The 57,671-nt window shown below is 50.5% G+C and carries 44 protein-coding genes (1 of these 44 running past the window's edge); 41 read left to right on the top strand and 3 right to left on the bottom strand.

Translation table 11 applies throughout. The annotated features are described in order from the left end of the window. From AC0YN4_RS23875 to argH, 24 genes are all read left to right on the top strand, one after another. Positions 1-278, top strand: the 3' portion of a protein-coding gene (locus tag AC0YN4_RS23875; protein ID WP_475782980.1) for a flagellar protein FlgN. 223 nt of this gene lie to the left of the window's left edge; only the last 278 of its 501 coding nucleotides appear in the window; its start codon lies beyond the left edge, outside the window; the stop codon is at positions 276-278. 15 nt (positions 279-293) lie between these two features. Continuing rightward, positions 294-1,874: a flagellar hook-associated protein FlgK gene (gene flgK, locus AC0YN4_RS23870; RefSeq protein ID WP_475782979.1), complete on the top strand. Its 1,581-nt coding sequence runs from the start codon at positions 294-296 to the stop codon at positions 1,872-1,874. A gap of 24 nt (positions 1,875-1,898) precedes the next feature. Then, positions 1,899-2,819 carry a flagellar hook-associated protein FlgL gene (gene flgL / locus AC0YN4_RS23865; protein WP_475836958.1) on the top strand — a complete coding sequence of 307 codons (921 nt, stop codon included), beginning with the start codon at positions 1,899-1,901 and terminating at the stop codon, positions 2,817-2,819. Between the two features lie 19 nt (positions 2,820-2,838). Then, entirely contained in the window at positions 2,839-3,411 is a 573-nt protein-coding gene (locus AC0YN4_RS23860) for a DUF6470 family protein (protein ID WP_475782977.1), read from the top strand. 58 nt (positions 3,412-3,469) lie between these two features. Continuing rightward, positions 3,470-3,901 carry a flagellar assembly protein FliW gene (fliW, locus tag AC0YN4_RS23855; protein ID WP_475836957.1) on the top strand — a complete coding sequence of 144 codons (432 nt, stop codon included), beginning with the start codon at positions 3,470-3,472 and terminating at the stop codon, positions 3,899-3,901. Continuing rightward, positions 3,895-4,146, top strand: a complete 252-nt coding sequence (gene csrA / locus AC0YN4_RS23850) for a carbon storage regulator CsrA (protein WP_475836956.1) — start codon at positions 3,895-3,897, stop codon at positions 4,144-4,146. Before fliW ends, csrA begins: the two co-directional genes overlap by 7 nt. Positions 4,147-4,373: 227 nt before the next feature. After that, a complete protein-coding gene (locus AC0YN4_RS23845; protein ID WP_475782974.1) occupies positions 4,374-6,158 on the top strand; it encodes a flagellin N-terminal helical domain-containing protein in 1,785 nt (594 codons plus the stop codon). A 78-nt stretch (positions 6,159-6,236) separates the two neighbouring features. Continuing rightward, positions 6,237-6,911: an acyltransferase gene (locus tag AC0YN4_RS23840; protein ID WP_475836955.1), complete on the top strand. Its 675-nt coding sequence runs from the start codon at positions 6,237-6,239 to the stop codon at positions 6,909-6,911. Between the two features lie 215 nt (positions 6,912-7,126). Beyond that, a complete protein-coding gene (locus AC0YN4_RS23835; RefSeq protein ID WP_475782972.1) occupies positions 7,127-7,519 on the top strand; it encodes a flagellar protein FlaG in 393 nt (130 codons plus the stop codon). Between the two features lie 27 nt (positions 7,520-7,546). Beyond that, a complete protein-coding gene (gene fliD, locus AC0YN4_RS23830) occupies positions 7,547-9,115 on the top strand; it encodes a flagellar filament capping protein FliD (protein WP_475836954.1) in 1,569 nt (522 codons plus the stop codon). A 15-nt stretch (positions 9,116-9,130) separates the two neighbouring features. Beyond that, positions 9,131-9,517: a flagellar export chaperone FliS gene (fliS, locus tag AC0YN4_RS23825; RefSeq protein WP_475836953.1), complete on the top strand. Its 387-nt coding sequence runs from the start codon at positions 9,131-9,133 to the stop codon at positions 9,515-9,517. A gap of 5 nt (positions 9,518-9,522) precedes the next feature. Beyond that, positions 9,523-9,864 (top strand): flagellar protein FliT, encoded by a 342-nt coding sequence (fliT, locus tag AC0YN4_RS23820; protein ID WP_475836952.1) that lies wholly within the window; start codon positions 9,523-9,525, stop codon positions 9,862-9,864. Between the two features lie 198 nt (positions 9,865-10,062). Continuing rightward, the gene (locus tag AC0YN4_RS23815) at positions 10,063-10,260 is read left to right on the top strand and encodes a cold shock domain-containing protein (RefSeq protein WP_090575545.1); all 198 of its coding nucleotides are present in this window, start codon (positions 10,063-10,065) and stop codon (positions 10,258-10,260) included. Between the two features lie 222 nt (positions 10,261-10,482). Then, positions 10,483-11,028: a ribosome hibernation-promoting factor, HPF/YfiA family gene (gene hpf / locus AC0YN4_RS23810; protein WP_475782968.1), complete on the top strand. Its 546-nt coding sequence runs from the start codon at positions 10,483-10,485 to the stop codon at positions 11,026-11,028. A gap of 235 nt (positions 11,029-11,263) precedes the next feature. After that, the gene (gene secA / locus AC0YN4_RS23805; RefSeq protein ID WP_475782967.1) at positions 11,264-13,771 is read left to right on the top strand and encodes a preprotein translocase subunit SecA; all 2,508 of its coding nucleotides are present in this window, start codon (positions 11,264-11,266) and stop codon (positions 13,769-13,771) included. Between the two features lie 57 nt (positions 13,772-13,828). After that, positions 13,829-14,945, top strand: a protein-coding gene (gene prfB, locus AC0YN4_RS23800; protein WP_475782966.1) for a peptide chain release factor 2 whose coding sequence is annotated in 2 segments (ribosomal slippage) — positions 13,829-13,900 and positions 13,902-14,945 — 1,116 coding nt in all. Because the reading frame shifts where the segments join, the coding sequence is not laid out codon by codon here. Between the two features lie 115 nt (positions 14,946-15,060). Next, positions 15,061-15,966 (top strand): YitT family protein, encoded by a 906-nt coding sequence (locus tag AC0YN4_RS23795; RefSeq protein WP_475782965.1) that lies wholly within the window; start codon positions 15,061-15,063, stop codon positions 15,964-15,966. A gap of 142 nt (positions 15,967-16,108) precedes the next feature. Further along, the gene (argC, locus tag AC0YN4_RS23790) at positions 16,109-17,158 is read left to right on the top strand and encodes an N-acetyl-gamma-glutamyl-phosphate reductase (protein WP_475836951.1); all 1,050 of its coding nucleotides are present in this window, start codon (positions 16,109-16,111) and stop codon (positions 17,156-17,158) included. Positions 17,159-17,213: 55 nt separating this feature from the next. Continuing rightward, positions 17,214-18,455 carry a bifunctional ornithine acetyltransferase/N-acetylglutamate synthase gene (argJ, locus tag AC0YN4_RS23785; protein ID WP_475782963.1) on the top strand — a complete coding sequence of 414 codons (1,242 nt, stop codon included), beginning with the start codon at positions 17,214-17,216 and terminating at the stop codon, positions 18,453-18,455. A gap of 42 nt (positions 18,456-18,497) precedes the next feature. Continuing rightward, on the top strand, positions 18,498-19,286 hold the full coding sequence (gene argB / locus AC0YN4_RS23780; RefSeq protein ID WP_475782962.1) for an acetylglutamate kinase: 789 nt from the start codon (positions 18,498-18,500) through the stop codon (positions 19,284-19,286). Positions 19,287-19,317: 31 nt separating this feature from the next. Continuing rightward, entirely contained in the window at positions 19,318-20,520 is a 1,203-nt protein-coding gene (locus tag AC0YN4_RS23775; RefSeq protein ID WP_475836950.1) for an acetylornithine transaminase, read from the top strand. 21 nt (positions 20,521-20,541) lie between these two features. After that, the gene (argF, locus tag AC0YN4_RS23770; protein WP_475782960.1) at positions 20,542-21,498 is read left to right on the top strand and encodes an ornithine carbamoyltransferase; all 957 of its coding nucleotides are present in this window, start codon (positions 20,542-20,544) and stop codon (positions 21,496-21,498) included. 61 nt (positions 21,499-21,559) lie between these two features. Continuing rightward, on the top strand, positions 21,560-22,798 hold the full coding sequence (locus AC0YN4_RS23765) for an argininosuccinate synthase (protein ID WP_475836949.1): 1,239 nt from the start codon (positions 21,560-21,562) through the stop codon (positions 22,796-22,798). 31 nt (positions 22,799-22,829) lie between these two features. Next, positions 22,830-24,245, top strand: a complete 1,416-nt coding sequence (gene argH / locus AC0YN4_RS23760) for an argininosuccinate lyase (protein ID WP_475782958.1) — start codon at positions 22,830-22,832, stop codon at positions 24,243-24,245. Between the two features lie 690 nt (positions 24,246-24,935). Here argH and AC0YN4_RS23755 read toward each other — a convergent pair. Then, positions 24,936-26,411: a VanW family protein gene (locus tag AC0YN4_RS23755; RefSeq protein ID WP_475782957.1), complete on the bottom strand. Its 1,476-nt coding sequence runs from the start codon at positions 26,409-26,411 to the stop codon at positions 24,936-24,938. A gap of 269 nt (positions 26,412-26,680) precedes the next feature. Here AC0YN4_RS23755 and ftsE point away from each other — a divergent pair, with 269 nt between their 5' ends. From ftsE to uvrA, 7 genes are all read left to right on the top strand, one after another. Then, positions 26,681-27,367 (top strand): cell division ATP-binding protein FtsE, encoded by a 687-nt coding sequence (ftsE, locus tag AC0YN4_RS23750; protein WP_475782956.1) that lies wholly within the window; start codon positions 26,681-26,683, stop codon positions 27,365-27,367. Beyond that, complete coding sequence (ftsX, locus tag AC0YN4_RS23745) at positions 27,357-28,274, top strand: permease-like cell division protein FtsX (RefSeq protein WP_475782955.1); 918 nt, start codon at positions 27,357-27,359, stop codon at positions 28,272-28,274. Before ftsE ends, ftsX begins: the two co-directional genes overlap by 11 nt. A gap of 12 nt (positions 28,275-28,286) precedes the next feature. Further along, positions 28,287-29,465 carry a murein hydrolase activator EnvC family protein gene (locus tag AC0YN4_RS23740; protein WP_475782954.1) on the top strand — a complete coding sequence of 393 codons (1,179 nt, stop codon included), beginning with the start codon at positions 28,287-28,289 and terminating at the stop codon, positions 29,463-29,465. Between the two features lie 158 nt (positions 29,466-29,623). Next, positions 29,624-31,093 (top strand): S41 family peptidase, encoded by a 1,470-nt coding sequence (locus AC0YN4_RS23735; RefSeq protein ID WP_475782953.1) that lies wholly within the window; start codon positions 29,624-29,626, stop codon positions 31,091-31,093. A gap of 131 nt (positions 31,094-31,224) precedes the next feature. Next, entirely contained in the window at positions 31,225-32,538 is a 1,314-nt protein-coding gene (locus AC0YN4_RS23730) for a PDZ domain-containing protein (protein ID WP_475836948.1), read from the top strand. Between the two features lie 278 nt (positions 32,539-32,816). Continuing rightward, complete coding sequence (uvrB, locus tag AC0YN4_RS23725; protein ID WP_475836947.1) at positions 32,817-34,820, top strand: excinuclease ABC subunit UvrB; 2,004 nt, start codon at positions 32,817-32,819, stop codon at positions 34,818-34,820. Between the two features lie 70 nt (positions 34,821-34,890). Next, positions 34,891-37,779 (top strand): excinuclease ABC subunit UvrA, encoded by a 2,889-nt coding sequence (gene uvrA, locus AC0YN4_RS23720; RefSeq protein ID WP_475782950.1) that lies wholly within the window; start codon positions 34,891-34,893, stop codon positions 37,777-37,779. Positions 37,780-37,930: 151 nt separating this feature from the next. Here the strand turns inward: uvrA and AC0YN4_RS23715 are convergent, their stop codons facing one another. After that, complete coding sequence (locus AC0YN4_RS23715) at positions 37,931-39,541, bottom strand: nitrite/sulfite reductase (protein ID WP_475836946.1); 1,611 nt, start codon at positions 39,539-39,541, stop codon at positions 37,931-37,933. Positions 39,542-39,888: 347 nt separating this feature from the next. Here AC0YN4_RS23715 and AC0YN4_RS23710 point away from each other — a divergent pair, with 347 nt between their 5' ends. After that, positions 39,889-40,101 carry a hypothetical protein gene (locus AC0YN4_RS23710; protein ID WP_090982421.1) on the top strand — a complete coding sequence of 71 codons (213 nt, stop codon included), beginning with the start codon at positions 39,889-39,891 and terminating at the stop codon, positions 40,099-40,101. A gap of 149 nt (positions 40,102-40,250) precedes the next feature. Here the strand turns inward: AC0YN4_RS23710 and AC0YN4_RS23705 are convergent, their stop codons facing one another. Beyond that, entirely contained in the window at positions 40,251-41,219 is a 969-nt protein-coding gene (locus tag AC0YN4_RS23705; RefSeq protein WP_091225049.1) for a sugar phosphate isomerase/epimerase family protein, read from the bottom strand. A gap of 244 nt (positions 41,220-41,463) precedes the next feature. On the opposite strand from AC0YN4_RS23705, the gene AC0YN4_RS23700 reads away from it, so the two are divergent. The 9 genes from AC0YN4_RS23700 to ligA all read left to right on the top strand — a co-directional run bounded on the left by AC0YN4_RS23700 (position 41,464) and on the right by ligA (position 57,250). After that, positions 41,464-42,579 (top strand): S1C family serine protease, encoded by a 1,116-nt coding sequence (locus AC0YN4_RS23700; RefSeq protein WP_475836945.1) that lies wholly within the window; start codon positions 41,464-41,466, stop codon positions 42,577-42,579. Between the two features lie 32 nt (positions 42,580-42,611). Beyond that, positions 42,612-44,504: a stalk domain-containing protein gene (locus AC0YN4_RS23695; RefSeq protein WP_475836944.1), complete on the top strand. Its 1,893-nt coding sequence runs from the start codon at positions 42,612-42,614 to the stop codon at positions 44,502-44,504. A 147-nt stretch (positions 44,505-44,651) separates the two neighbouring features. Then, a complete protein-coding gene (locus tag AC0YN4_RS23690; protein WP_475837147.1) occupies positions 44,652-47,201 on the top strand; it encodes a U32 family peptidase in 2,550 nt (849 codons plus the stop codon). A 216-nt stretch (positions 47,202-47,417) separates the two neighbouring features. Then, positions 47,418-49,274, top strand: coding sequence for an AfsR/SARP family transcriptional regulator (locus tag AC0YN4_RS23685; RefSeq protein ID WP_475836943.1), 1,857 nt, complete (start codon positions 47,418-47,420; stop codon positions 49,272-49,274). After that, positions 49,265-51,445 carry an ATP-binding SpoIIE family protein phosphatase gene (locus AC0YN4_RS23680; protein WP_475782944.1) on the top strand — a complete coding sequence of 727 codons (2,181 nt, stop codon included), beginning with the start codon at positions 49,265-49,267 and terminating at the stop codon, positions 51,443-51,445. The genes AC0YN4_RS23685 and AC0YN4_RS23680 overlap by 10 nt, the downstream gene beginning before the upstream one ends. Positions 51,446-51,475: 30 nt before the next feature. After that, on the top strand, positions 51,476-51,844 hold the full coding sequence (locus tag AC0YN4_RS23675; RefSeq protein ID WP_090982433.1) for an STAS domain-containing protein: 369 nt from the start codon (positions 51,476-51,478) through the stop codon (positions 51,842-51,844). Between the two features lie 45 nt (positions 51,845-51,889). Next, entirely contained in the window at positions 51,890-52,603 is a 714-nt protein-coding gene (gene pcrB, locus AC0YN4_RS23670) for a heptaprenylglyceryl phosphate synthase (protein WP_475782943.1), read from the top strand. A 199-nt stretch (positions 52,604-52,802) separates the two neighbouring features. Then, complete coding sequence (pcrA, locus tag AC0YN4_RS23665; RefSeq protein ID WP_475782942.1) at positions 52,803-55,178, top strand: DNA helicase PcrA; 2,376 nt, start codon at positions 52,803-52,805, stop codon at positions 55,176-55,178. A 68-nt stretch (positions 55,179-55,246) separates the two neighbouring features. Further along, a complete protein-coding gene (gene ligA, locus AC0YN4_RS23660; RefSeq protein WP_475837146.1) occupies positions 55,247-57,250 on the top strand; it encodes an NAD-dependent DNA ligase LigA in 2,004 nt (667 codons plus the stop codon). The last annotated feature ends 421 nt before the right edge of the window (positions 57,251-57,671 follow it).

Below are 57,671 nucleotides of genomic sequence, written 5' to 3'. Positions count from 1 at the left end.
GTTACAAAGGCGGCAAAATCAGCGAGATGATACGGACGGTCACAGCATCTCAAGATAAGAAGAAACTAACCGAACTTCATGAGGAACTTACCGAGCTGCTTGATGAGCTGCAGAAGGTCAGTCAGCTGAACCAGCAGCTAATCGAGCAGTCGCTTAAGTTCATTGATTATTCTATAGATTTGTTGGTCGAGGATCCGCATGGTGATGTTACGTACCAGCATCCACTTAGTCCCGGATACGGAAATGCGCGCAACGGCTTATTTGATACAAGAGGATAGGGAGGCAACCCTGTAATGAGTTCTACATTCCACGGCATTGAAACAGCCAAGCGGAGTTTGTTCACGCAGACGGCTGCATTGAATACAACCGGTCACAATATCTCGAATGCTAATACGGCAGGGTACTCCAGACAAGTCGTCAATATGCAAGCCTCCAGACCCATGGAATATCCGGGCATAAGCAGATCCAACGTACCCGGACAGTTGGGAACAGGCGTAGAGTTCTCATCCATTACTCGCGTTCGTCAATCCTTCCTGGATGATCAATTTCGGAATGAGAATAAGTCTCTAGGCAATTGGCAGATCCAAGCGGACACGCTCAATAAGCTGGAGAGTATTGTGAACGAACCATCGGATTCAGGTATTCGTACCGTACTCGACAACTTCTGGAAGTCGTGGTCCGATCTAAGCAAAGATCCGGAGAATGTAACGGGTCGGAAGATCGTGCGCGAGAGTGCGATCGCATTAACAGATGCCTTCAATCAAACGAGCAAGCAGCTGCGAGATCTAAGTACGGATTTATCCAATAACATTGGAGTTAAAGTCAATGAAATCAACTCTATCATTACAACGATTTCGAATTTGAATACAGAGATTTCACGGGTTGAAGGATTAGGCAACGATGCTAATGATCTGAGAGATCAACGGGATCTACTAACCGACAACTTGTCCAAAATCGTAAATATTAACGTGGTGAATACAGGCGCGGGCTACGATATCTCAATCGGCGGCATGAACCTGACAACGGGCGGAACCGCTACACCAACTTCTGTGGATGCACTCACGGCTGCTTTTGGCACGGGAGATGGATCCGGAGACTTGAATAGCGGCGAAGTATTCGGAATGTTCGTTGCGAAGGAGAAGTACGTGGCGGATTATCAGAATCAGCTGAACGTACTGGCGAACAGTATTGCTAACGGAGAGATTACCATCACGATTCCTGCGGGATCGATGCTTCCTGACGGAACAACATTGAAAACGCCGGATGGCGGCAGTTTGACGTTCGCGGGTTCGAATCGATTGCTGGCACAGGATACGACGGTCATCGTTAATGGACTTAACGGTCTTCATAAATTAGGATATACCTTTGACACCCCTGCTAAGACAGGCGATGATTTCTTCACATCTGCTTCAGGCGATATTACGGCTGACAGTATTCGCTTGAATCCTACGATTGCTGCTGATGCCAGCTTAATCGCAACATCGCTGCGGACAACCGGAACGGGATCCAGTGAAATAGCGGTCAAAGGTAACAATACCCTTGCTGTATTGCTAGCGAATATCAAAGATTCTAAGTTCTCATTTACTACAACGGACGGCGGAGTAACAACCGGAAGCATCGATGATTATTTCAGAGCGATTGTTGGTCAGTTAGGGGTACAAGGGCAAGAAGCGCAGCGCCAGCTTAACAATCAACAGGTACTTGCTGAGCAAGTAGACTCCAGTCGTCAAGCGGTCAGCGGCGTTTCGATCGATGAAGAAATGTCTAATATGATTAAGTTTCAGCATGCATATGGAGCGGCAGCTCGGTTTATGACGGCTTACGATGAGATTTTAGAGAAACTCATTAACGGTACGGGTACGGTAGGACGGTAATAGCTAAGAGAGGTGGGGATGAAGTTGTCATTAAGAATTACGCAAAGCATGATGCACTCACAGCTGCTTAGAAATGTGAATAATAACTTAAACCGGATGGACAAGCATCAGAATATGCTTTCAACAGGTCGTAAGATAAATGCACCTTCCGATGATCCGGTCGGTATTACCTATGCTCTGCGGTATCGCAGTGAGCTGTCTGCCAATGAGCAGTACCAGAAGAATATTGATACGGCTAAGTCATTCGTCGATCATACGGATACGGTTTTGTCTCAGCTGACTGATATTATGCAGCGTGCCAATGAATTGACGGTTCAAGGGGCTAACGGTGCGAACCCCCAATCGGCATTGGATGCGATTGCAGAAGAGATGGGTCAGCTCTACCAACAAGCGGTTTCCCTCGGCAACGATAGACTCAACGGTAAAGCTATTTTTAATGGCCAGTTTACGGACAAAGATCCTTATACAGTGGCTGGAGCACAAACAGAGCAAGCGGATACGCAAGCTATCCTGTATCAATTTGCGGCTGGTGTTACGATCCCGATCAATGTGACGGGCGATGCGGTGTTTGGTGCTGCTAATCCAGCCCCACCAGCTCCTCCTACAACGCCGGACAATCTTTTCACGGTATTAGGCGGGCTCCAAACAGCCTTCTCTACCGGAGATCAGAAGCAAGTGCAGAACTTATTGGGACAACTAGGCAGCCGAATGGACAAAATCCTGAACGTCCGTGCAGAGGTTGGCGCAAGATCGAATCGGATCGATTTGATGGATGCTCGTATTAAGGATCTCGACGTGAACCTGACAGAGCTCGATTCCAAAATCGAAGATGCGGATATGGCCGAAATCATCACGAAGCTGCAGGAAGATCAGAACGTGTATCAAGCGTCCTTGTCCATCGGAGCCAAGATCATCCAGCCTAGCTTGTTGGATTATATAAGATAATCCGTCTGGGGGAATTGTTGTGGAATTTCAATTTCCGCGTTTAAATATTCATCAAACCTATGCTCAGATCGGCATTCAAACGAACAACGCCAGTCTGGACATTCAATCTCCGCCGGGAGATTTGTCTATTCAACAGCCGCAGGCCATAGTAGACATTGAATCACCGCGAGGTGAGCTTGAAGTGGACTCCACTGCAGCCCTCACGGCTTTGGGCGCCGGACCTCATCTGGATTGGATGAATTCAATCTATAGTCAGTATAAGAGCGCTGCGCTTCAAGCCATCGCGAAGATTGTGCAAGAAGGCAATCGGATGGCGCAAATCTCCAACCCGAACAATGCTTTCGCAGAGATCGGACGAGAGGCGCTTCAGCATAAGAATCGCATTATTTATACCGGCGAGGCTTCCATCGATAATGTAAGAGTACGTTACACGGCACACGCGCCAATCATCAACATCGAAGCTCAGAAGCCGATTATTGAGTACACACCGCGTAAACCGGAGACGCAGTACCATCCGGGTTCAGTTGAAGTGTACTTAAGGCAGAGGAACTCGGTTGAATTCAGCGTGGGTGAATACGACAAATACATATGATAAAATGAAATGCTATAGCGCAAGCTATAGCATTATCTGTTAGAGGAGGGTATGTGACATGCTCGATTTCTTACAAGGCAGAACGTTTCAATTAAACGGAAGTATTCTCGGCTTCGAAGAATGTAACGAGTTCTCGGTTAAGGTAGTGGAAGAGAATCCGCATTTTGCCTATTTGCAAAGCCTGGAGCATGATTATATTTCTTTCTTAGTGATATCGCCATTCACTGCCGATCAGGATTACACGTTCGAGATCGAGGAGAAGGACAAGAGGTCGCTTGAAATCGAAGCTCCTGAGGATGTATGTGTCTTGAGCATTGTGACAACTACAGATCCATTCGCAGATTCGACCATTAATTTACTCGCGCCAATTCTATTGAATTTGAAGAACGGATTAGGGAAGCAGAGCGTGCTCCCGCCGTCTAGCAGATACAGCACCAAGGAACCTCTCTTCAAAGTCGTTCAATTGGAAAGCGGTGAACAATCATGCTAATATTGAGCCGGAAAAAAGGTCAATCGATTCTGTTAAACAATGATATTGAGATTGTCATTTCATCGATCGATGGGGATCAGGTTAAAGTAGGCATCAAAGCACCGAGTGATGTGAACATCCTGCGCAAAGAAGTGTATGATGCCGTACAAGAGAGCAATAAACAAGCGCTGCAGAAGCAGCTGAACGTAGCGGATTTGAAGAGTTTTCAACTTCCAAACCATGGTGACAAAAAAACCAATTCCTAGATGGCATTGGTTTTTTTGTTGGAATAACGAGGATCGCCGCATGATTTCCGTAAATTTTTGTCGTTTTTTTCGATTTTGGAGGATTCTGCTATAAAGAATCACAAAGTGACCGTCGATATATTCATTAGTCGCTGTTTCGCAGCATGGCGGCCGACCTGATTGCGGAACAGACATAAGGTCTCCACAAGGATGTGGAGAACTACCCAACTTCAAGGAGGAAGAAAAAAATGAGAATTAATCACAACATCACAGCTTTGAACACACACCGTCAATTGGGTGCAAACAGCCAAGCAACAGCTAAGAACATCGAGAAATTGTCTTCCGGTCTTCGCATCAACCGTGCAGGTGACGATGCAGCTGGTCTAGCAATCTCCGAAAAAATGCGTGGCCAAATCCGTGGTTTGGACATGGCTGCTAAGAACTCCCAAGATGGTATCTCCCTTATCCAAACAGCTGAAGGCGCTTTGAACGAAACTCATAGCATCCTTCAACGTATGCGCGAACTTGCTAACCAATCAGCTAACGGAACTAACACTGACGCTGACCGTGGCGCGCTTCAAGATGAGATGAACCAACTGACTTCCGAAATCAACCGCGTAGGTAACACTACTGAGTTCAATACTCAAAAATTGCTTCAAGGCGATGGCAAAGTTAGCCTAGTTAAAACTGGCTACACTGCAGCTACATCTGTTACTGGTGCAACTGTAAATACTGCAGCTTCACAAGCAACTACATTTGGTACACTGGTTACAGGTGATAATGGGAAATCTGCAACATTTACTTTGAATGGTCAAGCAATCAAAGTAAACCTAGTAGAAGACACAGCTAATGTAACAGCTACTACTGCTGTAGTTGATACAGCTAATGCTACAGGAAATGAAATTACAATTAAATATAGCGGTACTGTGACTGCAGCTAACTTTGGAACTGCATTGTCTTCTGCTTTAACTACTGCTATTGGCAAAAACTCTGCATTGGCAGGTAACTTCACAGCTACTAATGCAGCAGGCATATTGACAGTAGCTGCAACAACAACAGGTAGTGCGAATGGTTCTGCTGGCAACATTGCAGCAGCAAGTTTCTCAGCAGCTCTAGCTACTGCAGCAACTGGTGGAGCAGCAACTGTTGGTACTACGGTTCATACTCAAGAAGTGCAAACAATTGACTTTGCAGGATTAGATACTACAGGTACTGCTGCTGCTAACAATGCTGCAACAGATGCTGCAATTAAAGCACTAGTAGGTAAAGGTATGACTATCGCTGGTCAACAAATCGAATTCTACAATGCTAATGACGGCGAATATAAAGGCGACGCAATTGGCGTTAATATCAGTACAGCTCTGGCTAATGCTGAGGCAGCTGACGGCGATAAAGTTAAAGAACTCGTTAAAAACATTGCAGCTCAAGTTGGCGCAAAAGTTCCTGGTGTTAAAATCGCACAGGATACTACAACTCTAACTAAGTTGAACATTACAGATGCTACTTATGTTGGTGCAGCTGGTAAAGGTAAAATTGGAATTACTGATGGCGGCATCCAAGAAGAGTTCAAAACTTCGTTCCAAATCGGTGCTAACACGGGTCAATCCATGAGCCTTGAAATTTCTGATATGCGTTCCAAAGCTCTTGGTATCACAGCTAAAGCAGGCGATGCTGGCTTCACAGCAGCTAACTCTGTAACAAACGGAACTGATGACGTTAAAGGCGAAGCTGCTCTTAACATCTCCACTAAAGCTGATGCTGCTAAAGCAATCGCAGTTCTTGATAAAGCAACTGCTACTGTTTCCAGCGAGCGTTCCAAACTAGGGGCAGTTCAAAACCGTCTTGAGCACACAATCAACAACTTGGGAACAGCTTCCGAGAACCTGACTGCAGCTGAATCCCGTATCCGTGATGTTGATATGGCGAAAGAAATGATGGAGCAAACTAAGAACAACATCCTTGCACAAGCTGCACAAGCTATGCTTGCACAAGCTAACCAACAACCACAAGGCGTTCTTCAATTGCTTCGTTAATTTAAGCGTAGTGACAAAAAGATCTTGGATGAAAATCCAAGGTCTTTTTTTTAAATGAATTTTTTGAGGAGTGCTACGATGGCGAACGATGTACCTGACAAAATGTTATATTTCGGAACTGGTGTTAGTTTGGGGAGTAGCATTAACATTTCAAATGGCAGCAAAGTTTGGATTGGTAATAATGTAACGCTAGCACATCAAGTGCAATTAATTTGTAGTTCAGTAGGCAATCAAAATGAAAAATTAGGGATGAAAATCGGTGATAGAACGTTAATCGGATTGAATTCAATTATTGAATCGTTCAATCAGATTCTAATAGAAGAAGATGTATTAATTGCCCCGAGAACTTATATATCTGATTCACAGCACGAATATGGAAACCCACAGATACCTATCAATCGTCAAGGGATCCAAAGTAAGAACAATGTACTTACAATTAAACGCGGAGCTTGGATTGGTCATTCTGCAACGCTAATTGGGAATATCACAATTGGGCATGGAAGTGTAGTTGGAGCGAATGCTGTAGTGAATTTTGATGTTCCATCGCATTGTGTCGTGTTTGGCAATCCTGCGCGAGTCTTGAAGTTATACTGTTATAGACAAGAAAAATGGATTAAACCTCAATCAGGAGAAGAACTTGTCAGTGTACTAGAGAATAGAGGAGTATTCAACGGATATGATGACAAGTTTATTGTCGAACAACTGAAAGAGGAACTTTCGCAGAAGTTGAGCGAATTTCATGAAATATCGTAGTAGATTAATAAATTAAATAGGAATATAGAAGGGGATATTCAAAACCTTCTTGAACAGAGTATCCCTTGAGAAAAAAAGAGATCCTAGATTATCTAGGGTCTCTTTTTGTTTTCTATCTAAGCTATTAGTCCTACATACATTTTTTCACTAGGCTATACAGGTTTGCTCTTATTACACCGATATAAGAAGTAATATAACTTCGGGAGGAAAGCGTTATGAATACGAATTTGCCAATCAGCAATTCTGTTCCCATAAGCAGTCCTATAACTACTACTGCCAGCGATCGGCAAGTCGTGTCAGATCAGCAGCCGAGTGCTGCGCCTGCGCTTCAGAATGCAAGGGAATTAAAGCAAGCGGAGAACACCGGCGTAAAGGTACCGCTCGGCGAAGAAATGTTGATTAAAGCGATTGAGAAAGCGAACAAAGCGGTGATGGGTGTGGCGACTTCTTGTGAATTTTCGATCCACGAGAAAACCAAGCAGATTATGGTGAAAGTTGTCGAGAAGGATACGGGAAGACTAATTCGAGAAGTACCGCCGGAGAAAATATTGAATATGGTAGCCGCAATGTGCGAGAACGCCGGAATTTGGATCGATGAACGGAGATAGCAGCGTCAGAAGGAGGACTGTAACGAAATGGTAATGAGGCTTAATGGAATGGCATCAGGCATGGATATCGACACCATCGTCAAGCAACTTATGACAGCTGGTAAGGTACCGGCAGATAAGCTGAAACAGCAGAAGCAGAACGTGGAATGGCAGCGTGACGCTTACAAGGATTTAAACAAGAAATTGCTTGATTTCCGTAATAATAAAGTCTTTAATTTCAAAGCCGATCGAACATTAGGAGCGAAGCTGACAACGATTAGCGGCGATAATCAAGTGTTTACGGCTACCGCTAGAGCAGATGCGCCGATAGGTACAACATCTATTAAGGTTATGGCACTTGCAACTTCGGCTAAGATGTCGGGAACCGATATCCGTCAAGCTCCTGCTGTTCCAACTGATCCCGCTTTCGATGCATCCAAAACGCTCGAAGATCAGAAGGCATTACTGAAAGTAACTCCTAATGTAGGCGCCGGAACGGACTATTCCTTCAAAATTAACGGAACTCAGATCGATGTAGATACGAGTGTGGATTCGCTCAATGATGTGATCTCTCGTATTAATAAGACGACGAATGTGAATGCTTTTTACGATTCGTACACGGGACAAATTGGTTTTACGACGAAGGCGACAGGGATAAATGCAGATATTAAGATTACGAATGATACAGGTGGTTTTGCTGCTAATATTCTAAAATTGCCTGCAACAAGTGCTACAGGCGAGAATGCCAAACTAGAAATCAACGGAATTGCGACAGAACGCGAGAGCAACTCGTTCACCGTCAATAACATGGATATCGTTCTGAAGCAGAAGAGTGTCTTTACGGGAATAGCAGGACAAGAAGCTGATCCTACCAAATATGTAGCTACTTCCATCGGGGTATCCACGGATACGAGCAAGATTGTCGATTCGATTAAGACCTTCATCGCCGACTACAATGATGTACTGAAGACTTTGCAGGACAAAGTCGGAGAGAAGAAGAACCGCGACTTCCAACCGCTGACCGAAGATCAGAGAAAAGACATGAAAGAGGACGATATTAAGCTTTGGGAGACTAAGGCAAAGACAGGGATACTGCATAATGATAGTATTTTTACGTCAACTATTGCTTCCTTGCGGACCGTCACTTCCACTGTTGTAAATACAGGCAATGCTAACTATACGACCCTATCGTCCATCGGTATTGGATCAACCAATTATCTGGATAACGGTAAGATCTCTATATTAGATGAAGAGAAGCTTAAGACAGCCATTGAGAAGGATCCGGATGCGGTATTGGCGCTATTCTCGGCTGCCGGCAATGGGGATGCGGATGAGTCGGATGTCGGGATTGTTCAGAAGATGTACGGTAACCTGAAAGGCACGCTTGAGAATCTCTCCAGCAAAGCAGGTACATCCTTATTCTCTGACGAGGTCTTGAAGTCGGACAGCATTATGGGTAAACAGCTCTCCAAGCTAAACGATCAAATTACAGCGTGGAACCGTCGTTTACTGGACATGGAGGACAGATACTACAAGAAATTTACCGCGATGGAGACCGCGATCAGCAAGTTGAATTCCCAATCGTCTAGTCTGATGAGCTCTATTGGGGGCCAATAATAGGAGGAACCGTTGATGCTGCAAGCACAGAAGAATAGATATCTCGACAACTCCGTCCAAACTGCTTCACCTGCACAGTTGCTGATTATGCTTTACGATGGCGCCATTCGATTCTCGAAGGCTGCCATTCTGGCAATCAAAGAAGGTAAGAATGAGGACGCTCATCGTAATCTTGTGAAGGTTCAAGATATCGTTGCGGAGTTCGAAATTACGTTGGATCGCAAATCGGAGCTGGCTGACAGTTTGCTGAAGCTGTATGAATACTTCAAGAATCGTCTGAGAGAAGCGAACCTGAAGAAAGACGTAGCACCTGTTGAGGAAGTGCTCGGTTATTTAACGGAACTTCGCGAAACCTGGGTAGCCGCAGCCAAGCCGGTGGCAAGCGTTCAGAGGAGCTCTTAATTGGTATGGAAGCCTTAAAGGAACTAGAGCAGTTAACCTTGCAACTTGTAGCAGACATCCACGAAGTGACTGTCGAACAGATCGAAGACTTCCTGGATCACAGAGGAAGCATCATTGAGGCGATCCAAGCTCAATTTGCCCTTCATCCGGCCGATAGTACCAATCAACAACAGGTGAATCGGATTCTTAGCTTCGACTCTCGCATTCTGGGGCGTATGGAAGAGCTTAAGAATGAAGCAACCTTAGGCATGGATAAATTCAACCGTGCCCGCGTTCAACGGGACGCCTATGGCGGCGGAGGGGCATACGGTACAGACAACAGTATGTTCTTCGATGAGAGGAACTAGCGATACGATGTTATTATCGATGAAAGCACCCCTTGAGGGTGCTTTTTTTGTGGATGGCGAAAAAATTAAACCAATAAAATCAATAATGTATTCGCTTACAAAAACTTATTGACAATATTGTGAAGTGGGTGTTATATTCGATTTGTGGGCCACGCCTAGTGATCTCGCAGCTATTTGAAGATGAAGGGAATGTTCTCAATGCAAGGTAAAGTTAAATGGTTTAACGCAGAAAAAGGTTATGGTTTCATCGAGACAGAACAAGGCGGCGACGTATTCGTACATTTCTCCGCAATCCAATCCGAAGGTTTCAAAACTCTTGAAGAAGGCCAATCCGTAGAATTCGACATCGTCGAAGGCGCGCGTGGTCCTCAAGCTGCAAACGTTACTAAACTGTAATCATACCGCTGTTAAGCGGCCACATAATAAATGGTACGCGCTTAACCGAATGATCGGCAGAAGCCCTGGGCAACCAGGGCTTTTTCTTATGTTTACCCCTGATTCTATTTCTAGAAACTGCCAAATACTATATTTTCAGATATTTCACAAAATACTGAAAATACCTTTGAGATCGCCCACATAGGGTGTTATAATAAGACTATGTAAAAGGAGGAATGCCACATGAAATACAACATTCGAGGTCAACACATCCTGGTGACAGACGCCTTGCGCGAATATGTCGAGAAGAAGCTAAGCCGCCTAGAAAAGTATTTTGAAGAGCCGTTCACCTCCGAGACAAACGTTACAATGTCAGTTACGAAAGGCAAGCATGCTATTGAAGTCATGATTCCACTCTCGAACGCGATGCTAAGAGCAGAGGAGAAGAGCGAGGATATGTACGCTTCCATTGACTTGGTAGTGGACAAACTGGATCGTCAGATTCGCAAACATAAAACTAAAATCAACAGCCGATATCGCAAAGAAAGCGGCATTCGCACGATGTTCAAAGACGACGGCGCAGCCGTTCGGGTACTGGAGGAGGAAGAGGACTACGAGCTTGTTCGAACGAAACGCTTCCTATTAAAGCCGATGGACGTGGAAGAAGCGATTTTGCAAATGAACATGGTGGGACACAGCTTCTTCATGTTCGCGAATGCGACAACCAAAGAAGTGAATGTTGTTTATAAACGCAGCGACGGACGATATGGATTAATTGAAGCAGACTAATATGGATCACATCGGGCCCTGGGAAACCGGGGCTCTTTTTGCATAAGGGCGGGAATGTTGCTCACTTAACCGGCATATAATGGAGACGCCGCTCGGGGCAACCGGCAAGAAATACAGGATGACAGCGGGTTTGCGTGCGCAATCCAGCTTCTGGCTCAGGGGGCCGACATTGCGGGAACTGCCGCAAACTGATACAATTTATGCAAACAGGCGTAACAGACGAAAGGGGAAGACCATGCTCGGACTTGTAAAGAAATTATTCGGAGACGCCAACGAACGTGAGATTAAGCGTCTAATGCGTACCGTGGAGGAAATTAACGGCCTGGAGCCGCAAGTTTCCAAGTTGTCAGATGATGGACTTCGTGAGAAGACAGAGGAGTTTAAAGCACGTCTCGAGAAGGGCGAAGATATTGATACCCTGCTTCCAGAGGCATTTGCAGTTGTTAGAGAAGCTTCCAAACGCGTTCTGGACAAGCGCCATTACGACGTACAGCTGATCGGCGGTATGGTGCTGCACGAAGGCCAAATTGCTGAGATGAAGACCGGTGAAGGTAAGACGCTCGTCGCTACCCTTGCTGTTTATTTGAACGCGCTTCTGGGCAAAGGCGTTCACGTCGTTACGGTCAATGACTACTTGGCTACGCGTGACAGCGAGCAAATGGGTCAGCTCTATAAATTCCTAGGCTTAACTGTCGGTGTTAACCTGCATGGCCTCAATCATGATGAGAAGCAAGCAGCCTACGCATGCGATATCACATACGGAACGAACAATGAGTTTGGATTCGACTACTTGCGTGACAACATGGTTCTGTACAAAGAACAAATGGTACAGCGTCCGCTTTATTATGCCATTATTGATGAAGTCGACTCCATTCTTGTCGATGAAGCTCGTACACCGCTCATTATTTCCGGTCAGGCGGCTAAATCGACGGAGCTTTATTTTGCAGCAGATCGCTTTGCGATTCGTTTGAAAGTGGAAGAAGATTATACGGTTGACGTGAAGGTGCGTTCTGTAACATTGACGGATGCAGGCGTTGAGAAAGCGGAGAAAGCATTCGGCATCGAGAACTTATTCGATCATGCCAATGTTACGCTCAACCATCACATTCAGCAAGCGCTCAAAGCGCATGTTATTATGAAACGCGACGTAGACTACGTGGTACAAGAAGACGAAGTTGTCATTGTCGATGAGTTTACAGGCCGTCTAATGGCTGGCCGCCGTTATAGCGATGGATTGCACCAAGCGATCGAAGCGAAAGAGCAAATTAAAGTACAGAATGAGAGCATGACGCTCGCTACGATTACATTCCAGAACTACTTCCGGATGTACCGCAAGCTGTCGGGTATGACAGGTACAGCGAAGACAGAGGAAGAAGAGTTCAAGAAAATTTACGGTCTTGAAGTTATTCAAGTGCCGACAAACCGGAAGAATATCCGTGATGATATTGCGGATGTTGTTTATAAGACAGAGAACGGCAAGTTCAAAGCGGTGGTTGAAGAGATCGTTAATCGCCACAAGAACAAACAGCCCGTGCTCGTAGGTACAGTTTCCATCGAGAATTCTGAGAAGCTCTCCGAGCTGCTGAAGAAACGCGGCATTACTCACAAAGTACTGAACGCGAAGTACCATGCAGAGGAAGCCGAAATCATTTCTCGCGCGGGTCAATCCGAGTCCGTTACGATTGCAACGAACATGGCTGGCCGTGGTACCGATATTTTGCTTGGTGAAACGGTTGATGGTGTTGGTGGCTTGCACATTATTGGTACGGAGCGCCATGAGAGCCGTCGTATCGATAATCAGCTGCGCGGTCGTGCCGGTCGTCAAGGGGACCCGGGTTCCTCGCAGTTCTACCTGTCGCTTGAAGATGAGCTTATGCGCCGTTTCGGCTCTGAGAACATCATGGGGATGATGGAGCGTCTTGGTTTCGAAGAAGACCAACCGATCGAGAGCCGTCTGATCTCCCGTGCGATCGAATCTGCGCAGAAACGCGTAGAGGGCAACAACTTCGATCAACGTAAAATCGTTTTGCAATACGATGACGTAATGAACCAACAGCGTGAAATTATCTACAAGCAGCGCCGCGAAGTACTCTTCTCCGAGAACATTCGCGAAATCGTGCTTGAGATGATCAAGCCGGTGATTGCGAAGATCGTAGAAGCCCACTGTCCGTCTGATGATGTACCGGAGAACTGGGAGCTGCAAGAAATCGTGGATTATGCAGAAGGTAACTTCCTGAACGAGGATAGCATCACGAAAGAAGATCTGTGGGGCAAAGAGCCGGAAGAAATCAATGATTTCTTGTACGGCAAAGTGATTGAGCTCTACGATCAGCGTGAAGAAGGAATCGGTCATGAAACGATGCGTGAATTCGAGAAGGTTGTCGTGCTGCGTGCAGTAGACAGCAAGTGGATGGATCACATCGATGCGATGGATCAGCTTCGTCAAGGTATCCACCTTCGTGCATACGGCGGTACAGATCCGCTGCGTGAATATCAATTCGAGGGCTTCGAGATGTTCAAGGAAATGATTGAGCATATTCAAGAAGAAGTCACCAAATATATCATGAAAGCACATGTGGAGAACAACCTGGAGCGCCAAGAGGTAGCGAAAGGTCAAACGGAGTCCGGCGGAAGCAGCGAAATGCAGCAGAAGCGTCCGGTTCGTAAGGAAGAGCGCGTGCGTCGTAATGATCCGTGCCCATGCGGCAGCGGCAAGAAATACAAGCAATGCCACGGACAATAAGCCTGCCTAGTGCATAAGGTAGGGCAACGAAGTTAATTTTGAGGTGAAGCGACCGTCATGATAGATATAACGATGAAACAAGATCTGCGTGAAATGGCGAAGCGTCTCCAAGAACTCAGGGGGTCTCTTTGACTTAGATATTAAGCAAGAGATGATTCTCAATTTCGAAGAGAAAATGAGTGCTCCGGGCTTCTGGGATGACAATGAACGTGCACAGACCACCATCTCCGAGATGAACGCCGTCAAATCCGTCGTCGATCAATTTGAACGGATGCAAAGTGAGCATGAAGATCTGCAAACGATGCTGGAGCTGGCGGAAGATGAAGGCGAAGATGCCGGCCTCGAGGCGGAATTGAAGCGTAGTGTTGCGGAGCTCGTTGGCAAAGTGAGCGAGTTTGAGCTTCAACTGTTGCTTAATGAGCCTTATGACAAGCTGAATGCCATTCTTGAGCTGCATCCCGGCGCGGGCGGCACGGAGTCGCAGGACTGGTGCCAAATGCTGTACCGGATGTACACACGTTGGGCAGAGAAATCCGGCTTCAAGGTAGAGCTTCTGGATTACCTTGCCGGGGACGAGGCGGGCATCAAGAGCGTAACGATTTCCGTCAAAGGCCATAATGCATACGGGTATTTGAAGGCGGAGAAAGGCGTTCATCGTCTTGTGCGAATCTCGCCTTTCGATGCTTCCGGTCGGAGACATACGTCCTTCGTTTCCTGTGACATTATGCCGGAGATTGACGATGACATTGAAATTGATATCCGTTCAGAGGATCTCAAGGTCGACACGTACCGGGCCAGCGGCGCGGGCGGTCAGCATATCAACAAGACGGAATCGGCCATTCGGATCACGCATATGCCTTCGGGTATCGTCGTTTCCTGCCAGACGCAGCGCTCGCAGATTCAGAACCGTGAGCGTGCGATGCAGATGCTTCGCTCCAAGCTTTACGAACGTAAGATTGAAGAGCAGCAGAAGCATCTGGCAGAAATTCGCGGCGAGCAATCCGATATTGCTTGGGGCAGTCAAATCCGCTCCTATGTGTTCCATCCGTACAGCATGGTCAAGGACCATCGCACGTCGGTGGAGACAGGCAATGTCGGCGCGGTGATGGACGGCGATCTGAATATGTTTATCGATGGCTACTTGCGCAGCAAGATCCGTCATGAAGAGCAATAATGAAGGGCTAGTAAGAACGCGTGCATAGCCTGGAGTAAGAGTTCCTACACTACTATGTGTCGGAACTCTTTTTTGTGGATGAATGGATGTTACCTATAGAAGGATGGGGTCAGCAATGAGTTTGCAGCAAGAACAAGGGATGAAGAAGCTACATAGAGAAAATCGAAGACTAAGAAAACCATTGGGGCCCAAGAGTGAAGCGGCGCTCAGCGTGGCGCTGCTGCTTGTCGGTTCTTTTCTGATCGCCATCAGCTTCAACATGTTTCTGGTACCGCTTGGTATTGCATCCGGTGGTGTATCGGGTATTTCCATCTTGGTCAATCGCGTATGGGATATCCCGCCTGCTTATACACAGTGGGCACTTAACGTGCCGCTCTTCTTGGTGGGACTGTGGCTGCTCGGCAAACGCTTCGCACTGAAGACAGCACTTGGCTCCTTCTTGCTGCCGCTGCTTGTTTTGTTCACTTCCGATTGGCAGCCACCTACGGATAATGCGATGCTCGCATCCATCTATGGCGGGATTGGCGTCGGGGCAGGACTTGGCCTTGTTTTCAGGGGACGAGCTTCGACAGGCGGTCTTGATCTGGCGGCGCAGCTGCTGCATCGTTTCACCGGTGTGCGGCTGGGGCTGGCAGTAGCGTGCTTCGACGGTCTCGTCATTGCCGCAGCGGGGATTATCATCGCGCCGGAAAATGCACTTTATGCACTGGTAGGCTTGTTTGTAACAAGCAAAACGATCGATTTTGTACAGACAGGGCTTGCTACCTCGAAGGTTGCCTTCATTATTTCGGACAAGCCGGAGGCGATTACGCAGGTAGTGCTCCATGATCTGGATCGCGGATTGACCAAGCTGGATGGGCATGGCGGTTATACGGGCGAAGCGCGTACCGTGCTGATGGTCGTTGTCGGACAAGGCGAAGTGTCGAAGCTGAAGGGGCTCGTGAGGACGGCAGACCCCTATGCGTTTGTTATTATTAGCGATACAGCCGAGGTGCTGGGGGAAGGCTTTCAATTGCCGTAAATTTGCCGCAAATATACGTATTTTTTACGTTGAATTATTATGAATACGTATGTATAATAATACAAAGTGTTAGCTATTTCCTCTATCCCCCTGTTCGTGTACAATGGATAGCTAGGAAGGATATGGATGGGAGAGAACGGACATGAGTAAAGCAGTGAAAGCAGCGATTATCGGATCAACAGGGTACGGCGGCGTTGAGCTTATCAGGCTTCTGGCCCACCATCCGCAAGTAGAAGTGACTTCTGTCATTTCATCGTCGAGCGCAGGTGCGCCGATTGCGGAAGGGTTCCCGCATTTGACCGAAATTTGCACAGATATTCTTGATGACGTTAATCCGGCTTTGATACGAAGCAAAGCTGAGGTTGTTTTTATAGCAACTCCACCGGGCATTGCAGCCCGGCTTATCCCTTCGCTTCTGGCGGAAGGGCTGAAAGTGATTGATATTTCCGGTGACCACCGGCTTAAATCTCGCAGCGAGTACGAGACTTGGTATAAGAAAGAGCCTGCGGAGCAGCAGTACTTGGATCAAGCCGTTTACGGTCTATGTGAAGTGTATGGCGATGCTGTGCAAGGCGTTGATCTTATTTCCAATCCGGGCTGTTTCCCGACCTCGGCACTGCTTGGATTGATTCCTGCGGTACAAGAAGGCTATATCGATCATTCCACCATTATTATAGATGCCAAATCCGGTGTTTCCGGCGCAGGTCGCGGAACCAGCGTAGGCAACCACTATCCGGAAATCAATGAGAACTTCAAGGCTTACAAGATCAATAAGCATCAGCATATTCCGGAGATCGAGCAAGTGTTGTCGGATATTGCAGGCGAGAAAGTACTGACGACGTTCACGACCCATTTGGTTCCGATGACGCGCGGTATTATGAGCACGATCTATGCGACCGTTATAGATGGTCACAGCGTTGAGGACTTTATTGCGTTATACAGCAATTATTATGAAGGTCGTAAATTTGTCCGTATTCGCAAGAACGGCACATGGCCGGCAACCAAAGAAGTATCAGGCTCCAACTACTGTGACATCGGCTTCTCCGTAGATGAGCGTACAGGGCGCATCACGATTGTGTCGGTTATTGATAATCTTGTGAAGGGTGCTGCTGGGCAGGCCATTCAAAACTTGAATTTGATGATGGGCTGGGACGAGGCGCTAGGCCTTAACTTCGTGCCGATGTACCCGTAAAGAGGAGACCTCTGGTCAACTCAGCATTCATCCAAAAAGGAGACGCGATTGAACAATGGGACAGGGGAACACATCACCAACCTATATCGTCGTGCCGGAAGGCTCCGTTACGACACCTAAAGGCTTTAAAGCCGCCGGCTTGCATTGCGGCTTGAAGAAGACGACGCGCCATGACCTTGGCGCAATCGTATGTGAAGTGCCTGCTGCGGCAGCAGGCGTGTACACGACGAACGTGTTCCAAGCGGCACCGATTCAGGTGACACGCGAGAGCATCGGCGCCGGCGGCAAGCTGCGCGCGGTCATCGTGAACAGCGGCAACGCGAATGCGTGCACAGGCAAGCAAGGCGATGCGGATGCCTATGAAATGCGCAGCGCATTCGCTGAAGCTATCGGCGTACCTGCCGAGCAGGTGGCGGTTGCTTCTACCGGCGTCATCGGCGAGCTGCTGAAAATGGACCGCGTACGCGGTGGCATTGCGGAGCTGCCTGCACGATTGGCAGATTCCTATGCTGCGGCAGATGATTTCTGCCAAGCGATCCTGACGACGGATCTCGTGAAGAAGGAAGTCTGTGTTTCCGTGACTGTTGACGGCAAGATCGTACATATTGCCGGCGCATCCAAGGGAAGCGGGATGATTCATCCCAACATGGCGACGATGCTTGGCTTCGTTACTACGGATGCGGAGATTGGAAGCGAAGCGCTGCAGACTCTGCTGCGCCAAGTAACGGACGTAACCTTTAACATGATTACTGTTGACGGCGATACCAGCACGAACGACATGCTTGTAGCGATGGCTAGTGGTTTTGCAGGCAACGAAGAGCTGCATGCGGGTCACGCTGATTATGCGGCGTTCGCAGATGGACTCCGTTATGTGTGCGAGGTGCTGGCCAAAGCGATCGCGCGTGACGGAGAAGGAGCAACGAAGCTTGTTGAGGTGCAAGTGCGCGGAGCGGAATCGAATGATGCGGCGCAAGCGATCGCGAAGACCGTTATCGGCTCTTCGCTCGTGAAGTCCGCTGTATTCGGCGCAGATGCGAACTGGGGCCGTATTATTGCGGCTGTAGGACGCGCAGGCGTACCTGTGAATCCGGAGACAGTCGACATCGCGCTAGGCGATATCGTGACGCTTACGCAATCGCGGCCGATAGCTTTTGACGAAGAAGCGGCACTTGTTTACTTGAAAGGCGACACGGTTGTCATTCATGTGGATCTGCATATGGGTGAAGGCGTGGCAACAGCTTGGGGCTGTGACCTCACTTATGATTATGTCCGTATCAACGCGGCATATCGCACATAGCAACGGGCAGGATTTCGGGAACGAAGGGAACGGACGAAACCTATGGAACAGCGGTTTGTGATGAAATGCGGGGGCAGCACGCTAGCGGCGCTTCCGGCTTCTTTTTTCGAAGATTTGAGGAGTTTGCAAGAACGCGGCGTTAAAGCCGTCATCGTTCATGGGGGCGGCCCGGCTATCTCGGAAACACTTGGCAAGCTGGGAATCGCCAGCGAATTCGTGAACGGCTTGCGCAAAACAAGCGACGAAGTGCTGGACGTTGTGGAAATGGTGCTGGCAGGACGGATCAACAAGGAAATCGTCCGTCGCATCGGTCTAAGCGGTGCGAAAGCACTCGGCTTGTCCGGTGTTGACGGCGAGCTTATCACGGCTCAGCCTGTGGCGAACGCAGACGAGATCGGTTTTGTCGGTGATGTAACGGATGTAAATGCAACGATTATCGAAGGCGTCATGGGCATGGGCTACATTCCCGTAATCGCGCCGATCGGCATCGACGCGGCAGGACAACGCTACAACATCAATGCAGATACGGCAGCAGGTGCTGTTGCTTCGCATCTGGGTGTGGAGCAGATGATTGTGGTAACGGATGTACCTGGTATCCTAAAGACGGTAGACGGAGAGAAGCAAGTGCTCCCTACTGCAACCGTGGATGAGATCGAAGAGATGATTGCAAGCGGTGAGATTTACGGAGGCATGATTCCGAAGGTTCGCGCAGCGATCGCATGTATTCAAGGACGCGTGAAGGAAGTCGTCATCGTTAATGGTGACGTACCGGGCGTACTCAGCAAAGCCGTTCTCGAAGGCGGCATCGGAACAAGAATTATACAATCTTAATTATTAGTGGGGTGAACGAATGATGAGCGATATGAACAAAGGTACAGAAGCAGCTGGCAGCTCGCTATTTCCGACGTATGCAAGATATCCGATTTCACTTGTGAAGGGTGAAGGCAGCTGGCTCTGGGATGACAAAGGGAACAAATACTTAGATTTCATGGGCGGCCTGGCCGTAACGAATCTGGGTCATGCGCCGAAGCAAGTGAAAGAAGCGCTTGTGAAGCAGCTCGATGAGCTGTGGCATGTATCCAATCTGTTTCACATTCCGAATCAAGAAGCGGCAGCGAAGGTGCTGACGGACAACAGCCATGCCGAAGCCGTGTTCTTCTGCAACTCCGGCGCGGAAGCCAATGAAGCGGCAATTAAGCTTGCCCGCCGTTACCATCAGAAAGTGAAGGGCAACGGTCGCTATGAAATCATTACGTTCGCCCAATCCTTCCACGGCAGAACGCTGGCAACGTTGACGGCAACGGGTCAAGAGAAAGTAAAAGAAGGCTTTGGGCCGCTTCCTGAAGGGTTCCGCTACATCCCGCTGCATGACATCGAAGCGCTGGAAGCGGCAATTACCGATAAGACGGCTGCTATCATGATCGAAATGATCCAGGCAGAAGGCGGCGTAATTCCGGTTGAGCCTGCGTTCGCACAGCATTTGGCTAAGCTTTGCAAGGAGCGCGGTTTGCTCCTTATCATAGATGAGATTCAAACAGGCATGGGTCGTACCGGTAAGCTGTTTTCGTTTGAGCATTACGGGATTGAGCCTGATATCTTCACATTGGCCAAAGGACTGGGGAGCGGTTTCCCTGTCGGCGCTATGCTGGCCAAAGGCGAGCTGATCGAAGCGTTCACAGCCGGCAGCCACGGCTCGACGTTCGGCGGGACTCCAATTGCTACAGCTGTCGTGAAGGCGACGGTAGAGACGATTATCAGCGAGAAAGCACCGGAGCGTGCGGCTGAGAGCGGCGATTACCTCGTGGGGCAGCTGCGTGAGAAGCTTGCAGGCAACCCGTTTGTGAAGGACATTCGCGGCAAGGGACTGATGATCGGCATCGTATGCAGCGGTCCGGTTGCGAATATCATCGCTGAAGGCCAGAAGCGTGGTTTGTTAGTCGTTACAGCAGGTCCGGACGTTGTCCGTTTGCTGCCTAGCCTAATCGTTTCGCGTGAAGAAATAGATCAAGCGGTGAGCATTCTGACCTCGATTTTTGCGGATCAAACGGCTCCAGCGCAGCTGTAGAAAGAAGGGAGAACCACCCACATGTCACAATTGTTGACCGAAGAACTGGCAATTGGCCTCAAAGGCCGTGACTTTATCGGCTTGGCTGACTATACGCCTGCGGAAGTACGCTACCTGATCGATCTGGCGATCGAGCTGAAGGGGAAGCAGAAAGCCGGCGAAATTTATCACCCGCTGAAGGGCAAAACCCTCGGCATGATTTTTGAGAAATCATCCACGCGTACGCGTGTTTCCTTTGAAGTCGGGATGTACCAGCTCGGCGGGCATGCGCTGTTCCTTAGCCGTAACGATCTGCAGATCGGCCGCGGGGAGACGATCTCCGATACGGCGCAGACGCTGTCGCGTTATCTGGACGGCATGATGATCCGCACGTTTGCGCACCGTACGGTCATCGAGCTTGCTCGTGCAGCTACCGTGCCGGTCATTAACGGCCTTACAGATCTGTCGCATCCATGCCAAGCGTTGTGCGATTATCAAACGGTGCTCGAGCATAAGGGGCGCCTTGAAGGACTTAAAGTGGCGTACATCGGCGATGGCAACAATATGGTGCACTCCTTAATGATGGGCGCAGCGAAGCTCGGCATGCATATTTCGGTGGCGACGCCGGAAGGCTACGAGCCGGACGCTGATGTTGTAGCGTTGACGAAGGCGAGCGCAGCCGAAACCGGCTCGCGCATTCATGTGTGCCGTGATCCGAAGGAAGCGATCGCGGACGCTGATGTCGTTTACACGGACGTATGGGCGAGCATGGGCTTTGAGGCGGAACAGAAGGAGCGCGAGCTTGCTTTTGCCGCATATCAAGTGAACGAGGATCTGGTTCGCTACGCGAAGAGCGACTATTTGTTCATGCACTGCCTGCCAGCGCATCGCGGCGAGGAAGTAAGCGAAGGCGTAATTGATGGCAAGCAATCGATTATTTTCGATCAGGCTGAGAACCGTCTGCATGCGCAGAAGGCGATCATGGCTGCAATTATGTAGGGCACGAACATTACGCGGGACTTATAGCATTCAATTCACAATAGGGAGTGTTGACTGAATCATGGCGAAGGAAAAAATCGTGCTGGCTTACTCGGGCGGTCTGGATACGTCTGTTATTCTAAAATGGCTCAAAGAAACCTACGATGCGGAAATTATCGCATTCACAGCGGACATCGGACAAAAGGATGAGCTGGATGGTCTGGAAGCGAAAGCGTTGGCTACAGGCGCTTCCAAAGTGTACATCGATGATCTGCGCGACGAGTTCGCGGAAGATTTCATCTATCCAATGTTCCAATCCGGCGCACTCTACGAAGGTCAGTACCTGCTGGGTACTTCCATCGCACGTCCGCTGATTGCGAAACGCATGGTGGACATCGCTCGCGCTGAAGGCGCAACAGCTATTGCGCACGGCGCAACAGGCAAAGGCAACGACCAAGTTCGTTTCGAGCTGACGGCTGCTGCACTTGCTCCGGACATCGACGTAATCGCTCCTTGGCGCATTGAAGCATTCCGTGAACAATTCCCGGGACGCGCTGAAATGATCGCATATGCAGAGAAGCACAACATTCCGGTTCAAGCGTCTGCGGCTAAGCCGTATTCGATGGACCGCAACCTGCTGCACATCAGCTTTGAGAGCGGCATGCTGGAGGATCCTTGGTTCGATCCAAGCAGTGACGAGAACAAAGGGATGTTTGTCTTGTCCGTGTCCCCTGAGGACGCGCCGGATCAAGCTGAATATGTGGAGCTTACCTTCGAAGCCGGCAATTGTACCGCAGTTAATGGCGAGCAGCTGAGCCCGCTGCAAGCAATGGAGAAGCTGAATGAGCTTGGCGGCAAGCACGGTATTGGCCGTGTTGATATGGTAGAGAACCGTTTCGTCGGCATGAAGAGCCGCGGCGTGTACGAGACACCGGGCGGTACGATCCTATTCACTGCACACCGCAAAATGGAGTCGCTCACGATGGACCGCGACGTCATGCATTTGCGTGATTCCCTCATTTCCAAATACGCATCACTAGTATATAACGGCTTCTGGTTCGCACCTGAGCGTCTGGCGCTGCAAGCGCTCGTACTCGAAAGCCAGAAGAACGTAACAGGCGTTGTTCGTCTGAAGCTGTACAAAGGCAATGTAATCGGTGCCGGCGTGAAGAGCCCGGTCAGCTTGTACAATCCGGATATCGCAACGATGGAAGCGGATCCGTCCAAAGCGTATGACCAAGGCGATGCAACCGGCTTTATCCGCCTGAACGCGCTGCGTCTGAAAGTTTCCTCCGGCGTGGAGCAGAACAAGAAGCAGTAAGGCAAGCGAAACGATAAAGGAGTGCACCTGTGTGAGTAAATTATGGGGCGGCCGGTTTACGAAGAAAACCGACCAACTGGTAGAGGAATATACGGCATCCATTTTATTTGATAAAGAGCTTGCGGAAGAAGATATTCAAGGCAGCCTGGCACATGTCACGATGCTGGGCAAGCAGGGCATTCTGCCTGCAGACGACGTGGAGAAAATCATTGATGGCCTGCACCGCGTCTTGCAGCGCATCAAGCGCGGCGACATTGAATTCTCCATTGCCGATGAAGATATTCACATGAACATCGAGAAGACGCTGATCGACGATGTGGGTCCGGTTGGCGGCAAGCTGCACACTGGCCGCAGCCGCAACGATCAGGTTGCGACGGATATGCATCTGTACCTGCGCAAGCGGGTCGTTGAGTTCGTTGATCTGCTGCAGAAGCTGCAAGCTGCGCTGGTGCAGCAAGCTACGGCAAACATTGATACGATTCTGCCCGGTTATACGCATCTGCAGCGTGCACAGCCAATCCTGTTCGCGCATCATATGATGGCCTATGTTTCCATGTTCGGCCGCGATATCGAGCGTTTGCAGGACAGCTATAAACGGGTGAACACATTACCCCTCGGAGCTGGCGCATTGGCAGGAACGACGTTCCCGATCGATCGTCATTTCGTAGCGAGTCAGCTGAAGTTTGACCGCGTCTACGAGAACAGCCTCGATGCGGTAAGCGACCGCGACTTCATTCTGGAATTCCTGTCGCATGCGTCCATCATCATGATGCATCTCTCGCGTTTAAGCGAAGAGTTCATCTTGTGGTCGAGCACCGAGTTCCACTTTGTTGAGCTCGACGATGCATTCTGCACAGGCAGCAGCATTATGCCGCAGAAGAAAAATCCGGACGTGCCGGAGCTTGTCCGCGGGAAAACAGGTCGCGTTTATGGCAACCTCGTTGGCTTGCTGACTGTACTCAAGTCACTGCCGCTTGCTTATAACAAGGACATGCAGGAAGACAAAGAAGGCATGTTCGATACGGTCCGCACGCTGCAAGGCGCGCTGCAATTGTTTGCCCCAATGGTGGCAACGATGAAGGTGAACAAGGACCGGATGCGTCAAGCCGTCAATCAAGACTTCTCGAACGCGACCGATATCGCCGACTTCCTGGTTGGCAAAGGTCTGCCGTTCCGTCAAGCGCATGAAGTCATCGGCAAGACGGTATTGTACTGCATTCAGCAGGGCAAATACTTGCTGGATCTCACGCTCGATGAGTTCAAGCAGTTCTCTTCGTTGTTCGACGATCGCATCTATGAGGTGCTGCAGCCGGAGAATGTTGTCAATGCACGCAACGTCTACGGCGGCACGGCCAAGACGCAAGTCGTCGAAGCCATCGCCCGCGCGGAGCAGGACCTGGCCGCAACAGCGGAATGGATTACCGAATACGCGGAACGCAGCCGCTAAATAGCAAACAGGCCGTAATTTCAAGTAGACTATACTACTTGGCTTTACGGCCTTTTTTGTATGCTATTTAGGTAGGAGGAGCTGCCTCAGGCTATCGGCGGCCTCGCTGTTGAGGGGCACGCTAGAAGAGAGGTACCGGCTACCGCACATTGGCGAGAAAGCGACGAAATAGCATCAAGAGAGGTAGCAGCTACCGCTTATCGAGCGCCAGATCACGTATGATCAAGGGGGAGCGGTCAAGCATCCTCATGAATTGTTGCCTATTATGCAACATTCCTGCCCAGAATGAGCTCTCTGAGAGGAAATGCTGCGTTTTTTGCAACAATTTCTGCTCATATCTTCACTTACCCTACAATTTGCTAAGAAATGTTGCCATTTGTGCAACATTCCGTCGGATTCACTCCCATGGGAAGTTAAATGTTGCATTCCATGCAAGATTGTTGATTAACCCCAAGAAAAGCCCGCAAAAACACCGCCAAAAAGCCCCCAAAAACACCCAAAAAAAACAGCAAAAAGACCGCTCATTAGGTAATGTGTTTGTACCCCTACAAACATACGAAATGAGGCGGCCCCATGAAATGTCTACTATGTTTACCACCATTGTGCAAACGATTTAGTTGCAGAAGACATACTTTCTCTCGTTAAATAGCTTACAATCTGCCGCCAGAATGGACAGTTTATCACTTCCGCCTACTGCGCCACGCCGTCCTCAAGCAGCGGCGCTTCATCCTTGCCGTTGTCGGGATGAGACTGCTCCGGAGCGACCGCATAGACGACCGGTTGTGCCCGGTAGGTATCCCGCGAGATGCGCGTGCGCGAAACTTTCACACCATTCTCCAGCTTCGTGCGGTACGTCTCGACAATGTAGCCGGGTTTGCCGGATGCAAGCTTGCGTCGTTCGCCGGGCATCATGGAAGCCGACGGCACTTCCTTCACCGGTGGAACGACAGTAGCCACCGTCTTGGAATCTAACTTGTACTGCACATTCCTCGGTAAGGTCCCGAAGATCTTTACCGTCACTCGGCGATTCTCCACTTCCGTTACAATGACGAGATGCTTGCCGGTCGTGTTCTTGAACTTGAAGTTGATCGCATCATCGGCGTAGGTCGCATCTCGGCCCATCGGCAAATAAGCAACGGGGAGGGAGTGATTGCGCCGCTCCACCATATCAAGGCCTGCAAATAATACAGCATTGTACAAGGTGCTGGACACTTGGCAGATCCCGCCTCCGACGCCCGGAACGAACTCGCCGTTTAGAATGACGGGCGCTTGGCGATAGCCGTATTTCTTGCTGGTAAGGGCAATGACTTTGCTGTAATCGAACAGTTCACCGGGAGCAAGCTCCATGCCGCTCAGCGTCTTAGCCGTCATTGTCACATTGTAAGCACGACCGGCGCCGCTCGTCCTAAACGTCGTGGTAAAGGAAGAGATAAGCCGTTCGACCCCTTCATCCTTCAAGCGCTGCAGGGTGATGGAAGGATGGATAACGCGGAGCTCCACCGGCCAGGTCATCGGAGACAGCTTCTTTCCCCATTTGCTCGCAATCGACTTTCCGATGGCAGCAACAGCATGGGCATACATTTTATCGGTATCGAGTCGATAGGCATCCTTGTGCGGCGTATAGACGACCTTGTCGTCGTTCGTAATTTTCCGCGTTGCATTCACCGGTTCACCTGCGTCCATCCAGCCCCAAGTACTGCGTATTTTCCCCACGAACACCTCTTTGTCCAAACTCACTCCAATGGCCAGCTGCTGCTGAAATCCCCATCGATACTTGGCTCTTGTCCACAATGAACCGCTGTTCAAGCGGTCGATGGCCGCCACGGCATCCTTCGTATCCACTTCAATGCCGAGCTGTTCGAGTGTCCACGTTTTCTTCTTCCCTTCACCCGTGCCGCCTTTTATCGTAATCGCTAGCTGTTTGAGCTGTTGCTTCCGCAGAGTCAGCAGCTGCTTAGCATCCTCGATGCGAAGGGAACCAATGGGGATGACGGCATCACTCCCCAGCATCTGTCCGTTCGTCTCTGTAGGTTTTCTCAAGACAACATGTACTTGCTTCGGAATCGTATGCTGGGACGCATATAACCATAACCCGCCCCATCCGGCAGACGCGAGCAGGCACACTCCCGCCAGAATCCAGATTAGCTGCAGCCGTTTCGTATTCATAGCTTCCTATCACCTCGGGGCCAGTATTCGTACATGTATATGCGCCGAGGGCTTCATTTCTGCCACCTGTTTGTACAATTCTCTTCAATGAACCAAGCCGCTAAAGGCCGCGAACAGGACGTTTGTCGAAAAATATACGGTACGAAGCACTAGATTCGCGCTTTACGGTCATGAGAAATATGAAAAATGCAGAAAACAGGACTTTGGTAGAGGATTTACCGCGATCATGTCGAATAGTTAAAAGCTGACTACCTACAGGATGTGATATCGTGATTGAATTGCAAGATATTTGGAAGACGTACGCAGACGGCACTCACGCACTCCGCGGCGTTTCTGTTCGCATAGACCGTAATGAATTCGTTTACTTGGTTGGACCTTCCGGAGCTGGAAAATCTACCTTCATGAAACTGATCTACCGCGAGGAAATTCCATCCAAAGGACAAATCTCCGTGAATGGGTTTAACATCGGTAAGTTAAAACCCCGTAAGATCCCCTATGTTCGGCGGAACATAGGCGTTATTTTCCAAGATTATCGCTTGCTGCCGAAACTGACCGTCTATGAGAACATCGCGTTTGCGATGGAGGTTATTGAAGCGCCGCGCAGAGTCATCAAGAAACGGACGATGGAAGTGCTGGAGCTCGTCGGACTTCGCGGTAAGCATGCAAGCTTCCCTCAGCAGCTATCGGGCGGCGAGCAGCAGCGGGTCGCCATCGCGCGCGCGATCGTCAACAATCCGGCCGTCATCGTGGCGGATGAGCCTACCGGCAACCTTGACCCTGAAACCTCATGGGGCATTATGAATTTGCTCGAAGAGATTAACTTCCGCGGCACTACGATCATCATGGCCACGCACAACAAAGAGATTGTGAATACGCTCCGCAAACGCGTCATCGCCATCGAGAACGGAACGATTGTGCGTGATGAAGTGAGAGGAGAGTATGGCTATGAAAGTTAGCACCATTATCCGCCACCTTCGCGAAGGGGTGAAGAACGTGGTGCGCAACGGCTGGATGACTTTTGCCTCCGTCAGCTCCATCGTCATTTCCTTATTTATTCTTGGCGCTTTTCTACTGCTGGCATTGAACGTCAACAACTTGGCGGACCAAATTGAGAGCCAGGTACAGATTCGGGTGTACTTGCAGCTGAATACAGAGGATGCCAAGATTAACGAGCTTAAGAATGCCATCGGCAACATTCCGGAAGTTAGCAAGATCGAATTTGTATCCAAAGAGAAGGGGCTTGAATCCCTTCGCGAGAGCATCGGTGCCGACGGTGCTGAACTGCTCGAAGGGTATGACAAGACGAACAACCCGCTGCCGGATTCCTTTACCGTAGAGGTGTTTGAGCCGCAGAAGATCGCTTTTGCCGCGAAACAGATTGAAGCGATTGGCAAAGCAGATGAGACATTGCCGATTACAAGCGTGAAATACGGGAAAGGCACCGTAGAATCGCTGTTCAAAATAATGAACGCCGTTCGCAACATCGGACTGGTTATCGTAGCGGGACTTGGTTTAACCGCGATGTTCCTCATCTCCAACACGATCAAGATGACGATTGTGGCACGTCGCCGCGAGATTGGCATTATGAAGCTGGTGGGGGCTACGAATAATTTTATCCGCTGGCCGTTCTTTATCGAAGGTGCATTGATTGGCATCATCGGTTCGGTTGTCACGGTTACTTTGCTGATGCTCGGGTACTCCCGATTGGTTGAGGTATCTCAAGTAGAGCTGGGTCTCATGATGATTAAACTTGTGACATTGAAGGAAGCAGGCTTTAATGTGTCCGTCCTGATTATGGGGCTCGGCATTCTGATTGGCATTTGGGGAAGCACCTTGTCGGTGCGAAAGTACTTGAAAGTGTAGGTGAATGGAAACGTGAACGTGAAGAAAGGGATCGCCGTTCTAGCCATTATCGTATTTGCCGGATTTGTGTTCCAACCCTATCAAGGCGAAGCTTCCTCGCAGCTAGACAAAATCAACAGTGAGCTCGCTAAAGTGCGCAAAGAGATGAGCGCAGCTTCTCATAACCGCAATCAAGCGGACAAAGACAAGGAATATGTGCTGGCCATGAAAGAGAAGACAGCGAAGTCTGTCAACGAAATCATGCAGCAAATCAGTGAAGTCAGCACGCAGCTGAGCACCGTGCAGTCCCAAGTGGAAACGACGGAGGAGAAGCTGCAGCAAGCCGGTGAAGACCTCGATACGGCAGAGAAACGTCTGAAGACGCGGGACAAGCTGCTGCAGTCACGCATTCGTTTGATGTATACGAATGGATTCGTATCCTATATCGATGTGATGCTCAGCGCAACAAGCTTTGGCGACTTTATTGACCGGATGGACTCGTTGAAGTCGATTCTAAGCCAAGACCGTGATATTCTCGCTGACCACAAGAAAGACAAAGCACTTATTACACAGAAGAAGGCCGAAGTGGAGAAGTCGCTCGGCGAAGTCAAGCAGATGTACGTGAAGCTCGCAGGTTTTGCTGACCTGCTCAAGGATAAAGAGAAAGAAAAAGAAGTTATGGTGCTTAAATATAAGAGCCAGGCGGAAGAGCTGGAAGAGATCAGCGAAGAGCAAGCAGATCTGCTGATTAGTCTGGCGAAGAAAGTGTCCGACTTGGAAGCGAAGAAGAAAAAAATTAAAGTGTACTACACCGGCGGCAAGCTTGGTATGCCGCTTCATGCCGAATGGCGGTTGTCTTCACCGTTTGGCTATCGGATTCACCCCGTAACCGGAAGAAAGAAACTTCATGCCGGGATGGATATGGCGGCTCCGGGCGGAACGTCGATCTACGCCGCTGAGTCGGGTCTGGTCATTGTTGCACAGTGGTGGAGTGAGTATGGCAACTGTGTCATCATCGATCATGGCGGCGGGCTGTGGACGGTTTACGGACATATTCGCAATGGCGGCATCAAGGTAGAGAAAGGTCAAACCGTGAAGCGCGGCCAGAAAATTGCGGAAGTGGGAAGCACGGGCATGTCCACCGGGAACCATTTGCATTTTGAAGTACGCAAGAACCAAGAGGCGGTTAATCCCGCACCTTATCTGAAATAAATAGCGGGCGGAGCCTACAGGCTCGAATGCTGACATGACGATGCCGTACCCAGATGCAAATAATTGGGTGCGGCTTGTCATATACTAGGGGAGATGTCAGAAGTAAGGGGAAAAACAATCTCACCATAGGCAGGGTATGCTCACGAAGGGGTGTTGACGTGCAGTTCAAAGGACGAACAGTAGCAGCGTTCATCTTGCTCACAATGGCGGCATCTACGCTTGTGACCTTGACGGTTGCAGACCGCTTCATTGCAATTGAGAGCGATGGAACGACAGCTAGAGCGGCGTCATCGGAATCGTCCGGACATGATGAGCTGAGCGAGAAGGAGCTTCAGAAATTAAACACGGTACTCGGTTTGATTGAGAACAAATATTTTCGCGAGGTCGATCGGACGAAGGTGCTTGACGGGGCAGTTAACGGGATGATGGAAGCGCTGGGCGATCCTTATTCGGTTTATATGAAGAAGGAAGTAGCGAAGCACTTCTCTGAGTCCATTGAAGGATCGTTTACGGGCATTGGTGCAGGCGTTCAGATGAAGGATGGCAAAATCACCGTCGAGTCCGCGATTAAGGATTCACCGGCAGAGCGGGCAGGTGTTCTCCCGAATGATATTTTGCTAAAAGTAAACGGGGAGACGCTGGACGGCCTATCCTTGAATGATGCCGTAGCCAAAATCCGCGGACCCAAAGGATCGAAGGTGAAATTGGTCATTCAGCGGGCCGGAATGACGCAGCCGCTGCAGTTGACGATCGTACGGGACGACATTGATTATGAAACGGTCTATGCGCGCATGCAGGATGGCGGCATCGGTGTTATCGAGATTCGTCAATTCTCCCTCAATACCGGCGAACGGTTCGAAGAAGAACTAACGAAGCTGGAGAAACAAGGGATGAAGGCGTTGATCATTGACGTGCGGGGCAATCCCGGCGGCGTGCTGCCTGTTGTTGTATCGGTTGCGCAGCCTTTCGTGCCGAAGGGCGAGCCGATCGTGCAGGTAGAAGATAAGGACGGGCATCGGGAGAAAACGGTGTCTGCCGGAAGCGGCAAGAAATACCCGATCGCGGTACTGATGAATAAGGGCAGCGCAAGCGCGTCCGAGGTGCTGGCAGGGGCGCTCAAGGAAGAGGCGCATGCTACGTTGGTGGGCGAGACTTCTTTTGGCAAAGGAACTGTGCAGGTCAGCTACGACAAAGCGATGTCCGATGGAAGCTTAGTCAAGATGACCATTGCGAAGTGGTTGACGCCGCTTGGCAACTGGGTTCACGAGAAAGGGCTGAAACCGGACATCGAGGTGCTGCCGCCGGATTATTACACGGTAGCCCGCATGTCCAAAGAAGCGACTTTGCAGCCGGATACAATTAATGAGAACACGCGCAGCCTCCAAATCATGCTCGCGGGACTGGGTTATACCATTGATCGTAAAGATGGGTATTACAGTCAGCAAACAGTCGTAAGTGTGAAAGCCTTCCAGAAGAAAGCGGAGCTGCCGATCACCGGCAGTGCCGATAAAGTGACTGCGGAGAAGGTAGAGGAGGCGCTCGTTGCGAAGATTCGCGATGAGAAGAACGATACCCAGTTATTGAAGGCAGTCAACGTGCTTCAGCAGAAGCTTGCCAGCGGACAATAACGCCAGGCAGGCAGGAAATCGCTTGGACCATGTCGAATAGAGAGAAGGTTGTCTCCGTGCAGTCATGCGGAGGGACCTTCTTTTTATTTTGATCACGAAGTGGTACTGGTTTGCGAGAGGGAGTGGAAGCTTTGGAAGCGGCAATGGAATTGCTTCGTCAGGCGGGATCGGCGGCCATCGGACTGCTGCTATCTCCGTTTTATTATGTAGCGGTGCTCCTGATCATGCTTCAATATATGCGGCAGACAAGAATGGAGCGGAAGATGTTCCATGTCCGGCTTCATGCTTGGCCGATTCAGCTTGGAAGAACGATCGTAGCAGGCCTGCTCGTTGGTGTACTGATTTCTTGTATTAGTCTGTTCTTAGGTGTCTCGGTTACTACGGATGTGGTGCTATGGATGTGGGGAACTGCTGCTGTACTTGTGATTATTCGGGTCAGGTACTTATGCTTTGCTTATAGCGCAGGGTTGTTGGGCGTCTTGCAATGGGGGCTTGGCTGGACTGCGCTCGGCGATCGAAGCGACTGGATCGGTTCAGCTGCAAGCTCGTTAGCTGGCTTGGATATTCCCGGATTGCTCGTATTGGTTGCGCTTATGCATGTGGCAGAGGCGCTGCTCGTTCGCTGGCAGGGAGCGCGTTCTGCAAGTCCGCTCTTCCTTGAGGGGAAGAGAGGCAAGCTTGTAGGGGGCCAAGCCCTGCATGGCTATTGGCCGGTGCCGATCCTGCTGCTTGTGCCGGCTGTTACCGGCGGAAGCGGGGATGCAGCGCTGCCTTGGACGCTGCTGCTCGGAGATAGCAGCCAGTGGAGCAGCGGATTTACGATGATCGGGTTCCCGATGATCATCGGGTTCTCGGAGCTGACACGTTCGCTGCTGCCGGCAGCGAAAGCACGCAGTGCCTCGAAAGGCCTGCTATTCTATGGGATTGGTACCGGAATCGTGGCTGTCGCGGCTTCCTTCTGGAGTCCGCTGACGCTTGCAGCCGCGCTTTGCGCATTATTGCTGCACGAGGCGCTCGTGGCGATCAGTTATTTCAAAGAAGCGGCTAGCGCGCCGCTATATGTGCATAACGATCAGGGGCTGCGTGTGCTGGCTGTCATACCGGGTACACCTGCGGAATCAATGGGCATTCTGGTCGGAGAGATCATTCATAAGGTGAATGGCGTTCGTGTCCGGTCGAAGGAAGAGCTGTATAGCGCGCTTCATGTGAATTCAGCCTTCTGTAAGCTGGAAGTGCTCAATTATGATGGTCAAATCAAGTTTGCGCAGCGTGCGCGTTATGCGGGGGAGCATCACCAGCTGGGCGTCGTGCTCGCACCGGATGACAAAGCCGACTACTACGCAGCGGCAGCGCCGGCTTCCCTGCTTGATCTGCTCTGGAGCAAACGGACGGCGAAGTCAAAGCAGCATGCGGCAGCATCATCTTCGAAATCAGCGACATTATAGAATAAGAAGGTGCCTCGGCGCTGTCCATTAATGGGCGGTTGCCGGGGCATTTTGCATCGTGCGGTAAGTCCTTCCAAGCCGGACAGGAAGTAGTAACCTTTCGTTGCAACTGCCCCCGTTAATCGGTATAATAAACATCATATGGGAACACATATTCTTATGCTTGGGTAAACAGCATGATTTTAACGGACAATCTATTTTTTTCCTGTATATTGGGCATACAAATTAATAGGCCTTTTGAATTTTCATAGAAGACGTAGGATTGGGGTGTAGGAAGAATGTTCGAGAAGCAAGGACAGGAGAAGCTCTTTGAGCTGAGATCGGATTATACGCCGCAAGGCGACCAGCCGAGTGCAATTAAGCAGCTGACGGATGGGATCGAAGCAGGCGCGCATCATCAGACGCTGCTAGGCGCAACGGGCACAGGGAAAACGTATACGATTGCGAATACAATCGCCAAGCTGAACCGGCCGACTTTGGTTATCGCGCATAATAAGACGCTTGCCGCTCAGCTTTGCAGTGAGTTTAAGGAATTTTTTCCGGATAACGCGGTCTCTTATTTCGTCAGCTATTATGACTACTATCAGCCTGAAGCCTACATCCCATCCTCAGATACTTTTATCGAGAAGGACTCCAGCATCAACGATGAAATTGATAAACTGCGGCACTCCGCTACGAGCTCCTTGTTCGAACGTCGTGACGTCATTATCGTAGCGAGCGTATCGTGCATTTACGGTCTCGGTTCTCCGATGGAGTACGGGAAGCTTGTGCTTAGTTTGCGGGTAGGGATGGAGAAGTCCCGCGACGCTATTCTTCATAAACTTGTTGATATTCAATACCAACGCAATGATATTAACTTCATTCGCGGAACATTCCGTGTACGCGGCGATATAATAGAGATTTTCCCGGTAGCCAATAATGAACGGGCGATGCGGGTCGAATTGTTCGGTGATGAGATTGAACGCATTACGGAGATCGATGTGTTGACCGGCGAAATCGTCGGTGAACGCGATCATGTCGCGATCTTCCCGGCTTCCCACTTCGTAACGCACGAGGATACGATGAAGGTGGCCATCAAGAACATCGAGGCCGAGCTGGAAGAGCGACTGGCGGAGCTTCGCGAGCAAGGGAAGCTGCTGGAGCTGCAGCGGCTTGAGCAGCGGACGCGTTACGATCTGGAAATGATGCAGGAGATGGGTTTCTGCAGCGGGATCGAGAACTATTCCGGACCGTTGACGTTCCGTGAGCGTGGAGCAACACCTTATACGCTGATGGACTACTTCCCGGATGATATGCTCGTCGTCATCGATGAGTCTCACGTTTCGATTCCGCAGATCCGGGCGATGTACAACGGTGACCGTGCGCGTAAAGAAGTGCTTGTCGATCATGGCTTCCGATTGCCGTCTGCTATGGATAACCGTCCTCTTCGTTTCGAAGAATTTGAGAATAAAGTCAAACAAGTGGTCTATGTATCCGCAACGCCGGGGCCTTATGAGCTGGAGAAATGCCCTACGATGGTAGAGCAGATTATTCGTCCGACCGGTTTGCTGGATCCGATTATCGAAGTGCGGAAGACGAAAGGCCAGATCGATGATCTGCTTGTTGAGATCCGTGATCGGATTGCCAAGGACGAACGTGTTCTGGTCACAACGCTGACGAAGAAGATGTCAGAGGATTTGACTGATTATATGAAGGATGTCGGCATTAAGGTTCGTTATTTACACTCCGACATTAAGACACTGGAACGACTCGCGATATTGCGTGATCTGCGTATTGGCGTATTTCATGTTCTCATCGGAATTAACTTGCTCCGGGAAGGCTTGGATTTGCCGGAGGTTTCACTTGTGACCATATTGGATGCGGACAAGGAAGGCTTCTTACGTTCAGAGCGGTCGCTGATTCAAACGATCGGTCGTGCAGCCCGTAACTCCGATGGCCGTGTTATTATGTATGCAGATAAGATGACCGACTCCATGACGAAGGCGATCGAAGAGACGAATCGTCGTCGTACCATCCAGATTGCTTACAACGAGCAGCATGGCGTCACGCCTACAACGATCCGCAAGAAAGTGCATGACATTATCGAAGCGACGAAGTCAGCGGATCAGAAGAACGATTTCTTGTCCGGGATCGGTGTCGAGAAGATGTCGAAGAAGGAGCGCCAGTCGTTGCTGCAGCGTTTGGAAGCCGAGATGAAGGAAGCGGCCAAGAGCTTGCAGTTCGAGCGTGCGGCAGAGCTTCGCGATGCGCTGCTTGAGCTTAAAGCAGAGCTGGGGATGTAGATCGGTTTGAAGCTAAAGATAGCTTACGAAGTCGAATATAGTTCGTGCTATATTCTTAGGAGGATTAACAGTGGCCAGTGATTCCATCGTAATTAAAGGGGCGAGAGCCCATAATTTGAAGAATATCGACGTGACGATTCCACGTGATAAATTTGTCGTGTTGACCGGGCTCAGCGGCTCCGGTAAATCCTCTCTGGCATTTGATACGATCTATGCCGAAGGTCAACGCCGATACGTCGAATCGCTGTCTGCCTATGCACGTCAGTTCCTCGGGCAGATGGAGAAGCCGGATGTGGATTCCATTGATGGACTTTCGCCGGCCATCTCCATCGACCAGAAGACAACGAGCCGCAACCCGCGTTCGACAGTCGGAACGGTGACTGAGATTTATGATTATTTGCGTCTCTTATTTGCGCGTGTCGGGAAACCGCATTGCCCGGACCATGGAATCGAAATTACATCCCAGACGGTAGAGCAAATGGTAGACCGGATCATGGAATATCCGGAGCGGACGAAGCTGCAGATTCTGGCGCCAATCGTCTCGGGGCGTAAGGGTGAGCATTCGAAGCTGCTTGCCGATGTGCAGAAGCAAGGTTTTGTTCGTGTACGCGTCAATGGCGAGCTGCGTGAGCTAAGCGAGAAGATCGAGCTTGAGAAGAACAAGAAGCACAATATCGAAGTTGTCGTGGACCGTATCGTCGTGAAGAGCGATATTCACAGCCGTCTTGCCGACTCGCTCGAGACAGCGACGAAGCTGTCAGGCGGTCAAGTACTGGTTGATATCATGGAGAAGGAAGAGCTGTTGTTCAGCTCTAATCTTGCATGTCCGGCCTGCGGATTCAGTATCGATGAGCTGGCGCCGCGAATGTTCTCGTTCAACAGTCCATACGGCGCATGCCCGGATTGTGACGGACTAGGAGCCAAGATGATCGTGGATCCGGATCTCCTCGTTCCGGATGCAAGCAAATCGATCGAAGAAGGTGCCTTCGAAGCATGGGCAGGCAGCACATCGAATTATTACCCGCAATTCCTTGAAGCCGTATGTGTGCACTACGGCATTCCACGGGATGTACCCGTAAGCGAGCTGTCTGCAGAACATATGAAGAAGCTATTGAACGGTACAGGCGGCGAGCGTGTGCGGTTCCGTTACGAGAATGATTTCGGGCATTCCAAGGAAGCGCTCGTGCCATTCGAAGGGATTATCAACAACCTGGAGCGCCGTTATCGGGAAACAGGATCTGACGGCATCCGTGATCATATTGAACAATACATGAGCGCTAAGCCATGTGCAGGCTGCAAAGGCCATCGTCTGCGCAAAGAAAGCCTTGCCGTAACGATTGGCACCCAGAATATTTCCCATGTGACGTCACTCTCCATCGGCGACGCGGATCGTTTCTTCAACGCTCTTGAACTGACCGAGAAGGAGAAGCTGATAGCGAACCTCATCTTGAAAGAAATCAACAGCCGCCTTGGCTTCCTAGTTAATGTCGGACTGGAGTATTTGTCACTCAACCGTGCTGCGGGTACACTCTCCGGCGGTGAGGCGCAGCGTATTCGATTAGCTACGCAGATCGGTTCGAGTCTGATGGGCGTCCTCTATATATTAGATGAGCCTAGTATTGGGCTGCATCAGCGCGATAACGACAAGCTGATTCAAACATTGGAGCATATGCGTGACCTCGGTAACACGCTAATCGTCGTCGAACATGATGAAGATACGATGCTCGCGGCCGACTACATCATCGACATCGGTCCAGGCGCCGGTATCCATGGCGGCCAAGTGGTCTCGATGGGAACACCTGCAGAGGTGATGGCGGACGAGCAATCGTTGACCGGCGCCTATCTGAGCGGTCGTAAATTCATTCCGGTTCCGCTGACTCGCCGCGCGACAAACGACAAGTGGCTGGAAGTGAGAGGCGCGAAGGAGAACAATCTGCGTGGTGTGAATGCGAAGTTCCCGCTTGGTGTCTTTACAGCTGTAACAGGAGTTTCCGGTTCCGGTAAATCGACGCTTGTCAATGAAATTCTCTATAAGACACTCGCCCGTGATCTGAACAAAGCGAAGGTTCGTCCAGGTGAGCATAAGGAGATCCGGGGGCTTGAGCATATCGAGAAGGTTATCGATATCGATCAATCGCCAATCGGCCGTACGCCGCGATCGAACCCGGCTACGTATACCGGCGTATTCGATGATATTCGGGATCTATACGCATCGACGAATGAAGCGAAGGTCCGAGGCTATAAGAAAGGCCGCTTCAGCTTCAACGTCAAAGGCGGCCGCTGTGAATCCTGCCGCGGAGATGGCATCATCAAGATCGAGATGCACTTCCTCCCAGACGTATATGTGCCTTGCGAGATTTGCAAAGGCAAACGGTACAATCGGGAGACGCTTGATGTGAAGTACAAAGGCAAGAGCATTGCGGAACTGCTGGAGATGACGATTGAGAACGCCACGGAATTCTTCCGCAATGTGCCCCGTATCCACCGGAAGTTGCAGACGCTGCTAGACGTTGGCCTTGGCTATATGAACTTGGGTCAACCGGCAACAACACTATCCGGCGGGGAAGCGCAACGCGTGAAGCTCGCAGCCGAGCTATATCGCCGCAGCACAGGCAAGATGCTGTACATTCTCGATGAGCCGACAACAGGCTTACACGTTGATGATATCGATCGTTTGCTAGTTGTCCTGCACCGTCTGGTAGAGTCGGGCGAGTCGGTACTCGTTATCGAGCACAATCTCGACGTTATTAAGACGGCCGATTACCTGCTGGATCTAGGTCCGGAAGGCGGTAATGGCGGTGGTGCCATCGTAGCGACCGGTACACCGGAAGAAGTGATTAAAGTTGCGGGCTCTTATACAGGCCGCTACTTGAAGCCGATTCTGGAGCGTGACCGTGAACGTACGATTGCGCAGCAGCGAAATCAAGTACAAAGCGTTGCTGCTGGCATCGAAGAATAAATCAAATGCACCTCTTGAAGTGCCAGTTTCTCGCGAATAAGACCCCCGCGGTTCGTTAGCGTGGTGAGGGTGCCGCCCGAGACATTATCGACAGCCAAAAACAAAACAGCCCATCCTCATTAGAGGATGGGCTGTTTAACTCGATTAACAATTAACTTGCCAAAATAGCAGTCAGTTTCTCTTGGAACGCCGGTACGCCTACGCGTTTCACGAAATTGTGGAACGTTTCGCCGGACTCGCGATCTTCTTTGTAGAACAGCAGCAGTTGTGCAAGCACGCCGCCAAGGTCATCGCCTTTGACGCGGCCTTTCAGCGATTCGTTAAACTTAGCGCCTGGCCCAAGAATACCGCCTACCGCGATATCAAATGCATCAACCATGCCTTCTGGCGTTTTCACGAGAGCGCCTTGCAGACCGATGTCGGCAATATGCTTCTGACCGCAAGCGTTCGGGCAGCCGATGAAGTGAATGCGGATTTTCTCATCCAGTTCAACTCTCTCATCGAGGTACTCAGCAACGCGGCGAGCGCGTTCCTTCGTTTCTACGACAGCCAGGTTACAGAACTCGTTACCTGTGCAAGAAACGGTACGGCTCATGAATGGCTTCGCGTTCGGCGATAGACGTTTCAGAACAGGCACTTGCAGCGCTTCTTCGAGCTTATCGTCAGGGACGCCGGCCAGCATAATGTTTTGCGACATCGTTGTACGGATCGTGCCATCACCGAACTTGTCGGCTGCATCAGCAAGCTGCTCCAGTTCATCGGAGTTTGTACGACCTACAGGTACGTTCAAACCGATGAAGTTCAAGCCTTCTTGTTTCTGCGGGTATACGCCATCATAGTATACAGCGTTCCAGCCGACAATCTTGCTTTCGCCAGCTGTTGGCATTTCGCCGATAATCTCGATGAGCTTCTCTTGGAACTTCTCGGGACCCCAATCCGCCATCAGGAACTTCAAGCGAGCTTGGTGACGCTTCTCGCGGTAACCGAAGTCGCGGAAGATGGTTGTAACGCCGATCGAAACCTTAAGCACTTCTTCCGGACGAACGAACATATCAAGCTCTTTCGCCAGATGCGGCTTCGCGGACAAACCGCCGCCTACGTACACATGGAAGCCGATAACCTCTTCGCCATCAATCACCTTAGTTGCAGGCGTGAAGGCTATATCGTTAATCTCTGCATGAGCATTGTTATAGATGTTTGAAGAAATGGACATTTTATATTTGCGAGGCAAATTGGAGAAATCACGGTTCATCAGGTAGAAATCATTCACCTGCTCCACAAGCTCACGTGTATCCATCAGCTCGTCACGGTCGATACCGGCAAGCGGGTTACCGACAATCGTACGCGGGCAGTCGCCGCAAGCTTCGTAGGAGTACAAGCCAACCGCTTCGAGGCGGTTGAAGATGTCGGGCAGATCCTCCACTTTAAGCCAGTGGTATTGAATCGCTTGACGTGTTGTTACGTCGATGAGATCACGACCGTAATCGCGGCCGATGGAAGCAATTGCACGCGCTTGTGCAGATGTAAGAATACCGGTGTTAATCCGAATACGCATCATGAAGTAGCCTTCACGGGGCTTCTGCTCGTAAACGCCGGCCCATTTGAAACGGTTCATATCGTCTTCGGGAATGGACGCATATCCTTCCTTCGAATACTTGTCGATGATGGTGCGAATTACATCCAGACCGTCTTTTTCCATTTTAATAAACTCAAATTTATTTAATTTGGAAGGGTCATTCATCCATACGGCTTCATATGCCATTGCTTCGTTCCTCCTAGGAATGTTATGCTCGGGTTGCTCTGCTCTAAAGGGTTCGAAAATCCGACGATTTCCGTATGAAATTGCTATAATGAATGGTAACATAATTCAAACCATGCGACAATGAGAAGCAATGGGACAACTATAAGGATTAATTATAAATGACGAAGGATCTAATTATAATGAATGCACCTTCGTCAAAATATAAGAAAGTATCCATGTTCTCGATACGTTACTTCTATGAATGGTGACAAACTTGTTACGATTCTCGATTGTGGCTTGCATCGAGCTCGTGATGAGGCTAACATAACTAATATAGGCTACGTGCGAAAATAAGGAGGTCTTCACCAATGTTTCTTGCTGAAAAAGTAGCAACAATCGCAAAATTCGATCCCATGGATATTATGATGCTGCTGTTCACGATCGTTATTTTCATCGGCTGGGTTCGTCTGCTCATGGCTCGCCCGAAGAAAAATGTATTTGCAATCGGATTTGCAACGGTATCGTTGCTCGTGTTCGCATTTGCGAATTACGTAATGATTTTCAAAGTCTGGCTGCAGTAATACATACAGCCTGTACCGATATAAGCCGCTCCGGTTCTTGCACAGCATGTGCAGGAGAGCCGGGCGGCTTTTTTTGTACCACGATGTAACAACGCAGCTATAAAGCAAAAAACTCCGGCCAAGAAAGGCCGGAGTTTCTTCTATAGGGATTAAACCCACCACATCTCGCCAAGCGGCTCTTTGATGAGGATGGATTGCAGGTTTTGAACAGCTTTCGTGAAGCCTTCGTCAACGGACATCAGGCCGTCTTCGTGCTCGATGCTGACAACGTAGTCGTAGCCAACAAGACGAAGTGCGCTGATGATGTCAGCCCAAACCTTCATATCGTGACCGTAACCGACTGTACGGAACTGCCAAGCGCGGTCAAGCATCAGGGCATAAGACTGCATGTCCGTTACGCCGTGCTTGTTCACGTTGTTCGTGTCAATCGTTGTATCTTTGGCATGGAAGTGGTGAATCGCGCCAGCGCGTCCAAGAATGTGGATCGCTTGAACCGGATCGATTCCTTGCCACCACATGTGGCTCGGGTCAAGGTTAGCGCCGATCGCATCGCCGCAAGCTTCACGAAGGCGAAGCAATGTTGCAGGGCTGTGAACGGAGAAGCCGCCGTGCAGCTCCAGACCGATCTTGACGTTGTTCTCTGTAGCAAGCTTAGCGATCTCGCTCCAGTAAGGGATAACTTTCTCTTCCCATTGCCATTTCAAGATGTCTTGGAAATCGTTCGGCCATGGTGCAACCGGCCAGTTCGGGTATTTCGCATCTTCGTGGTCGCCGGGGCAGCCAGAGAATGTGTTTACTACGGAAACGCCAAGCTTGTTAGCCAGCACGATCGTTTTGCGGATGACAGCGTCATGCTCGCTTGCGATTGCTTTCTGCGGGTGAAGCGGGTTAGCGTGGCAGCTAAGTGCGCTGATCGTCAAGCCGCGGGATGCAATTGCATCTTTGAATGCTTTGAGTTTGCTTTCGTCAGCAAGCAGAGTGTCAGGATCGCAGTGTGCGTTGCCTGGGTAGCCGCCTGTTCCGATTTCAATGGCATCCAAGCCTTTAGATGCGATGTAATCCAATGCATCTTCGAATGATTTCTGTGCGAATAGGACCGAGAATACGCCGAGTTTCATACGTGTATAGTTACCTCCCAAATGGATATGTATTGCGAATGGCATTACTTATTATAGCATGGGCAGAAGACAAGGTTAAGATTCAACGTCTCCAATGCCAAAAAAGCATAGTAAGTGGACAAAAACTGACTCCTTGCGAGCAGCATTCCCCCAATTGTTTGTTATGGGTAAATATAGTAGAATCGTCCTAGTATTACTAGTGTTCATAATAGAGTAGCAGATGGTAGAAAGTAGGAGGAATCAGATGGGGCGAAGAGGGTGGCGAGTGGCGTGTGCCGTAATAACGGCAGGAGCACTGTTAATGACCGGTACCGTAATAGCAGCAGGAGGTTCCACGACCACCGCACTAGATGCGAAGATCATTAACGGAGAGGTTTATGTAAAAGCGAGTGCGATGACAGAAGCGCTCGGCGGTACCGGAGTCTATGATTCGAAGACACACAGCTATACATACACGCCTAAATCGCAGATACCGGAAGTCATCAAGAAAGTGTCGCCATCTGTTGTAGGCATCATTGGGAAGCCAACCGAAATCGGCGATTCGAATCGATTTGCGCTGGCGCATGGAACAGGAGTCATCTGGAAGGCGGATGGCTGGATCGTGACGAATGCCCATGTCGTGAAGGATATGCAGAACATTGTAGTGGTAACTGCCGATGGCAAGCAGTATGCGGGCAAGCGGGTTAACATCGACGAGACGAGCGACTTGGCTCTGGTCAAAATCAATGCAACGAAGCTGAAGCCGGCCACCTTCGCTTCCGTGCCGCTTCAACTCGAAGTAGGGGAGCCGGTCATCGCGATTGGCACACCTGTTTCGTTCTCCCTCCGCAATACGGCTACAACCGGTATTCTGAGTGGCATGAATCGTTCTATCGCGTCCTACTACAAGCTGCTCCAGACCGATGCTGCGATTAATCCGGGCAATAGTGGAGGCCCGCTTGTGAATGCGAAGGGCGAGGTAATCGGGATAAATTCACTGAAATTTGTCAGCGATGGCGTCGAAAGTCTCGGCTTTTCCATTCCGGCAGATACCGTTCGATACGTGGTTAACCAATTTTTCAAATACGGCAAGGTGAAGCGTCCATCGCTTGGTGCGGAGCTGGAAGAAAGCTGGTCTGCTATTGTCGGCTTGCCGACAACGGAACCGCTGGAAATCGAGTCAGTCTGGAGTGAAGGTGCGAAGAAAGCCAATCTTCATCCGGGCGATCAGATCTTTTCCGTAGGGGGTAAGCAAGTGGCTTCCATTGTAGAGATTAACGAACTGCTTAAAGGCTATCTGCCGGGACAGCAGATCGAAATCATGCTCCAGTCGGAAGGCGACCTGATTACGAAGCGAATAACGCTCGCCGAATCCAAGTAATACATTACCTTATAAGGGAGATTCCACTTACTATGAAGAAGAAATGGCTGGCTATACTCATTACGGCTTGTATGTTATTCGCACTTATGCCGATTACCGCCGGAGCGGCAGCAGACAAGCTGGTTATCAAACTGGCGATCGGCAGTCCGACTCTATCCGTAAACGGCAGCGCGTCTACGATACAGAAGCCGTTTAAGTTGAACGGCACGACCATGGTTCCCTTAAGCGTCATTACCAAAGCTTTCGGAGCAGGCCTCAAGCTGGAGAACAATAAGATCATTACGCTCTCCTATAATTCAACTAAGGTTGTCCTGACGATCGGCAGCAAAATCGTAAAGGTTAACGGTGCACCGATAACACTGACGGCTGAACCGAAAATCGTGAACGGTGTCACGATGGTGCCGCTTCGAGTCATTGTATCGGCATTTGGTGCCACGCTGGCACTCAGCGGCAATCAAATCACAATTAACGGCGTTAAAGCCAACACTTCCGGTACAACAGCGGGCTCAAACACCGGCGGCATTAATACGGATGCAGGTAAAACAAAGGTCGGCGACAGCTACTATGGCTGGACGATGAACTATCCCTCGGATTTGGCGCTAAGCTATCAATCCGATAACGGAAGTGCAACGCAATGGACTTCCGCGCAGGAAGACCGCCGCGTTAGCGTGTTTGTTGAAGACGTGGATCAAGCCTATACCCGTGAAGAACTTCGCGATTATATTATGGGTTATTTCTCTGAAGGTGAGTTTGCAGTCGAGAAGAAGACGGTAACCCTTGGCGATCTAAGCTTTGAGCGGATAATCAGTAAAGATCGGGATGGCTGGTTCTACGACAACCGCGCCATCCAGGTCGGTACGCGAATCTATTTCATTGCTGTAGGTGTTAAATCCGACTCCCGTGAGAAATTAAATGCTTATCAATCTGTTATGGACAGTTTCAAGCCTTCTTTTGCCAAAAGTGATGGGAGCATTAAAGATGTTACGAAGGTAAAAGACAACAACATTACGATTATGGACGCGGACTTTGGGTTTACCGTCAAACTTCCTGTCAATTGGGCTCGTGTTAAGGAAGCGTCTACGCCTGCTTTTACAAGTGATGACGGCTATTTGACCTTTAGTGTCAGTTCCTTGCAAGCAGGGGATACGGCGGGAGAATGGTTGAAACGTTCACGTAAGCAATTGGAAGAAACCACGTTATCTGATTATGTTCGCAATATCTCAGAGTCGACCGTTATCTTGCCGGATGGAAAGGCGGAGGTACTGAGTTACGAATATACGTACGACAAGAAAGACTGGAATAAGGAATATCAAGTCTTCTTAACTTCAGGTACCCATAAGTATGAGATTGATTTCTATTACTTCAATGAGCCGGTGAAAGGCGACGCTTTGTTTGCTCAAATAGCAGCGCTTGCGGACATCGACACCGCATTTATCGAGAAAAATTTTACCGATCTGGGGGATGACTCCGATCTTGCCGGAATGACGGTCACGAAGAAAAGCAATACGTACGGTTACTCTATTGTTCTGCCTCAATCGTGGACCGCAACGAAGAAAAACTTCGAGGAAGACACGGTCGAGTATGCTTTGCCGGAAGGGTCATTCGTGATTAACGTCTGGGAAGATCGGGAAGCAAGCGAATATAATGAAACGCTAAAGCAATATATTACGACTGACCCTGAAATGATTAAATCTGGTGCCCATATTACGTCAACCGGCCCATCGACAATCGGAAATGGGATTCCCGTAACGAAAGTGGAATGGGAAATGAACAATCTCGATGTACCGGTAAAACTCGTCTATTATGTGGTGGAAATGCATGGAGGCGTTTATTTAATCTCCTATGCGCTAAACCAAGCCAACCTCACCGAGAGCAATCTCAGTCAAATCGAGAAGGCTGTTAATTCGTTTACGTTTACAAATTAGCTCGCAGATCACAAAGGCGCCGCTTCCAACCGGAAATATTTCGGAGGGGAGCGGCTTTTGCGTAGGCAGGTCGCTTTTGTTTAGGCGTAAGCTCTGGTACACTTAAAACAAATAAGTGATTGATAGATAAGGATGGCGGAAGTCAAGATGGTAATGATGAAGCGGCAAGATGTCGAACTGCTGGCACCGGCCGGCGATTGGGATTGCATGAGGGCAGCTGTGGCAAATGGAGCCGACGCTGTTTTTTTTGGCGTAGAGAAGTTCAATGCACGGGCGCGGGCGAATAATTTTCATACGGACGAGCTGCCGGAAGTTATGGCCTTCCTGCACAGCTATGGCGTTAAAGGATTTCTGACCTTTAATATATTGGTGTTTGAAGAAGAATTGAATAGTGCGAAGCAGCTGATAGAAGCTTGTATCGATGCAGGTGTCGATGCGGTTATCGTGCAGGATCTCGGACTGGTGAAGCTCATTCGCGAGCTGTCGCCGGATTTCCCGATTCATGGCTCGACTCAGATGACGATTACGTCTCCGGAAGCGGTAGAGTTCACGAAGCCGTTTGATATCGAACGCGTCGTGCTTGGCCGGGAGAACAATTTAAAGCAAATCAAGACCATCGGTGAGCAAGCGAAACTGCCGATGGAAGTGTTTGTTCATGGCGCTCTATGCGTATCGTACTCCGGTCAGTGTCTGACCTCTGAGATGTGGGGAGGTCGTTCGGCTAACCGCGGCGAATGCGCGCAAGCTTGCCGACTTCCGTACGATCTGATGGTAGATGGCGAGCAGAAGGTAATGGGCGACGTTACGTACCTGCTTTCGCCGAAGGATCTCGCGGCTGTCGAGCTCGTACCGGAACTTATCGAAGCAGGCGTGACTTCTTTCAAAATCGAAGGTCGTCTCAAAAGCCCTGAATATGTAGCCAACGTGGTGAGCAAATACCGCAAGGCGATTGATAAATATTTCGATGGGGATCGCTCTGCCCCTTCGAAGGAAGATATCCGCGAGCTGCAGCAGAGCTTCTCGCGTGGATTCACGCATGGCTTCCTAACCGGAACCAACAATAAGAAGCTCGTAGAAGGGACATTCCCGAAGAGCCGCGGCGTCTATCTTGGACGCGTGGAGCGGGTGCTTCGCGATGCCGTTGTTTGCCGGATCGAAGCGCCGCTTAAACGCGGCGACGGGATTGTCTTCGATGCGGGAGATCCGACGAAGAAGGAAGAAGGCGGCCGCGTCTACGATTTGCGCAGACAAGGCACGAAGTTTGAAGGTGAAGCCCAGGAGGGAACTGTTATTGAATTGGTGCCGGGGCGTAACGATATCGACCTGCGCAAGGTTCATGTAGGCGATCGGGTTTGGAAAACAAACGACCCGGCGCTGGACAAACGTCTTCGTGCTTCGTATGAGACCGAGAAGCCTTACCGCGTATTCCCGCTGCATGTGAAAGTAACCGGCGGGCTCGGACAGCCGCTCCGCACGTGGTGGACCGATGTCGAGAAGGGCAATACGGTTGAGGTTGCCTCCGAGCTTCTGCTCGAGCATGCGGAGAAACGTCCGATGGACCACGCGCTGCTCGAAGAGCAATTAGGCCGACTTGGCGGCACGGTATATCAGCTCGAGGGACTGGAGGTCGACCTGCAGGGCGACCTCATCGTGCCGATGCGCGAGCTGAACCGGATGCGCCGTGAAGCGGCTGAGGCTTTGGCCGGCGAGCGACCGAAGCCGCCCGTGTATGTGAAGCGCGCCGTCGAGGTTTACGACGACGTGCGCAGCCGCGGCGCGAGTGAAGGCAGCGTCAGCGCCGGTGGCGAGCTTGCGGCCGCAGGCCGCGGCGCTGGGGCCAAGCTGACGGTGCTCTGCCGCAGCTTGCCGCAGCTTGAAGCTGCGGTGCGCTCCGAGAAAGTCGGCATGGTGTATGCCGATTTCGAGTTCATCAAGCAGCTTCCCGCTGCGATGGAGCTTGCGCGGAGCGCAGGCAAGCCGATTGGGCTGGTGACGCCGCGGATTCATATGCCGAACGAGAACGGCTACCATGCGAATATTTTGAAGCTGAAGCCAGATGCCGTGCTGGTACGGAATACAGGTGCGCTGTATTACTATTTAAGGGCGCGCGCTTCCAAGCCGAATGAGCCGTTCCCGACGCTGATCGGGGACTTCTCGCTGAATATCGCGAATCATAAAGCAGCTGATCTCTTCTTCGATGCCGGCTGCAGCCTGGTAACGCCGTCTTATGACTTGAACGTACAGCAAATGTTTGATTTGCTTCGCAACAGCGATACGTCGCGCATGGAAGTCGTTATTCATCAGCATTTGCCGATGTTCCATACGGAGCACTGCGTATATTGCACGTTCCTGAGCGAAGGTACGGATTTCACCAACTGCGGCAGACCGTGCGAAGATCGCCGCGTGTCGCTGCAAGACCGGATCGGAATGTCTCATCCGGTTCGCGTCGATGAAGGCTGCCGGAATACGGTCTATAACGCCATCGAGCAATCGGGCGCTGAATACATCAAACAATTCGGTGATCTTGGTGTAGCTTCTTTCCGAATCGAGTTTCTGGAAGAGACCGCCGATAAAGTAGATGAGGTTATCGAGCTCTACAGCGATGCCATCGCCGGACGAATTGGCGGTACGCAAGTGTGGCGCAGCTTGAAAGCCATCAATCAGCTCGGCGTTACAAGAGGTCAGCTGGTCAAATAAGAGTAGAGGGGCAGCTAAGGCGGCCTCTCTTTTCTTATATAGTCATAATTTCCTATCCCGAGCCCTTACAAATTTCTTTCATTTTCGACAGTCAGGGAGGTTTTCGGGATTGGGGGGCGAATAGTAGCATTAATTCAGGTTGTGTACATTTCGTACCGGCCAGTTATTATTGCGTGCCGGAAGTCGAGAATAAAATAGGCTTGGTGAGGATGACCAATGAAACAACCTAACAAGGTGAAGACCAACCAGGACGGTTGGCAAATGGAAGTACTGAAGGCCGAACGTACCATTCTTGATGGCCAAATGCCCGCTATTGCGCAATTGTTGGCCATTCCGGCTGATATAAGAATGAAATCGCCGCTGCTGCTTCGCGCTGAATGCGAGGATGGCTTGCTTAGGGGACGGTTAGTCGAAACCAAGCTAAGACTGGAAGCCGCACTCCGAGGTTTTGCCGCGCAAGCGGATGATTCCTCGATGCTGACGATGATGGCGATGCTGGGTCTATTGTACGAGCAGGTAGGCGATAAGCAGGAGTCTAAGCCTGTAATGGCCCTGCTGGCACAGGAGTGGGCGCGTAATCCGGAGAACTGCAGCGGTTTTGTGCCGTGGGCACTGGCCCATGCGGCAGCCAATGGTTCCGCGCAATATGAGCTGGCGCAGCGTCTCTTTATTATGTCCGCTGAACGTTTCAGAGAAGAAGGCAAGCCGCTTTGGCTCGGGTTTGTGCTGCTCGATCGGCTGTTGTTTGATCCCCTCGAGAAGGAGCATCCCGATTGGCAGCTGTGGCTGCACTGGCTCAAACGCCATATGGTGAACAACCCATCGGGTGCTGTGCTGGTTGATTTGCTGACGAGTAAGGAGCCAAGTGCGGAATTGTGCGCGATGCTGCCTGAACGTTTTGCTTATTTGAGCAAAGCGATCCTGATGCAGCAGCCGGATGAGAATCTCTCGGCAGATCTGACGGAGGATATTGAAAGCTCGATCTTTGCCAGCGGAGCTCGATTGAAACGGTTTCTTCAAGAAGGGCAGCTTGCTCAAGCGGAACAATTCTATCCGAAGCTGGATCGGCTGCGTAAACTAGTTTCCACGCCGGCTATTGACCGATTTGCAGCGGAGCTCAAGCAGTCAATGGAAGATCAGGCGAATGTGGAAATCCACACGATCACGTTCTTTGCACAAGAGCAAATTAGACAGCAGCAGCTAAGCGAATTGGATCAACAGTTGGGGACTGATCTGCTGAATAGAGATGACGTACAACAGGGCGCAGTTCCGGAGCCCGCACCGGACAACTCCAATGACAATGTGCATATGCATACCGCTGAAACCAATACGGCCAGATGGCGGGTACAGCTCATTGATGGGATCAGCTTCAGTACACCGGAAGGTAAGCTGGCTGAACCGATATGGAAGCGGCGGAAAGCCGGTGAATTACTCGTCTATTTATTGCTTCAACCGGGTTATAAGGCAAATAGAGAGCAAGTTATTGAACGGGTTTTCGGAGAAGGCGATCCCGCTAAACGATCCAATCAGCTTTATGTCACCCTTCATGACTTACGTTCCTCGTTAAAGGAACTCGGCATGCCGGAGGATCTGGTTTATGCCAAACGCGGCGTCGTAGGCATATCGGAAGTGACTTTTGAAGCGATCGATGTGGAAAGCTATCTGACGTTGTCCCGTGTTGGCGACCAGCTCTGGATAGATGATCGCGAAGAGGCTTGCCGCTTATACGACAAGGCGATGCCTCTCTATGGCCTGCTTGGAACGGAGCTTCCCTATGCGGAATGGCTCGAGCGAGTCAGGGAGCAGCTTCTGGATCGTCAGACGAATATGATCAAGCGAATAGCCGGCTACTACGGTGAATTGCATGACGAGGCAAGGGTGGAGCAGAGTTTAGCCGAATGGATTGCGCTGCGGCCCGAACAGGAAGAAGCGTACGAGGCTATGATTAGACTTTGCTTGCGCGGAGATCGGCGAATCGAAGCGATCGGCTGGTACCGGCGCCTAGAGCGCGTTTGCAAAGAGGAACTGGGCAGCGAACCGCTTGATGAGGTTAGGAGCCTGCTATGGAATTGAGGACGACACAGAATAAGAATCGGCCATCCTTTGCGGGACGCTCGCTGCTTAATCGGCTGTTGCTCATTTATGTCATAGCGCTGGTGCTCAGTTTATTGATTTTGCGTGCGGAAACGATGTTGGTTTCGCACTTTGAAGCGATGTTCCCTTTTCCGTTTATCGTGAACGTGCTTGGGTCGGTTATGCTTGCGGTCATTCTAGTTTGCGCATCGGCGTGGCGGCTGCAGCCCGTCATTAAGGAGCTCCAAGAAGATGCTTCGTCTTCCGCAAGGACGGGTATACAACGGGACAACAGTCTGACTAGTGCAGCTCTCGTTCGTTTGTATCGTATGCCTTATGAGCTGCTGATCAGCGTGCTGCTGCTCGGACTGCTGATCTCGGCAAGCTTTCATTTGGCGGATCTGATCCAGGTGTGGAATGATCAAGAGAAAGGCGATTCCATCGATTGGCTGCAATTGACCGGCATTATGGCGGGGGAGCAAAGTCTCATCATGACGGTGGCGCTCGTTCTCTTCACCTCCGTGCGGCGACTGTTTCGTCCTTACATGATGAAGCTCCAGCCGCTGTCCGGCAGCTTTGATGGACGGGCTTCGTTTTCGCAACCGCTTGTGATTACGTATACTTGTACGTTTCTGGTCACGATTCTGAGTCTGTTTCAGCTGGCCATTGTGACAGCGAGACCGCATGAATCGATGGAGCCTTACAAATTCGGACTGATTGCTTTATTTTATTTCTTAATCGGATTAAGTTTGTTCAGTTATGTGACGATGCAATTTAGGCAGGAGCTTCGAGGCCTCATTCGGGATATTCGCGGACTTGTTGGCGGAACGGATATCCGGCATGCCCATACAGCGTCTATTGTACATGACGAAGCCGGAGAACTTGCGGTGGCCTACAGTGAGCTGCAGAATCGGATTAACCGGGAATACGAATCACTGGAGCGGGAATTGAAAATGGCTTACAATGTGCAACAGAAGCTCCTTCCGCCCGGAAATCTGACGATAGGCGCCTATCACATTGCAGCACGCTGCCGATCCTACCGTGAGGTTGGCGGGGATTTCTTCGATGTTGTGTCGCTTGGCCCCAGCCGATTTGCAGTGATGATCGGTGATGTGTCAGGCAAAGGATTGCCCGCGGCACTCATTATGTCGGCGCAGCTGCTTGTTTTCCGCTCCGAGATTCGGAGAAACGGCAGCCCTTCGGAGGTGCTTGCCCGTATGAACCGACAGCTGTGCGAAGCGATGGGGGACGAAGGTTGTGTTTCCATCGGTGTAGGCATCATCGATTTAACTAATAATAAGGTGCAATATGCCAGTGCAGGACATCTGTCGCCATACATCATTGCCAAGGATGGGCAGTTCACCGCGATCGATTGCAGCTCGCTTCCGATCGGGATTGACCCTGAGGCCGTCTACGAGGAGAAAGACTTGCAGTTGAAGGACGGGGATCGGTTCCTGCTGTATACGGATGGATTAATTGAGGCGATCGATCAAACCGGTAAAATGTACAGCTTCGACGGACTTGAAGCGGAGATTGCGACTTGGGAATCAGAAGGCGAATTGTCTGTCGTAGTGGATGATTGGCTTGCTCGTGTCGATGAGGCATGCGGACCGGGTCAAGACGATCGCACCGTCGTCGTTCTGGAGCTTGCGGGTGAATATCGCAGCGCGCTGGATAAGCTGGATATTCCGCGAGGCGATTACGGTGACGTAGCCGCGGCGTTCGATAATCCGTTTATGACCCGTGAATGGTCCTTGCGCAGCAAGCTTGGCGAGGAGAGGCTTATCGCCTTGAAGCTGGGCGATTGGATGCAAGAGAGATGGCCGGAATCCGAAATCAAAGAGGATGTCCAAAGCGCCGTGTGCGAAGCGATGATTAATGCGATCGAGCATGGAAACAAGCTGCAGCCGAATACATACGTTACCGTCATCGCCCAAATCGGCGGCATGCTGTCCGTTTGCCGCATTTACGATGAAGGCGGCGGCTATTATCCAAGGCTCTCCCGAGATGAAGCGGAGATGCGCAAGAAGCTGGAATCAGAGGACCCTAGAGGCTGGGGACTGGTTATGATTGATACGCTGGCGGATTACTGGACAACCGGCCGAGATGAACGCGGATTTTATACGGAGCTTTATTTTATGAGAAAATTACAGACGGCTTCTGGCGGATAACCGATGACCTGGATAAGGAGGCTTGAGAAGATGAGCGAACAGCCCTTGCAAATTGAAACGCGGAAATTCCCAAGCGGGATGGTACTGAAGTTGGAAGGCGATTTGAGCAAGGCAGCCGAGGGCAAGCTGATTGCGGGTTTTGAGCAAGAATCGGAGCTCGGCCGAAGCATCCGGTTTATGGCGCTGGATCTGACGAAAGTCGATTATATTAATAGCGGCGGGATGGCTGTACTGATTCGGCTGGCTCGGATGGGCAGCAAAGCAGGCGTACACACTTTCGCATGGGGCATAACGCCCCATTACGAGAAGCTGTTCCGCATGGTAGGCTTAACGGAGTTTATGATGATTTATCCCAATGAATTTGCCGTTATGCAGCGAATTGAGGCGCTTGAGCTGTAAGCCGGCTTAAGGATGGCAGGATATCAAAATTAGGCGGAGGGCAACATGGAACTGCAATCGGCAATATATAAAGAATGGCGGCATGTATTTAAGCTGGATCCGGAACGTGAAATCAGTGATGAGCGGCTCGATGCCATCTGCATGTCCGGAACCGATGCTATCCTAGTGGGCGGATCAAGCGGTGTTACCTTTGACAATACCGTTGATCTGATGTCGCGAATTCGCCGGTATGAGGTGCCTTGTGCGCTTGAGGTGTCGAATGAAGAGGCCGCAGTGCCGGGATTTGACCATTATTTCATTCCACTTGTGCTGAATACCGATAAGGCGGAATGGCTCGCAGGCAGACAAATACAGGCGTTGCGTAAATTCGGGGCTTTCATCCCCTGGGAGAACACCTCGGCAGAAGGGTACCTGATCTTGAACGAGGAAGCCCAAGCGGCGAAGCTTACGGGTGCTCAGGCAGGGCTTGACTCTGAGACGGTCGCGGCTCATATTTATATGGCGGATCGACTTATGCACTTGCCGGTGATCTATATGGAGTACAGCGGCAAATTCGGCGACATGGAGCTTGTGAAGCGAACCCTTCGGCTCGTGACGGGAGCGAGGCTGTTCTATGGCGGCGGGATTGATGATGCGGCAAAAGCAAAACAGGCGGCAGAAGCAGCGCATACGGTTATCGTTGGTAATGTGATCTATGATGATCTGGACGCGGCGCTGTCGACGGTCAATGCTGTGTTATCCACGGAACTGCCTAAGTAAAGCTGAAGATAGCGGAAATGAACAAGAACGGCTTCGGAACGAATCGGCTGCTGAACGGACATGCGGATCGTCATTTCGGAGGCCGTTTTTATTTATTGGAAAATAACTGCAATCTGCCCGGTTGTAATTGACACAATCTCGGCGGTTGTCTAGACTGAGATTAGGCGAACAAATGCGAACAAAGGGGTTTATTTTCTCTATGTTAAACGAATTCAGCATCGACCAGGCTGTTCAGAAACTGAACGCGCCTCAGCGTGCAGCTGTGCAAGCAACAGATGGGCCGCTGCTCATCATGGCAGGAGCGGGAAGCGGTAAGACACGCGTGCTTACGCACCGTATTGCATACTTAATCGAGAAGAAGCGAGTAGCGCCATGGAGTATCCTGGCGATTACCTTTACCAATAAAGCATCACGGGAAATGCAGCAGCGCGTAAGCGCGCTGGTCGGCAATGCCGGTCAAGATATTTGGGTATCGACCTTCCACTCGATGTGTGTGCGGATCTTGCGCAGAGACATTAACCGGATCGGCTTTACGAACAGCTTCTCGATCTTGGATTCCGCCGATCAGCTGTCGGTTATCCGCAACTGCATGAAGGATCTTAATATCGATACGAAGAAAGTTGAGCCGAAGAGCGTGCAAGCTGCACTTGGCGGGGCGAAGAATGAGCTGATTTCACCGGAGCAATTCGAGCTGAAGATTGGGGATTATTTTGACGGGATCGTTTCTAAGGTATATACCGCTTATCAGAAGCGGCTCAAGAGCAACAACTCGCTGGACTTCGACGATCTCATTATGAAAACGATCCAGCTGTTCAAGGACGAGCCGGATGTACTTGCCTTCTACCAGAACAAATTTCGCTATATCCATGTCGATGAGTATCAGGATACGAACCGAGCGCAATACATGTTGTGTAATATGTTAGCCAGCAAACATCACAATATCTGCGTTGTAGGGGATAGCGACCAATCGATTTACCGGTGGCGCGGCGCGGATATTACGAATATTTTGAACTTTGAGGAAGACTATCCGGAAGCGCAAACGATCATGCTGGAGCAGAACTACCGTTCCAGCGCGAATATCTTGAACGCTGCCAATGCCGTTATTAAGCTTAACAGCGGCCGGAAGCCGAAGAAACTGTGGACGGATCAGGGCGAAGGTGAAGCGATCACCGTTTACCAAGCAGACACGGAGCATGATGAAGGGTATTTCGTGACAGGTGCTATTCGCAAACACGTAGGCGGCGGCCGGAAGTTCGGCGATCATGCGATCCTGTACCGGACGAACGCGCAATCACGGGTGATAGAGGAAACACTCATTAAATCCGATATTCCTTATCAAATTGTCGGCGGCGTCAAGTTCTATGATCGCAAAGAGATTAAAGACTTGCTCGCTTACTTGCGGCTTGTTTCGAATCCGGATGATGATATCTGCTTCCAACGGATTGTTAATGTCCCTAAGCGGGGGATTGGCGATACGACCGTTGCCAAACTGTTTGATGAAGCGGGACTGCGCGGGATCTCGGTCTTTGCGCTGCTAGAGCAGCTGGACTGGCTTGATGTAACAGGTCGTGCCCGCACGGCGCTAGCGGAATTCCGTGATATTATCGATAACCTGACGCGTATGGTTGAATACTTATCGGTTACAGAGCTGACGGAGAAGGTATTGGAGCTAAGCGGCTATCGCGAGGAGCTGCAGCGTGAGAACACGCTGGAGTCGAAGGCGCGTTTAGAGAATATCGACGAGTTTCTCTCCGTAACGCAGGACTTTGAGAAGCGTAATGAAGACAAATCCTTGGTTTCATTCCTAACGGATCTTGCTCTTATTGCAGACATTGACTCGATGGATAAAGATGAGCCGGAAGGCGGCGTGAAGGATGCCGTCGTGCTGATGACGATGCACAGCGCCAAAGGCCTGGAGTTTCCGATCGTATTCATTATCGGGATGGAGGAAGGTGTATTTCCTCACAGTCGGGCAATGAATGATAACGAAGAGCTGGAAGAGGAGCGCCGACTTGCCTACGTTGGGATTACACGCGCGGAGAAGCAGCTTTATCTGACTAGCGCTCGAATGCGTACGTTGTTTGGCCGGACGAATGCGAATATGCCTTCGCGATTCCTTCGGGAGGTACCGGATGAGCTGAAGACGGATGCATCCGCAACAGGACGCGGCCGTCCGGCAGGCGGCGGAATCGGGTTTGGTTCAGGCAGTCGAGGTATTGGCGGAGGTGGCGCAGCAGGTGCCGGAGCTTCGGGATCAACGGGATTTGGCTTCCGCAGCGGTGCACCGTCGCCGGCTGCCCGGTCGGGGTCTCTTTCCGGAGCAGGCAGCAGCAGCAGCGGCGTTCGGATTACCACGCCAATGGATGCGGCGCGCGCAGCTTCCGGTGCAGCAGCAGGGGCTGGAGCGGGCGGCGAGTTTGTAGCCGGCGATAAAGTATCACACGGCAAGTGGGGCATCGGCACGATTGTCTCCGTCCGTGGTACCGGTAATGACAAGGAGCTCCAAATCGCATTCCCGGCTCCGGTTGGTCTGAAGAAGCTGCTTGCGAGCTTTGCACCGATTACGAAGGTATAAGGAATTTGAACGAGAGAGGGAGAACGTCTATGACGACTGCGATGGAACCGGGATCTAATATCGAGCCGATGAAGCTTGCGAGAATGCGTGAGCTAATCGACCTCATTGCGGAGCACAATCACAACTACTATACGCTGGATCTGCCGACGATCAGCGACAAACAGTGGGATGAGCTCTATGACGAGCTGGTACGCTTGGAGCAGGAGACAGGCAGCTTCCTTCCGGATTCGCCGACGCAGCGTGTTGGCGGCGATATCTTGAAAGGCTTCGAGCCTCATCGTCATCGCGCCCGGCTCTGGAGTCTGGATAAAGCGCAGGACACGGAGGATCTGCTCGCATGGAATACTCGGGTGAAGAAAGCAATCGCAGACTATAACACCAAGAATCCGAGCGAAGCGCCATTGCCCGAGCCTAGTTATGTCATCGAGCTCAAATTTGATGGACTTACGCTGAATTTGACTTACGATGAGGGCAATCTTGTGCAAGCATCGACTCGCGGCAACGGTGTTGTAGGCGAGGGGATTCTGGCGCAAGTAAAGACGATTCGCTCCATACCGCTGACAATTCCGTTCAAAGACGGTCTCATTGAGGTTCAAGGCGAAGGCATTATGAATCTCTCCGTGCTTGAAGCTTACAATGTAAGTGCTGTCGAACCGCTGAAGAATGCACGTAATGCAGCAGCAGGTGCGCTGCGTAACCAGAATCCGCGGATTACCGCAGAGCGGAAGCTGAATGCGTTCTTCTATAATATAGGGTACGCCGAAGGTATATCCTTCGAGCAGCATGCACAGATGATTCAGTTTCTGAAGGATAACCGGTTTAAGGTTAATCCTTATACGTTGTACTGCACGACGATTGAAGAGGTGCAGGCAGAACTCAGTCGTGTCGCTGAAGGCCGAGGTGAGCATGATTTCCTCATTGATGGTGCAGTCGTGAAGCTGACGGACATGCGGACGCGCGAAGCGCTCGGCTATACCGATAAATTCCCGCGCTGGGCTGTTGCGTTTAAGTTCGAGGCCGAAGAGACGACGACGATCCTGGAGTCTGTATCCTGGGAAGTGGGCCGTACCGGCAAAATCACACCTGTCGCACGCGTCGAGCCTGTTGATCTCGCAGGCGTTACTGTTCAGAACTGTACGCTCAACAATATCGGAGATATCGAGCGTAAGAATCTTAAATTCGCGCTTGGCACGCATGTCATCATTCGCCGTTCCAACGACGTCATTCCGGAAATTCTGGGCAAAGCCGACGATGAGCCCGGCGTAGAAATCATAGCGCCTACCGAATGTCCTTCTTGCGGAACACCGCTGGAGCTGCGCGGAGCGCATTTGTTCTGCAACAATAAGCTTGGCTGCAGACCCCAGACGATCGGTCGGATTACCCATTTCTCGTCCCGCGATGCGATGGATATCGAATCGTTCAGCATCATGACAGCAGAGCAGCTGTTTGATGAATGCGGAGTCCGTGATCCTGCGGATCTCTATTCTCTGACCTATGATCAACTAATCGGTCTTGATCGCTTCGGTGATCGCAAGGCGCGTAAGCTGCTTGATGCGCTTGAGAAATCCAAGGACCGGGATCTGGCAGCGTTCCTATTTGCCCTTGGTATCCCCAATACGGGCAAAGCGACAACGAAGATGCTCGCGGACCATTTCGGCAGCTTAAGTGCTGTGCGAGCCGCGACTGTCGAGGAGCTCGTTGGATTGCCTGACGTTGGAGGGATTGTGGCAGACAGCATCTACACCTACTTTAGCGATCCGATTATCTCGGAGTGCTTAGACCGTATGCTGGCACTTGGTGTCAAAGCAGAAGCGGAGCAGCAAGAGGCTGCGCGGACGGACAGCATATTCAGCGGCAAAACCGTTGTGCTTACCGGAACGCTCTCTCTAATGACGCGCGATGAGGCGGCGAAGAAGCTGGAGGCGCTTGGTGCGAAGATCAGCGGCAGTGTGTCCAAGAAGACGGACTTCGTCATCGCCGGCGAGAGTGCAGGGAGTAAGCTTACAAAGGCGCGCGATCTCGGGGTAACCGTTATTGAAGATGAAGAAGAGCTGCTTAAGCTGTTGCAGTAATTACTGTAGTAAATGATTAGGAGCATGAATTCTACGCAGGTTGTAGAGGGCATGCTCCTTTGTCATTTTTTACAAGTTGCATAGGGTTTGCGGATGTGTTAAATTATTTCTTGTCGCTTCTGAGACATACGGCAACAACAACATACAACTTTCGACAGAAAGTAAATAAGTTGTTGACACATGATGACGAAGCTGGTAATATAATCACTTGTCACCACGAAAGTGAGACAAACAAGTTCTTTGAAAACTGAACATATGAATCACGTCAGATTCAACAAAATGTTTTAAAATATCGCAGAGCAATCTGCGTAGCTAGTTTTTTGAATGAGCTAACAAGCGAATTCTTAAAAATGGCCAAGCCTTCGGGCTTACCACTTTTATGGAGAGTTTGATCCTGGCTCAGGACGAACGCTGGCGGCGT

The sequence above is a fragment of the Paenibacillus sp. J22R3 genome, assembly GCF_056269305.1.
The sequence above is the reverse complement of the archived record's forward strand: the minus strand, read 5'-3'. Positions and strand labels throughout refer to the sequence as shown.

Excerpts from the sequence above, each read along its gene's own strand:
- argJ (WP_475782963.1), top strand. The coding sequence starts at position 17,214 with ATGGGACAGGGGAACACATCACCAACCTATATCGTCGTGCCGGAAGGC.
- argC (WP_475836951.1), top strand. The coding sequence starts at position 16,109 with ATGAGTAAAGCAGTGAAAGCAGCGATTATCGGATCAACAGGGTACGGC.
- argB (WP_475782962.1), top strand. The coding sequence starts at position 18,498 with ATGGAACAGCGGTTTGTGATGAAATGCGGGGGCAGCACGCTAGCGGCG.
- fliW (WP_475836957.1), top strand. The coding sequence starts at position 3,470 with ATGCTCGATTTCTTACAAGGCAGAACGTTTCAATTAAACGGAAGTATT.
- AC0YN4_RS23815 (WP_090575545.1), top strand. The coding sequence starts at position 10,063 with ATGCAAGGTAAAGTTAAATGGTTTAACGCAGAAAAAGGTTATGGTTTC.
- fliD (WP_475836954.1), top strand. The coding sequence starts at position 7,547 with ATGGTAATGAGGCTTAATGGAATGGCATCAGGCATGGATATCGACACC.
- AC0YN4_RS23840 (WP_475836955.1), top strand. The coding sequence starts at position 6,237 with ATGGCGAACGATGTACCTGACAAAATGTTATATTTCGGAACTGGTGTT.
- AC0YN4_RS23835 (WP_475782972.1), top strand. The coding sequence starts at position 7,127 with ATGAATACGAATTTGCCAATCAGCAATTCTGTTCCCATAAGCAGTCCT.
- AC0YN4_RS23695 (WP_475836944.1), top strand. The coding sequence starts at position 42,612 with ATGAAGAAGAAATGGCTGGCTATACTCATTACGGCTTGTATGTTATTC.
- flgK (WP_475782979.1), top strand. The coding sequence starts at position 294 with ATGAGTTCTACATTCCACGGCATTGAAACAGCCAAGCGGAGTTTGTTC.
- secA (WP_475782967.1), top strand. The coding sequence starts at position 11,264 with ATGCTCGGACTTGTAAAGAAATTATTCGGAGACGCCAACGAACGTGAG.
- AC0YN4_RS23845 (WP_475782974.1), top strand. The coding sequence starts at position 4,374 with ATGAGAATTAATCACAACATCACAGCTTTGAACACACACCGTCAATTG.
- AC0YN4_RS23715 (WP_475836946.1), bottom strand. The coding sequence starts at position 39,541 with ATGGCATATGAAGCCGTATGGATGAATGACCCTTCCAAATTAAATAAA.
- AC0YN4_RS23775 (WP_475836950.1), top strand. The coding sequence starts at position 19,318 with ATGAACAAAGGTACAGAAGCAGCTGGCAGCTCGCTATTTCCGACGTAT.
- AC0YN4_RS23680 (WP_475782944.1), top strand. The coding sequence starts at position 49,265 with ATGGAATTGAGGACGACACAGAATAAGAATCGGCCATCCTTTGCGGGA.
- AC0YN4_RS23755 (WP_475782957.1), bottom strand. The coding sequence starts at position 26,411 with ATGAATACGAAACGGCTGCAGCTAATCTGGATTCTGGCGGGAGTGTGC.
- AC0YN4_RS23765 (WP_475836949.1), top strand. The coding sequence starts at position 21,560 with ATGGCGAAGGAAAAAATCGTGCTGGCTTACTCGGGCGGTCTGGATACG.
- csrA (WP_475836956.1), top strand. The coding sequence starts at position 3,895 with ATGCTAATATTGAGCCGGAAAAAAGGTCAATCGATTCTGTTAAACAAT.
- pcrB (WP_475782943.1), top strand. The coding sequence starts at position 51,890 with ATGGAACTGCAATCGGCAATATATAAAGAATGGCGGCATGTATTTAAG.
- ligA (WP_475837146.1), top strand. The coding sequence starts at position 55,247 with ATGAAGCTTGCGAGAATGCGTGAGCTAATCGACCTCATTGCGGAGCAC.
- AC0YN4_RS23705 (WP_091225049.1), bottom strand. The coding sequence starts at position 41,219 with ATGAAACTCGGCGTATTCTCGGTCCTATTCGCACAGAAATCATTCGAA.
- fliS (WP_475836953.1), top strand. The coding sequence starts at position 9,131 with ATGCTGCAAGCACAGAAGAATAGATATCTCGACAACTCCGTCCAAACT.
- argF (WP_475782960.1), top strand. The coding sequence starts at position 20,542 with ATGTCACAATTGTTGACCGAAGAACTGGCAATTGGCCTCAAAGGCCGT.
- hpf (WP_475782968.1), top strand. The coding sequence starts at position 10,483 with ATGAAATACAACATTCGAGGTCAACACATCCTGGTGACAGACGCCTTG.
- AC0YN4_RS23710 (WP_090982421.1), top strand. The coding sequence starts at position 39,889 with ATGTTTCTTGCTGAAAAAGTAGCAACAATCGCAAAATTCGATCCCATG.
- ftsX (WP_475782955.1), top strand. The coding sequence starts at position 27,357 with ATGAAAGTTAGCACCATTATCCGCCACCTTCGCGAAGGGGTGAAGAAC.
- AC0YN4_RS23690 (WP_475837147.1), top strand. The coding sequence starts at position 44,652 with ATGGTAATGATGAAGCGGCAAGATGTCGAACTGCTGGCACCGGCCGGC.
- AC0YN4_RS23700 (WP_475836945.1), top strand. The coding sequence starts at position 41,464 with ATGGGGCGAAGAGGGTGGCGAGTGGCGTGTGCCGTAATAACGGCAGGA.
- AC0YN4_RS23675 (WP_090982433.1), top strand. The coding sequence starts at position 51,476 with ATGAGCGAACAGCCCTTGCAAATTGAAACGCGGAAATTCCCAAGCGGG.
- pcrA (WP_475782942.1), top strand. The coding sequence starts at position 52,803 with ATGTTAAACGAATTCAGCATCGACCAGGCTGTTCAGAAACTGAACGCG.
- uvrB (WP_475836947.1), top strand. The coding sequence starts at position 32,817 with ATGTTCGAGAAGCAAGGACAGGAGAAGCTCTTTGAGCTGAGATCGGAT.
- fliT (WP_475836952.1), top strand. The coding sequence starts at position 9,523 with ATGGAAGCCTTAAAGGAACTAGAGCAGTTAACCTTGCAACTTGTAGCA.
- AC0YN4_RS23795 (WP_475782965.1), top strand. The coding sequence starts at position 15,061 with ATGAGTTTGCAGCAAGAACAAGGGATGAAGAAGCTACATAGAGAAAAT.
- AC0YN4_RS23685 (WP_475836943.1), top strand. The coding sequence starts at position 47,418 with ATGAAACAACCTAACAAGGTGAAGACCAACCAGGACGGTTGGCAAATG.